Genomic DNA, 57,515 nt, shown 5'->3' on the forward strand with positions numbered 1-57,515 from the left:
CAAACTCAAACGGGCATCACCTTCGTTTTCGTTACCCATGACCAGGAAGAGGCGCTGACGATGTCGGACCGCATCGCGGTGATGAGCGCCGGTAAGGTGCGTCAAATCGGCCGCCCGCGAGAGATATACGATCAGCCGGCCGATCGCTTCGTCGCCGATTTTATCGGTGAAACTAATTTCCTTGCAGCTAATTTATCCGCCATTGAGGCAGAGGGAGCCTGTCTTGAATTCGCGTCGGGTGTTCGATTGCGTGCTCGAGCACCAAAGGCCGGCACGAGCGTCGGACCTGTTACGCTCGCCGTGCGGCCAGAACATGCCGAGATCGTCTCGCCAGGGGCTGGTCATCTCGAGGGCGAGTTAATTAACATTGTCTATTTCGGAACTGGCAGCGCTTATCATGTTCGCCTGCGCGAAGGTGCAGATTTTGTGGTTCGGACGCAGCATGCCGGCAGCCTGCCGGCAGATATCCAGGTGGGTGATCGTATCGGCATCCGGCTGCGTGATGGCGCGGCGCAGATCCTGGGAGATTGACAATGCAGCCGTCTTCCAAACGACCGACCATAACCAAAGCCCAAGCGTTTCTGCTGACGCCTGCGATGGTCATTCTGCTTCTCGCCGCGATCATCCCTCTCGCGCTAATTACTGTCTATTCCTTCCTGACGCCGGGAGAGTACGGTGGTATCAACTGGACGTTCTCTACTGAAAGTTGGGTCAACGTCGTCGCCAAACGCGATTTCTTCACCGATGAAGTCAGTTGGGCGACAGAACACCTCGTGGTATTTTGGCGATCAATAAAGTTGTCGTTCCTGACCGCGGTCCTCACGTTCCTGTTCGGGTTTCCCGCCGCGTATTTTATCGCTACGCGGCCGCCGCATCGGCGCGATTTCTGGTTGACGCTAGTCATGTTGCCATTCTGGACCAACATGCTGATCCGCACCTTCGCGATCATGCAACTGATACGCAACGAAGGCGTAATAAACACGCTGCTCGTTGATCTTCGGATAATCAGTACGCCAATTCAAATCCTCTATACCGAGACGGCCATTATGCTCGGCATGACTTATGTCTACCTGCCCCTTATGGTCCTTCCGATATACGCATCGATGGAGCGATTCGATTTCCGCCTCGTGGAAGCTGGGTACGATTTGTATGCCCGGCCATCGCAGATCATGCGCGAAATTATCTTGCCTATTGTCAAGCCCGGGGTTGTGGCCGGTTCCATCCTAGTTTTTGTTCCTTGCCTCGGCGATTACGTCATAACAACGGTGCTCGGCGGGGGTAAGCAACTATTGTTGGGTAATCTCATTGGAATGCAATTCAGCGCGCTACGCAACTGGCCGCTCGGCGCTGCACTTTCGTTGACGCTGTTAATCCTCGTGGGAATTGCGATGATATTCTTCGTCCGTGCGACGGAAAAGGAGGATGGGCTCCGTGGTTAAGAAGTTTGACGTCCGTCATATGCCCGGGATGAACATAATAGCGATGCTATGTTTCCTCGTGCTTTACATGCCCATCGTGCTTCTCGTCATTTATTCTTTCAACGCTGGCCAGGCGCTTTCTGTCTGGGAGGGTTTTTCTTTCCGCTGGTATGCCTCGGCATGGCAAAATGGCGGAGTGCAGGAGGCAGCAACTCGCTCGTTGGCGCTCGCGGCCATCGCGGCGACAATCGCGACTACAAGCGGCGTTCTCTTCGCCTTGGCGACGACGCGGGGGCGCCAATGGAAAGGGCAAGGACTTGCACTTACTGTAGTCAACCAGCCGCTCATGGTCCCAGAAATTGTTACCGCAGTTGGTTTGCTGAGCTTCTTTTCCCTGCTAAAAGTAGCCACTGGCTATACCGGCATGATCTATCTCGTTGTCGCACATTCCGCTTTCTGTATCCCTTTCGCATATATGCCGGTTCGTGCGCGGCTCAAGGGCATGGACCTCAGCTTGGAGCAGGCCGGTGCTGATCTTTATGCGCGTCCGGTTGAAGTGTTTCGATACATAACGCTACCACAGCTTTGGCCGGGCCTACTATCCGGGTGGATGCTCGCGTTTGTCATTTCGCTCGACAACGTTGTCATCACAGAATTCGTGAAATCCGCCGGACAAGAAACCCTACCCACCTATATGCTGGGGCAACTTCGCCGGAAGGTGACGCCTGAAATCAATGCAATCTCCACGGCACTGCTACTTGTGTCCGCGTTGTTCGTCGTTGCGACCCATTTGATTGGTCGCAACCGAAAGTGAGGAAAACTAAAACCAAAAAAAGGGAACAGTTATGAAACGTGTTATAGTCTCCATCGCCGCCGGCCTCGTGCTCCTTACATCGCTTCCGGCTTCCGCAAAAGGTGTCTTGAATATCTACAGCTGGGGAGACCTGTGGAGCCCCGACATGGTAAAGAAATTCGAGGACCAATACGACGTTAAGGTCACGATTTCCGAGTACGACAGTAGCGATACTGCACTCGCAAAGCTGCAGGCGGGGGGCAACGATTTCGACATGATCGTCGCAGCGTCGACGTACATCCCAATTTTCGTGCGTGAGGGCTTGTTGCTGAAGTCCAAGCCCAACAAGCTCGAGAATTTCCACAACGTCAATAAGCGCTGGGTTGATGTCAGTTTCGATCCTGGCCGCGAGTATAGTATCCCTTGGGAGTGGGCAACGGTCGGCGTTAGCGTGAACACTTCCATTTATAAGGGCGACATCAACACGGCGGCCATAATATTCGACCCGCCTCCGGAGCTGCAGGGCAAGATCAACATCATTCCCGAGATGATGGACGTCATGGGCTTGGCAATCCACTATCTTGGAGGAGACAAGATTTGTACGGATGATAAAGCACTGTTGCGAAAAGTCCGCGACAAGCTGCTTGAAGCGAAAAAACATTGGATCTCCATGGATTACAACACAATCGATCCGATGGTAAAGGGTGACTTTGCTGCTACAAGTGACTGGGGTGGTCCAGCCTTCATTAAACGGCAACGCAACCCTGACATTGCCTATGGCTACCCGCAAACCGGCTACGGTCTAGCTATGGACAACCTTGCCATTCTGTCGGATGCGAAAAATCTCGACAACGCCAAGCTGTTTATGAACTTCATGATGGATCCGCAAAACGCCGCCATGCTTTCAAACTATATCAAGTACCCCAACGGCATCGACGGCTCAGAGCAGTATATGGATAAGGAGTTAACCACATCACCTGAGTTTGTTGTACCCGAAAAATTGACTGGTCATTCATATTGGAATGAGACCTGTTCGCCAGAAATTCAGCAAATCTATGGCAGGATTTGGACAGAGTTAAAAATGTAAGCGTGCAGAGCCGACATTGGCAGAGCGGCTTCCTGCGGTCTGCCAATGTTCTTGTTTTATTTTGCGAACTGCGTCGCGAATACGCAGTTCGCCATTCAATTGCCTGAACACCTATTGTCTTGAGTTAGATCTGTCGTTAATTATCCGTATCGTTAATTCGCTAGAGATGTTCGCTGCGGTGATTGGTGTCGGAGAAGAGATGCTGGAACGAACGACTGCCGACAAGGCAAAGCGCAAACCTGGGCGGCCAACGCCCGGAGTTGATTATAGAGATCTCATTCTCGACGCTGGCGAACTGATCTTCGCGGATGAGGGGTTTGCCGGGGCGAAAATGCGCGACATTGCCAACAAAGCCGGGGTCAACCAGGCTCTTATCCGTTACTATTTTGGCAGCAAGCAAAATCTGTTCGATGATGTCTTTCGCAGGCGTGGGGCCTTATTGTCGGGAAGGCGGCACGTCCTACTCGACGAGGTGCTCGCTCGTCAGACTAACTGGACCGTCGAGGACGTAGTCGTCGCCTATCTCGCCCCCCAATGGGAGATGAAATACAGCGGCCCTGCCGGGGCCGCTTTCGTTAAATTACAGGCGCGCCTGCACGCGGAACCGGCCGAGCATTCTTTGCGTCTGCGCCGCGAGGTCTACGATGCATCCGTTAAGCGTTTTGTCAACGAAATCGCTCTCCTCATTCCAGAGATACCGAGAGATGTAGTGAGTCTACGCATGACTTTTTTGGTAGGTACTTACCTATTTATGCTAAACGATCTAGGCCGATTAAACGATTTAACTGACGGCCAGCTAGGCGTAGTTGAGAAGGACCAGATGCTGAAGCATCTGGCGGCCTTCCTGAGCGCCGGTCTCAGAGCGCCCGTACCCACATAGGAATGATCCCAGGCTGAGAATTGTTTGCATCGGGTACTGGCCTAAAACATATTCCAATCGAATGCTTATCGGACCAACTTTTCTAAGCGGAAGGATTGTCATTGCTCAGTCCCTGCTGTTCCCTCGCGTCCCCTTCAGTGCAGGCCAGCAGTCGGATGCTAAGGCCATTTTTCATGCAACATAGAATTTCGAACGCCGACGGGGAGATCGTAAGCGCCGCACGGGGAGGGCCGTCTTGCGAGGTTGACACGAACATCGGATGTGCTCGTGCAAACACCAGACAAGGAGTAGTCCTATGTCGATCCTGGCCAAAGGAAAGACCGATACGGGCCGCATCTGGACCTATGTCCGGGACGATCGACCGTTCGGAGGCCTCTCCCCGGCGTCCGCCCTTTATTATGCCTCGCGCGATCGACGGCAGGAGCATCCGGAGCGCCACCTGAAGGCCTTCAGCGGGATTCTGCAGGCCGACGCCTATGGCGGCTACAATCCACTGTTCAAGGTTGATCGCGATCCCGATCCGCTGACCCAGGCACTCTGTTGGGTACACACGCGGCGCAAGTTCTTCGAGCTGCCGACATTGCCGCAAACGCCAAGCGTGGAAAGAACGGCGCGCCGATCTCACCTATGGCGCTCGAAGCTGTCAAACGGATCGACGGCCTGTTTGATATCGAGCGGGAGATCAACGCGCATACGGTCGATCAACGCCTGGATCGTCGCCGCAAGGAAAGCCGGCCGCTCGTTGATGATCTGCAGACCTGGCTTCAAACCGAGCGGGAAAAACTCTCGCGCAGTTCTCCGGTCGCAGAGGCGATCGACTACATGCCCAAGCGCTGGGATGGCTTCACGTCATTCCTGCAGGACGGCCGGATTTGCCTGACGAATAATGCGGCCGAGCGAGCACTCAGAGGCTTTGCGCTCGGCAGAAAATCGTGACTCTTCGCCGGATCAGACCGCGGCGCAGATCGTGCAGCCATGGCACGCAAATGACGGCAAAGATCAACTACATCGATCCAGAGGCGTGGCTTGCCGATGTTCTCGCCCGCATCGCGGACACGCCGATGACAAGGCTGGAGCAACTGCTTCCTTGGAATTGGGCGTCGCTGACCGTCGACGCTCAAGCGGCCTGATCCGGGGTCTTCCCCGTAGGCTTATTGATTTGGATAATAGTCGCGTATCGTATGTACCGCGGCGGACACCGAATGCTTAGACGCTTCACCCAAAGTAAGCGTAAGCGCCGATTGCGGAGGCGTCAGCTCGCTGACCGACACCGTGTCAGAATATTTCCTATTTTGAATAATTAAGCTTCCAATCTTGAGGGAAATGTTTATCCTGACGTGTAGAGATGGGAGGAAACATCATGCGAAACAAAATCGCTTCAATCACCGCGGTGCTGACAGTTCTGGGAGGTGGTGTTGCCTTTGCCGATGGCGGGTTGAACATTTACACCTACGCTGGGTACACCAGCGCGGAACTAATCAAGAAATTTGAGAGCGAATATAATGTAAAAGTCACCGTATCGGAGTATGATACCAGCGACACTGCGCTGGCCAAATTAAAAGCTGGCGGTCACGGATATGACGTGTTTGTTGGGGCGTCAACTTACACGCCGATATTCATTCAGGAAGGGCTACTTCTGAAGTCCCATCCTAATATGATGGAAAATTTCCGCAACGTAAATAAGCAGTGGGTAGATGTTCCGTTTGATCCCGGACGAGAATATACCGCGCCATGGCTCGTGAATGTAGTTGGTGTAAGCGTGAATACGTCGATATACAAAGGCGATATCAATACAGCTTCCATAATATTTGATCCACCAAGTGAGCTGCATGGCAAGATCAATGTTGAGCCAGAGATGTTGGATATTATGGGGCTCGCAATTCATTATTTAGGTGGAAAGCAACTTTGCACTGACGACAAAGTTCTCCTCAAAAAGGTGAGGGACAAGCTTCTCGAGGCAAAACAGCATTGGATTTCCATGGATTATATGACGCGTGAGCCCATGATTAAAGGGGACTATGCGGTCAGTGCCGACTGGAATGGAGTGGCTCTCCAGGAACGTTTGCAAAATAAAGATATAGCGTTCGGCTATCCGCAAACCGGATTTCCATTCTGGATGGATAACATTGCAATCTTGTCGGACGCCTCGAACGTTGACACCGCGAAGCTCTTTATTAACTTCATTATGGCCCCTGAGAACATCGCTCTCCAGTCGAATTTTACCAATTTTGCCAATGGCATTGACGGCTCCGAGAAGTTCATGAGGAAAGAGCTGACGGCGGCGCCGGAGCTTCAAACTCCCGAGCATCTCAAGGCCGCTGGATATTGGGCTACGACCTGCCCTCCGGCAATTCAAAAGCTCTATGGAGCAATTTGGTCAGAAGTTAGAATGTAATTCGGCTTCTTCGCGCGGGATCATCACTGGAGTTGCAAGGTTGAACTGAGCCGATCGGCTTAGAGCCAATGATCTCAGTGCTTACCCATCTATGCTGGTTGGAGCTGCTGCCGGCGCAGGAGCTTTGTGAAATTCCGGTCCCTATCTCGCTTGTTGGCGCCGAGTTTTGGCGTTGAAAGATTGATGCAAACTAAGAATTAGTACGCCCGTACCGTGCAAAAAGTGGTGGTGCCATTTGACGAAAATAAGAGCGAACGCTGAAGCACCGATCATTAGCAATGTGAACTGCCCCCCATTTCGACCGGACAGTCGGCATAAGCAGAAAGGCTCAAGCACAGGCTTGAGGACAGGCTTATGTCTAACGACTATCGACACGTTGAATTGCTGACGGGTGATGTTCGCCGCAGGCGGTGGACAACCGAGCAAAAGCTGACAATCATTGAGCAGAGTTTCGAACCCGGCGAGACGGTTTCTTCGACCGCTCGCCGTCATGGCGTCGCGCCCAATTTGCTTTATCGGTGGCGCAGGCTCTTGAGCGAGGGAGGTGCTGCAGCCGTGGATTCTGACGAGCCGGTTGTCGGGAATTCGGAAGTGAAGAAACTGGAGGATCGCGTCCGGGAGTTGGAGCGCATGCTCGGTCGCAAGACGATGGAGGTCGAAATCCTCCGCGAAGCCCTTTCCAAAGCGGACTCAAAAAAACGGATATCGCGGCCGATCTTGTTGCCGAAGGACGGTTCGCGATGAAGGCCGTCGCAGACACGCTAGGCGTTTCCCGTTCCAACCTCATCGAGCGGCTGAAAGGCAAAACAAAGCCGCGTGGGCCATACCACAAGGTCGAGGATGCAGAGCTTCTGCCCGCCATTCGCAGGCTGGTTGATCAAAGGCCGACTTATGGCTATCGACGGATCGCCGCGCTCCTCAATCGCGAAAGGCGAGCCGCCGATAAGCCTGTCGTCAACGCCAAACGGGTTCATCGCATCATGGGTAACCACGCAATGCTGCTGGAGAAGCATACCGCCGTTCGCAAGGGCCGCATCCATGACGGCAAGGTCATGGTCATGCGCTCAAACCTGCGCTGGTGCTCGGATGGTCTGGAGTTCACCTGCTGGAATGGAGAGGTCATTCGTCTCGCCTTCATCATCGACGCCTTCGACCGCGAGATCATCGCCTGGACGGCGGTCGCCAACGCGGGCATCTCCGGCTCGGACGTGCGCGACATGATGCTGGAGGCGGTCGAGAAGCGGTTTGCAGCAACCCGAGCCCCGCATGCTATCGAGCATCTCTCTGACAATGGCTCGGCTTATACCGCGCGGGACACGAGGCTGTTTGCGCAAGCACTCAATCTGACGCCCTGCGTCACGCCGGTCGCCAGCCCGCAGTCGAACGGCATGTCGGAAGCCTTCGTCAAAACCCTGAAGCGAGATTACGTCCGCATCTCGGCACTACCGGACGCCGAAACGGCGCTCCGTCTCATCGACGGATGGATCGAGGACTACAATGAAATCCATCCCCATTCCGCTCTCAAGATGGCTTCCCCTCGGCAGTTCATCAGGGCTAAATCAATCTAGCCGACTTGTCCGGTGAAACGGGGGGCACTCCACAATGGGATAAAGTCCAGTTGCCTAATAGGGCGATAGATCCCGGACGAGGGGGTGCTTGATGCGGTGCTAATATTGATTGCTAACCAACTCTCTTCACCCCCCTCATTCACCCAAGTAGCGAGTGCATTGTTGCTGTCGCCGCGACCTTGAGGCGCAGGCTTTTCCACCTAAACGTACGTTTCTGCGATCTAGTTGCACAATCTCGCGGTGATCACGTATGCAGCTATCTACGGTAGACCTCGTGGCCCCTTGAGCGGATAGCAGAAGAGGTCGGCTACAATGATGCTACAAACTTGCGGCACGCGGTGAAGCGTTGGACTGGCCAATCGCCTTAGTCTCTTCGTGAAAACTGCCGCCGCGGATTTGAATAGGCAATTGATTAAATGAGGCTTGCAGAGCGCCGGGTGGTACGCGGGGACGAACTACGTCCAACAACAGCGGAAACTGTCGTGTGACCGAGATCATTTTGGTTTCGCCTCATCCTGTCGAAAAAGTCTCTAGGGCCATGGGTTTTGGATAAATATATAGAGGAGCATGCAATGTAATGGAGAAGATGCGCGGATGTTTTCAGCACATTGAGTTCGGATGTAAAATTACCAAAAGGAGGAAATCATGAAAGCATACTGGATTACCCACATGACCGCGGCCGTGGTAATGAGCGCTGCAATCACATTTGCCCATGCTGCGGAGCAGCCTGTAGCGACCCAGACAGCGACAGCAGAACTGCGGCAATTCTTTGCCGGCCAGGACGCGGCCAATCACAACGGAGCTTCCACCGAAGAGTTGGTGCATCGCTTTTACGCCGGTGACGCTACCGTGATTGGAGAGGGAGCGGCAGGGCCTACTCGGGGTCTGGCGGGCGCCATCAAAGCGTTGACTGAGTGGAACGACTACTTGGGCCCAGGTGGTAACAAAGGCTGCAATTTTGAGATCAAAGAACCAGTCGTCGCCTCAGGGCAAACGGCGTCTGTATTTGCGGAGCTGAAATGCAAGGCAAATCCACCTAAGCTCGCGAAGGACGAGACTATCCGGCAGCTCTTCGTGCTGAAGAAAACTGCCAATGGATGGCGAGTGGTTCAAGAAATGTGGCAATCTGGCGGCTTCCCTGATTGACCGTGATAGCTTGGAGCCGCCGCTTGCGTCGGCTCCATAAAGATGAATAGACGCTTTGGTCCCACTATTGGCCGCGTCCTCCACGCAATAGTTTTGGCGATCTCATCAACTCGAAGGTTGCGATGTGTTTCAGCGTTAGACGTCAGCTGCGCTAATCGAGCATGGAGTTGCCCCTTAAAAACCGGACAGGATCAGGTTTCGGTTTGACGGTTTAAGAACTCACGAGGCGAGCAATAACCCAATGCCTTATGTGGGTGGAGGGCGTTGTAGTGTTCGAACCATGAGGGCAGTTGCGCGATGACGGTCATGGCGTCCGGCAAGGGGTTCACCGAGACGTAATTGCGCTTGAAGGTTTGACGAAGGCTTCGGCCATTCCGTTGGACTGGGGGCTGCGAACGGGCGTCGAACACGGCTCCATGCCGATATCGCGCGAGCGTCCGGATGGCAAACGTCCGCCGCGGCGACGCAAGGGCTTCGCACCCCATCTGGAGCGGGTCGAAGTCGTCATCGAGCCGGAGGATTTGCCGGAGCATGCCGGCAAGCAGAAGGTGCTGATCGGCGAGGACATCTCGGAGCGGCTGGATGTCATGCCGGCGAAGTTCCGCGTCATCGTCACCCGTCGGCCGAAGTATGCCTTCAAAAACGAGGACGGCGTCGTCCAGGCACCGGCGCCGGCACACATCATTGAGGGCGGCATTCCGACGGAAGCACTTCTGGCGCAGATCGCCGTCTCCAAATATGCCGATGGCCTGCCGCTCTACCGGCAGGAAGCGATCTACGCCCGCGACAAGGTCGAGCTCGATCGCAAGCTGATGGCGCAATGGATGGGCAAGCTCGGCTTCGAGCTGGAGATCCTCGCCGACTACCTCTTCGATGAGATCAAGAAGGGCGAGCGGATCTTCGCCGACGAAACCACCTTGCCGACGCTCGCGCCCGGTTCCGGATCGACAAAGACCGCTTGGCTTTGGGCCTACGCAAGGGATGACCGAACATTCGGGGGCAGCGGTCCGCCGATGGTGGCCTATCGCTTCGAGGATAGTCGAGCCGGCGAGTGCGTCGCCCGTCATCTAAATGGCTATCGCGGCATTCTGCAGGTGGATGGTTATGCCGCCTACAACAAGCTGGTCCGCTCCGATGGCGGCAATGACGGCGTTCTGCTGGCAGGCTGACGCAGGCGCTGTGTTGGGCACATGCTCGTCGCAAATTCTTCGTGCTCGCCGACATCGCCACCAACGCCAAACGCGGCAAGAATGCTGCCGCGATCTCGCCGGTTGCGCTCGAGGCCGTCAAGCGCATCGACGCTCTCTTTGATATCGAACGTGACATCAACGGACTTGCCCCAAGCGAACGCCTGCAACGACGTCAGAAGGACAGCCGTCCGCTCGTTGATGAGCTTCAGACCTGGCTTCGATCTGAGCGAACAAAGCTGTCGCGCAGTTCACCGATCACTGGTTTGCCCAGTGGCGCGACGGCATCAGCTTTCGCCGCAGCAGTTGTTCACCTGGCCGCGGCTTTTGCGGAAACGCGCCCACAATGCGGTTGAGGCTGCTCCCATGTTCGTGCCAGCGATTGTCGCTGCTCCGAAAGAGCTTGGGGCGACGAAAGTGCGGCGAGCAGGGTGGCCGCGAAGGTCTTCGACGCGTTCCAGGTGACAGCACCCTTTCATGTAACGCCGCGCGGCTTTACAGGGCCAACTGCTGTCGATGCTCCTGTCGAGAAGCTAGGCCAGCATCAACCGTTGGACCCGCAGCCTTACGATCGGAAGAGCAAAATTCAATGCCCGCCTTTCGTCCATCTTTGGTGGCCTGAGCGATTTGGCCCGGTCCAAGACAGTCGCCGATGCGTTCAACCGACGCAATCTCACCTGCTTCTCTCTTTGCAATCAACTCGTGATAAAGGACATCATCGGATATTTGTCCGGTTACGAGAACTATGGCGTCCACTTTCCTATTGGATTCCGCACCATTAAGAATACGACTGGTAGTAATGTTGCCAGATGAGATGCTAGTTACGGATGTGCCGACGACGATCTCGATACCCATCTCGTTCATTGCGTTGATTACGTGAACAAGTTCCAGTGTGTTGATCGTCCACGGTGCCGGATCGCTCGCAGTCGTGATGTAAGTTACCTTACAACCTGATCGTGCAAGGCGTTCAGCTACCACCGTAGCCATGTAAAAGTAGTCTTCATCATAAACGACGACCTCGCCGCGAGGTAAGTTACCATCCAAGATTTCTTCCGGGCCGTACACGTGGGGTAGATCAGCGCCGGGTATCGGTTCATCGTGATTGCGACCGATACCGTCCTTGCGCCATTTTGCGCCGGTCGCCACGATCACATGATCCGCTTCGAAGCCGATGACGTCGTCTGCAGTAAGGACGCTGTTAAGATACATGTTTGCATTTGGCATCGTCTGCAGTTGCCCAACACGATAGTCCACCACGCGCCCCCAGGCACTCAAGCGAGGCATTTTACGCTCCCGGACAAGCCGTCCCCCCCACTCCGATCCTCCGTCTGCGATAGAAACCTGGTAACCGCGTTTTGCAAGTGTGTGAGCTGCTTCGAGACCCGCGGGGCCCCCACCTACAACAAGAATCGTCTTAGACGGGTCATCTGCGGGAGGAACATTTTCCGGATGCCAGCCCAACGTATGTTCTTCTCCTGCTGACGGGTTCTGCGTACAGCGAATACGGACATATGTCATGACCTCCGCTGTGCAAGCGTTACATCCTATGCACTCACGAATATCATCGTGGCGACCTTCGTTTATCTTGTTTGGCAAGAAGGGATCGGCTATTGAAGGTCGTGCTGCCCCGATTAAATCCAGCACTCCTCGCTTAATCTGGCTTACCATGGCGTCAGGTGACGTAAATCGTCCGACGCCTACAACGGGTTTGTTCGTCACCTTCTTCACAAAGTCGATGAACGGTTCTTGCTGCCCTTCTTCGAAGAAGCGACTGCTTCCGCTATCCCATGGCCAGTCGCTCACATTGACGTCCCACAGGTCAGGGACGTCCGAAAGTGCTTCTACAACGCGCCGCCCGTCTTCAAGCGCGGTAATATTAGATGCCCGTCGTCTGTCTTCCACCGCAAATCGGACTGCAACTGCGCAGGTGTCACCAACCGCGTCCTTCACATCAGAAAGTGTTTCGCGAAGGAGTCGAACGCGATTTTCGAAGACGCCGCCGTATTCGTCCGTTCTCTTGTTTGTTTTCACATCAAGGAAGTCTTGCAGAAGGGACAAATTGTGAGCGCAGTAGACATATACGATGTCAAAACCGGCCGATTTGGCGCGGACTGCCGCATCGCGGTACCAGCGTCTGAATTGGGCAATATCTTGTTTGTCGATCGTACGGGCTGTTATCGGGTTGTAATAGTAGTGAGGAAATTTCGCGGTGGGAGATAATGGATGCTCGCGATGAGAAGCGGCCGGTCCCGACGCACCCGCATGTGCCAGTTCCACCCCAGCCAACGCACCATGTTCCTTCACGGCTGCGGCAACGCGGGCTAGTTGAGGGACATGACTGTCACTGTAAAAACAGGGGTCCGGCAACGGGGCATGGTCAGAGGTTTGATGAATCATCGTTTCCTCCAAGCATACTACGCCCCACCCTCCTTCCGCTCGAGCTTTCCGATATGCGATCATTCCATCGATGGAGGACATTCCCATGCTTAGAGCATGCGGGACAACATAGAACCGGTTCTTGGTCCTGACGGGACCAATTTGAACGGGCTCAAAAAGGATGTCATAACGTGGATCTCGCATTAGAGACGCTCCAATCGATGCTTTGATAGTCAGGTATAGCTGTAGGCTTCGCGGGACAGCGCTATCGGCGGGTGAGCTAACAATTCCAAATGGGGAGAAGTTAAGCCTGAGAAACCGTCGCGGTTGCCGTACGGGTCGAAATCTCGCGCGCCTTGCAAAACGCATTTTTAACGGCGATTTTTCCCTCACAGAAGCGAAGAATATCTAGCCCATCGATAGCAGAGCTATTGCCGTCGGCTGTTATGACTAAGGTCCATGTGACGATCGCAGTAGAGGTGCGCTCGTCGATCGATGTGGAAGTAACGTTGTATTGTGTGGAGGCGTTCAAAACATCGTCACTGGGCGCAAGCGCTTGTCCAATTGCCGCGCGTCCACTGTGTTGGATGCCGAAAGGGTCCACGTATACGCTAGCGTCGGTGAAGAAATCGAGCGTCTTCGAGAAGTCTCGCGTATTAAATGTTTCCATAAAGGACTCAACTTGCGCGATAAGGTTTTCCATTCACGATCCTCCAACAAGCACCTGCAATCCAAAAGGCTCGAGGGCTATCACCAAAAGAATGCCCAACTAGTCAGGCTAAGTAAGAACGCAGTAGTAACTGCCAACGAAAATGAGATCGGCTCAGCTCACGCGATCGTTGAGCCATTCGATAATCTCACGGGCAATATCGTCCGAGTTACACTCAGACATTAACATGTGACCATTCCCGAAGATGCCCTTCTCCTCAAGTCGAATATGGTCGACATGGTTTCCCCGACCCCGGATATAGTCTACGGCTTGTGCATTTGCCTCACGCATCCAGCTTGCTTCAGCTGATACAACCGCGATCGGCCGAATGAAGGGATCATGTTCCCCGGAAAGGGGCGCGGCGTTGAGACCGTGCGAAAATTGGCCAAGGGGATGTTCGAAGCCGGGACAGCCTAGTGGCTCCACTGCAACAATAGCTTTCACTAATGGACCGCCAATCGCCGCCAATGCCCATCCGCACGGCGCACCAGCGGAGTGGCTGACCAAAACTGTGTCCCCGACCGTGCTGAAAAGCTCCTGCGCGATAAGTTCCACGTGCTCTTGGCTTGCGGCGAGACTTGTTGCCATTGGCCCCTGGCTCGCCATGAAGCGATCCGCAGGAAGCTCACCACACGGCCACTGCGTGTGTTTTTCCGCCCCTGGCCAAAGTTGGCTTTTTGCTGCTTCAAAAAAACGTGGACCCAGTTGCTCGTAACTTGGTGGTGGGGTCGCACTGCCAAGTACACGCCGATCCCAGCGGCTCCGCCCATGTCCTGGCCGGTCGAGCAGATACACGGGATACCCCGCCCGCAGAAACGCGTGTGCCCAGCCAGGCCGGCCATCCGGAGTGCGCAGAAACTCCGAACTTTGTCCACCGCCGCCATGTACGAATGTAATCGATACGCTTTTCGGCTCGACGGGTACGAACCATTCGACATAGGCGGTCGCACCGGGATAGGTCTCGCCCGCGTATAGATTACGCGACGTTGTGAGAAATCTCCCTCCGAAGTCTGCGAGGGCCAAGGGTGTAAGGCTGCTCAATATACTGTTCGCATCTGTTCGTGGAATTTCATCATTACGCGCATTTTGTCTCTGTCAGCCGCGATTGCACGCGCCTGTTCGATCCACTGCTCTTTCTGCTGGCCAGGTAGCATGTGATACATGTTTCTTAGGTTTGAAGATGCGCGTGGCGAGACAATTTCAAGAAACTTGTAACGGCGGTCCCTATCGTAGGTTTCCAGTATGTCTTCGCCACGGTTATCGTGAACAACTTGGGTAAGGGCTTCGACGAGCGCAAATGTGTCAAACATACCCCCCGTCAGCCCCAGACCCCCCGTGGGATTGGTAATATGCGCTGCATCACCGACTAGCATAATGCGGCCCACTCGCATTCGATCAGCACAACGTTGATGCATTCGGTAGGGCGAAAATGCCTCCACCTCGAACGGAACGTCGCCGGTCAGCAGGTCCGGCAACACCTTTGCAATTCTCTGAGGAAGGTCTTCAATGGGAAGTGCGGGGTCTTCCATAAATGTGACGCGCCAGAAGTCGCTCTTGTCGATTTTGCAAATGACGGAACCGTAGACATGATCAATCTGCATCGTCGTCTTCGAGTAGCCGCGCCGGTCTAGATCTACGCGTGTATTGGTTGCGACATAACGTTCTGGCCACGTGATACCGAAGAAATTGAGATTCAAAACCTCCCGACGAACAAAGCTGGCTGCGCCGTCGGCGCCTATCAACCAGTCGGCGTCGATGGTCTCGGTAAGTCCATCTTTTAGAATCGTCGCCCGAATACCACTGCGGTTCTGTTCGCATGCAGTCAAACTGGTCGAAAAGTGAATTTCGACGTTCGGCAACTTCTGCAGATGGGAAAGAATAATAAGGGACAGTTTATCTTGGCCCAAATGAAGGGCGTAAGGGAATTCGATCTCGCCTTCAAGACACCCGATGTCCCAGCGGATCATTTCACCGGTCTCGTGAATGCGCCAGGCGTGGTCCTGCCGAAGGAAACCGGCCTTCACGCAATCGTCGAGCACGCCTAAATCTCGAAGATGCGGGAGAACAGATGAATGGTAAACAAGCGCGCGAGGACTATCGTTGGGCGTCGCCTCCGCTTCCAATACCGTCACACGCATACCGGAACGTGCTAAGCCTAACGTGGTAAGAAGCCCGGTTGGGCCGCCACCGACGACAACGACATGTGCGCTCATGTTAACTCTCACTTCTTCTGAAAATGGTTGTCGCTGACCCAACGGGCATTGAAGTCACCATATTTGCTTCGACACTGCCATACCTGCCTAAAAAGGCAGGCTAGCTGCCGCTTCTCTTCGATCGAACGACTTGCCCGTAGTGAATTAACATTTTGAATAATTAAAATGCTTGCTGATGTCAAGATGCCTGACTCGCGCTCATCGGCCTGCCGTCGCTCGGCCGGAGAAGGCTGACGGCGCGGCGTGATGTGGGACAAAGAAGCTGACCCGCTACTAGGAGCTTAATTTTCGACAAATTAATTATTCAATATTGTAATTTATCGAAGCCGACGTTATCGTGTGCTTCGCCGATTAAGCCGCGCCGGAATTCGATACACCATCTGATCTGTTCAAAGGCGTGGCGGCCCTCAACGGGATTTGACGGAGCGCAGGGGAGGAAACCATGAGCGTGGAACTCGAGTCATCTGATACAGGCATCCAAGTCCGAACCGCTGGTCACTCGCAAAGCCTAGGTATTGTGCTTCGACGGAAATCGTTAATCGCGACTGGCCTAGGCAATACTTTGGAGTGGTACGATTGGACGATCTATGCGGTTTTCGCTCCATATATCGCGAAGGCAATGTTTGACACCCAAGACCCCGTCTCGGCCTTGTTGAGTACATTGGCGATTTTTGCGGTCGGTTTCATCTCTCGCCCGCTTGGAGGTATTGTCTTTGGGGCCCTTGCCGACCGCTTGGGGCGTAAAACCGTGTTGTTGATAAGCATGGTTCTTATGGGCCTCGGCAGTCTGTTAATCGCAGTCTCCCCAACGTATGCAGCTGTTGGCGGATTTGCCTCTCTTATCGTCTTGGCTGCTAGGCTGTTGCAAGGTTTTGCTCACGGGGGGGAGGCGACCGCTTCCTATGCGTACCTTGCGGAGATCGCTCCAAAGGAACGACGGGGTCTGTGGTCCAGCAGTATGTTCTTTAGTGTCGGCATCGGTAGCATAATAGCTACCCTGCTTGGTGTCGTCTTGACCCGGCTAATTGATGTCGCGGAAATGGACTTTTGGGGATGGCGTATTCCGTTTCTCCTCGGCGCCCTGCTCTCCCTGCTCGTGTTGTTCTTACGAAAGAGCATGATGGAAAGCGACGTGCTGACGGATTTTGTAGGCTCGCCGCAGGGTTCTCCCAACCAGGTCGAGGCCCCCGATTGGCCGAAGAGCAAAATTATATCTCGAGCTGTCGGAATTTTCTTTTACCAGGCCGGCGTCGGCCTGCCATACTATCTCTGGACCGCCTACGCCGCCGTGTTCGCTATAACGCAGCGCGGCATGGATCCAAGCGGCGCCTTTACCGCGAGTCTGTTCGCACAAATTCCCTATATCATCGCCGTCCCTATATGGGGTTACGTTTCCGATCGAGTGGGTAGGAAGCCCGTAACGATTTTTTATTTTATGGCAGTAGCGGTGCTAACATTTCCCCTAATCGGCTTCATATCAAATGAACCTTGGACGCTATTTGTCGCGCAAGGCGTGATGCTCTCGATTACTGGTTGTATCGGTGGAACGCTACCTGCAATCATCGCTGAACGTGTTCCAACACGGTACCGTTCGCGCATCATGGGTGTTTCTCTCCCCCTTTCACTTGCTCTGTTCGGCGGTACAGCTCCCTATTTGAGCAGCTGGTTCTCAAGCATGAACCTCTCCTGGGTGTTTAACCTGTATGTTGTGGTTGTGGTTCTAATAGCGGCGGGCGTGGTAGCAACGTGGAGAGAAACGAGTGGAATTGACTTGCGAGAAGTCAATTAGCACGCAGGTTCTCCGCGATGGATGGCGGGTGGAGTGGTCATAGCCGCCCGTACGTGCCGCGGCTCTGCTCCATCAACTAGCAAACTGATGTGCTGACGAACGGTTTCTACTGCTCATGGAAAAGGGCGTAAGGACGTGACCGGAGGATTGGCCGGTTCTATCGGAAAGCTATGGGGTTGGGTGGCCATCTCAACATGATGAAAACTAGTCAATGAGACCATCAGAAACTTCAACCTCGGGAACGTAATAAAGGCTTCGGAACATGCAAATGGATGCCAGCATCAAGATCATTGTCCCGGTCAAACGGGTTGTCGACTACAACGTGAAGATCAGGGTGAAGCCGGATGGTTCCGGTGTCGAGCTTGCCAACGTGAAGATGTCGATGAACCCGTTCGACGAGATCTCGGTGGAAGAGGCGCTGCGTCTGAAGGAGACTGGCAGGTGTGAGGAAGTGGTGGTGGTCTCGATCGGTCCTGCCAAGGCCGAGGAGACGCTAAGGACGGCGCTCGCCATGGGCGCCGACCGGGCGATTCTGGTCGAGACAGACGATGCGGTCGAGCCGCTCACTGTGGCCAAGATCCTCAAGGGCGTCGCCGATGCCGAACAGCCGGGGCTGATCATCGTCGGCAAGCAGGCGATCGACGACGATTCGAACCAGACCGGCCAGATGCTGGCGGCCCTCTTGGGGTCGGCCCAGGCGACCTTCGCCTCGAAGATCGAGATCGGGGACGGCAAAGCTCAGGTCACCCGCGAGGTCGATGGCGGCCTGCAGACGATCGAGATCAACCTGCCGGCAGTCGTCACATCGGATCTGCGATTGAACGAACCGCGTTATGCCTCGCTGCCAAACATCATGAAGGCGAAGAAGAAGCCGCTCGACAGGAAGTCGCCAGCTGACTTCGGTGTCGACACCACGCCGCGGCTGAAGGTGCTGAAGACCGAGGAGCCCAGTGGCCGCAAGGCCGGCGTTAAGGTGAAGTCGGTCGCCGAACTGATCGACAGACTGAAGAACGAAGCCGGCGTGCTGTAACCGGGCAGGAACAGGAGCAACTATTATGACCATTCTTCTTCTGGCCGACCACGACCATGTCAGCCTCTCCGACCAGACCGCCAAGGCGCTAACGGCAGCAAGCCAGATCGGCTCCGATATCCACATCCTCGTCGCCGGCAAGGGCGCCAAGGCTGCCGCCGATGCGGCTGCCAAACTCTCCGGCGTCTCCAAGGTGCTGCTGGCCGAGAGCGACGCGCTTGCCAACAATCTGGCCGAACCGCTTACCGATCTGATCGTCTCGCTGGCCGGCTCTTATGACACCATCCTCTCTGCCGCCACCTCGGTCGGCAAGAACGTGCTGCCGCGGGTGGCTGCCCTGCTCGATGTCGCCCAGGTCTCCGAGATCATCGAGGTGGTCTCATCCGATACCTTCAAGCGGCCGATCTATGCCGGCAATGCCATCCAGACGGTGCAGGCAAGCGATGCCAAGAAGGTCATCACCGTGCGCACCACCTCGTTTTCCCCGGCCTCCCAAGGCCCAGCTGCTGCCGTCGAGGAGATCTCGACGGCGGCTTTTTCTTCTACGCTTTCGCGTTTCGTCGGCGATGCGCTGTCGGCCTCCGACCGGCCGGAACTGACCTCGGCGAAGATCATCATCTCCGGCGGCCGGGCGCTCGGCTCGGCGGAAAAGTTCCAGGAAGTCATCCTGCCGCTTGCAGACAAGCTCGGGGCTGCCGTTGGCGCCAGCCGTGCCGCCGTCGATGCAGGCTACGCTCCGAACGACTGGCAGATCGGACAGACCGGCAAGGTGGTCGCGCCGCAGCTCTACATCGCCTGCGGCATCTCGGGTGCCATCCAGCATCTCGCTGGCATGAAGGATTCGAAGGTCATCGTCGCCATAAACAAGGACGAGGAAGCGCCGATCTTCCAGGTCGCCGACTACGGTCTCGTAGCAGATATCTTCGACGCCCTGCCGGAACTGCAGAAGGCGCTTTGAACCATTTACATCGCCTCCCCAGCGCGGATGGCGTGGCTTTCAGGGCTGCGCCATCCTTTGATTTCTTTGGCTCTAAGAGACCGTTAGATGAAGAGCCGACTCGCCTTGTAGGCGACCCGTCGCCGGTGTTTTCAACCCCGGTTCTAAGCGGGGTTGGCGCGATGACGATCGCCACGCTGATGGGCAACACTGTAATCACCGCCTACCGCAAGCACGGCCGCAGGCCGCCGACGTTCTGAGAGACCCACAGGAGCGAAGAGATGAGCCTTCCCGAACGCGAGCGCATGGAATTCGACGTGGTTATCATCGGCGCAGGTCCGGCTGGTCTGTCGGCGGCGATCCGGCTGAAGCAGGTCAATCCGGAACTGTCGGTCGTCGTGCTCGAGAAGGGCTCGGAAGTCGGGGCCCATATTCTCTCCGGCGCCGTCGTCGATCTAATCGGCATCGATAGACTGCTACCCGGCTGGCGCCAGGAAGCCGATCATCCCTTCAAGACCGAGGTCAAATCAGACCACTTCCTGCTGCTCGGCCCCGCCGGCTCGATCCGCCTGCCGAATTTTTTGATGCCGCCGCTGATGAACAATCACGGCAACTACATTGTCTCGCTCGGCAATGTCTGTCGCTGGCTGGCTACTAAGGCTGAGGAACTTGGCGTCGAGATCTATCCGGGCTTTGCTGCCACCGAAGTGCTCTATGATGACAAGGATGCGGTCATCGGCGTCGCCACCGGCGACATGGGCATTGAGAGGAACGGCGAGCCTGGCCCGAACTTTACCCGCGGCATGGAACTGCTCGGCAAATATGTGCTGATCGGCGAGGGCGTGCGCGGCTCGCTCGCCAAGCAGCTGATCGCCAAATTCGATCTGCAGAAGGACCGCGAACCGCAAAAGTTCGGCATCGGCATCAAGGAGCTTTGGCAGGTCAAGCCGGAGTACCACAAACAGGGCCTGGTGCAGCACTCCTTCGGCTGGCCACTCGGAATGAAGACCGGTGGCGGCTCCTTCCTCTATCACCTCGAAGACAATCTGGTGGCGGTCGGCTTCGTCGTCCATCTGAACTACAAGAACCCCTATCTCTATCCTTTCGACGAATTCCAGCGCTTCAAAACCCATCCGGCGATCCGCGGCACCTTCGAGGGCGGCAAGCGGCTCTCTTATGGGGCGCGTGCCATCACCGAAGGCGGTTACCAATCGGTGCCGAAGCTTTCCTTCCCGGGCGGGGCGCTGATCGGCTGTTCGGCCGGTCTGGTCAACGTTCCCCGCATCAAGGGCAGCCACAATGCGGTGCTGTCGGGCATGCTGGCGGCCGAGAAGGTCGCAGCCGCCATCGAGGCCGGCCGCAGTCATGACGAGGTCACCGAGATCGAAAACGAATGGCGCCTGGGCGACATCGGCAAGGATCTGAAGCGGGTCAGGAACGTCAAGCCGCTATGGTCGAAGTTCGGCACCGCGGTCGGCGTGGCGCTCGGCGGTCTCGACATGTGGACCAACACCTTGTTCGGCTTTTCCTTCTTCGGCACGCTAAAGCACGGCAAGACGGATGCGCAGTCGCTGGAGCCGGCATCCCAGCATAAGAAGATCGACTATCCGAAGCCGGATGGCGTTCTGACCTTCGACCGTTTGTCCTCGGTGTTCCTGTCGAACACCAATCACGAGGAAAACGAGCCGGTGCACCTGAAGGTCAAGGACATGGACCTGCAGAAACGCTCCGAGCACGACATCTATGCCGGCCCGTCGACACGTTACTGTCCGGCCGGCGTCTATGAATGGGTGGAGAAGGATGGCAGGCAAGTCTTCGTCATCAACGCGCAGAACTGCGTCCACTGCAAGACCTGCGACATCAAGGATCCCAACCAGAACATCAACTGGGTGCCGCCGCAGGGTGGCGAGGGGCCTGTCTATCCGAATATGTGAAACTTTAGATCTTACACGACGTCTCCTTATAAATGGATTGTTTATCATCGCCAGCACGGTTTCGTATGTTTGCCCAAACTTGATTCATGCGACGCTCTTTAGCTCTTTGTTTTTTATGCATGTCGTTATCCCGGCACCGCTGCACACTTCCGGGTGACATCCATTTGACGGCGTCTTCCGTCGCGATCAGGCACGACCGGCGCGCCAACCGCGAGCGCGGTCCTGAGCGTCTCCTCGGCGTTAGCCAGGCCGACGTAAACCAGGACGACTTCCTCCGCCTTGCCGGCTTCCGTCAACCGCAGCTCTTCCTCGACCGAGATTTCGTCGAAGGGGTTCATCGACGCCGTTGGCAAGTTGGACGCCCGACTGGTCTTCCTGTTTCAACGGGTGGGGACTGCTGGCTCGCTGTGATAGTCATAGAAGCCACGCCCGACCTTTCGGCCGAACCAGCCGGCCTCGACATATTTCACCAGCAGCGGACAAGGCCGGTACTTGGGATCCGCGAGACCCTCGTTGAGAACCTGCATGATCGACAGGCAGGTATCGAGACCGATGAAATCAGCAAGCTCCAATGGCCCCATCGGATGGTTCGCGCCAAGTTTCATGCTGTTGTCGATGTCGACGATGGAGCCGACGCCCTCGTGGAGCACGAAGACGGCTTCGTTGATCATCGGGATGAGCACGCGGTTGACGATGAAGGCCGGAAAATCGGAAGCCATGACGGGCGTTTTGCCGAGGCGGTCGACGACGGCCCGGACGGCGGCGAGGGTCTCGTCGCTGGTGGCAATCCCGCGGATTAACTCGATGAGTTGCATGACCGGAACGGGGTTCATGAAATGCAGGCCCATGAAGCGTTCCGGACACGGTGTCCGGCCCGCCAGCCGCGTGATCGAGAGCGATGACGTGTTGGAAGTGAGAATCGCCTCGGGATTCAGGTGGGGAATGAGATCGTCGAACATCTTCTGCTTGACGGCCTCTTTTTCCGTGGCCGCCTCGATGACGAGACCGCAATGTCCGATATCGGAAAGGGCCGTGCATGTTTCGATGCGCCCCTCGGCGGCGCGCTTGTCTTCTTCGGTGATCTTGCCGCGCGCCACCTGCTTTTCGAAATTAGCGGAAATCCGCGCGGTCGCTGTATTGAGCGCGTCCGGATTGACGTCGGTCACCGTAACGTCGAAGCCCGCGGCCGCGAGGACTTGGGCTATACCGCTTCCCATCTGGCCGGCGCCGATAACGCCTATCGTCTGAATGCTCATTTCCTGCTTTCTTCCTCTGCCAAAGCGACAAATGCCCAGGCGCCACTGCCGAGGAGCGGCCCTGCCCTGTCAAGAACCAGCGGACTTCTGGAAAACCGGATGGGCGTACGCAGTCCCGGCAGCCCTTCGGGCTCGATCTTCAAGCCGCGGGCGCGGACCTGCGGATCTGCAATGGCTTCTTCCACGGTGTTGATCGGGCCGCCTGGCACGCCGGCGCCTTCCAATGCGGCAATGAGGTCCTGCTTGCTGCGCAGGCGCGTCTTTTCGGACAGCATCTTCACGAGCACCTTGCGATTGCCGACGCGGGCAGGGTTGGTTGCATATGCCGGATCGGTGGCGAGGGTGTCCAGCCCCAGCGCAGCGCAGAGACCGACGAACTGGCGGTCATTGCCGCAAGCGATGATGATATGACCGTCGGCGGCCGGGAACACCTGGTAGGGGACGATGTTGGGATGGGCGTTTCCCATTCGATGGGGCACCGAGCCGCCAGCAAGGAAGTTCATGCCCTGGTTTGCGAGGGTCGCGATCCCGACGTCGAGAAGTGATAGATCGACATGCTGGCCGCGCCCGGAGCGCTGCCGCTCCGTCAAGGCCGCCTGGATGCCGATGACGCCGTAGAGACCGGTGAAAAGATCGATCCAGGCGACGCCAACCTTCTGTGGCTCTCCGTCAGGTTCGCCGGTGAGGTCCATGATGCCGCAAAGGCCCTGGATGAGGAAGTCGTAGCCCGGATACTTCGCGCGCGGTCCATTTTGACCAAAACCCGTCACGGACGCATAGATGAGGCGCGGATGGAGGGCGGACAGGCTTTCATAGTCGAGGCCGAACTTCTTCAGGCCCCCGACCTTGAAGTTCTCGATCACCACGTCCGCTTGCGCGATTAGCTCCTTTACCCGATCGAGATCGTCGGCGTCGGAAAAGTCGCAGGTGACTGAGGTCTTGCCGCGGTTGGCAGCATGGAAATAGGCGGCGACCGTTTCCGTACCGCCCTTGCCGTCGGGCCGCTCGATGAAGGGCGGCCCCCAGCTGCGGGTATCATCGCCGGCCGGGCCTTCGACCTTGATGATCTCCGCGCCGAGATCGGCGAGCGTTTGGCCGATCCAGGGCCCTGCGAGAATTCGGGCTAGTTCGACGACCTTCAGCCCGGCGAGCGGGGCCTTGTTTCCGGCATCCATCAGAAGAACGCCTGGAGGCCCGTCTGGGCGCGGCCGAGGATCAGCGCATGGATGTCATGCGTACCCTCGTAGGTGTTGACCGTTTCCAGGTTTTGCGCGTGGCGCATGACATGGTACTCTATCTGGATCCCGTTGCCGCCATGCATGTCGCGCGCCTGGCGAGCAATATCCAACGCCTTGCCGCAATTGTTGCGCTTGACCAGGGAGATCATTTCCGGCGCGTATTTATGCTCGTCCATCAGGCGGCCGACGCGCAGGCTCCCCTGCAGGCCTAAGGCGATCTCCGTCTGCATGTCAGCGAGCTTCTTCTGGTAGAGCTGCATGCCGGCGAGCGGCTTGCCGAATTGCTTGCGGTCGAGCCCGTACTGAAGGGCTCGCAGCCAGCAATCCTCGGCGGCCCCGAGAACGCCCCAGGAAATGCCGTAGCGGGCGCGATTTAGGCAGCCGAACGGGCCGGCAAGGCCCGAGACGCCCGGCAGCAATGCATCCTTGCCGACTTCGACACCGTCCATGACAACTTCACCGGTGATCGACGCTCGTAGGGATAGCTTGCCACCGATCTTGGGCGCAGAAAGACCCTTCATACCCTTTTCGAGGATGAAGCCGCGGATCTTGCCGTCATGCGCTTCAGACTTCGCCCAGACGACGAAGACGTCGGCGATCGGGGCGTTGGAGATCCACGTTTTCGAGCCACGAAGGCGATAGCCGCCGTCGATCTTTTCCGCGCGGGTTTTCATGGCGCCCGGGTCGGAGCCGGCATCCGGTTCTGTCAGGCCGAAACAGCCGATCAGTTCACCGGAGACGAGGCCCGGCAGGTAACGGTCGCGCTGCTCGTCCGAACCGTAGGCGTAGATCGGGAACATCACGAGCGACGACTGCACGCTCATCATTGACCGATAGCCGGAATCTACGCGTTCGACTTCCCGCGCGACGAGGCCGTAGGAAACATAAGTGGCGCTGGCGGCGCCGTATTTTTCCGGGAGGGTCACGCCGAGCAGGCCCGCCCGGCCCATGAGCCGGAAGAGGCCGGCGTCCGTGTGTTCGTCGAGATAGGCATCCTGTACCCGGGGCTGCAATTCGTTTTCGGCGAATGCCGTGGCCGCGTCGCGGATCATACGCTCTTCGTCTGAAAGCTGATCATCGAGAAGGAAGGGGTCGCTCCAGGCGAACGCGCCGCCCTTCGGGTTCTGGTTGTCATGGCTGCTGGCGGACACATCTCTCTCCAGATCAAACTGCGCTTGTGGGCGCTCGGCAATGACGCATGTATCTACAGATTGAAGTTGCCGTGAAATAACGCTATTTAGCCCTATTACAATTCATGAAATGAATAGGTCACCCATGCGTTCGCGCCGGTTCCTGCCTTCTCTGAGCCTACTCTCTGCCTTCGAGGCGGTGTTGCGGACGGGATCGACGGCGGCTGCCGCGCGGGAACTGAACCTCACACAAAGCACGATCAGCCGACTGGTGCAGAACCTGGAGGCCCAGCTCGGGCGGCCGCTTTTCGAGCGCTACCGCCAGCGCCTCGTCGCGACGGATGCCGCGACGGCCTATGGCAAGGATGTTTCGCGCGCGCTGAATTTGATCCAGCGGGCGAGCCTGGAGTTTACAGCCAATCCCGGCGGCGGCACGCTGTCGCTCGCATTGTTGCCAGCGTTTGGCACCCGCTGGCTCGCGCCGCGGTTGGGTGGTTTCCTAAATGAGCATCCTGGCATCACGGTCAACCTCGCCACGCGGCTGAGGCGCTTCAACTTTGCAGCTGATAGTTTCGATGCGGCAGTCCATTTCGGTACTGACGACTGGCGCGATGCGGGCCACATGAAATTGTTCGATGAGCGCCTTACGGCTTGCATCGCACCGTCGCTGCTCGAAACGCACCTCGTCGTCTTGCCCGTCGATATCCTTCGCTGGCCACTCCTTCAGCTCGAAACCAGACCGAGCGCATGGCAAATCTGGTTTGAGGCGCAGGGGGTAAGCGTGCCTGTCACGACGGGAATGCTGTTCGATCAGTTTGCTACCATGACCCAAGCGGCGATTTCGGGGCTCGGCGTTGCACTGCTGCCGGATTATCTTGCGGCTATCGAAATCCGCGAACAGCGCCTGGTGCCGATCCTGCAGGCATCCGTGCAAGGCACCGGCAGCTACTGGCTGGTATGGCCGCAGGATCGCGCCCATTATCCACCCCTCGAGGCGTTTCGCATCTGGTTGGCCAGGCATATCCAAGACCTGGGGGTGGTTGATGAGCCTCGCGGTCGCCGCGCCGGCAAATAGATTATTCAAAACGCCGGATGATGCCAGCGTGAATGTCCTGATTGTCTTCGATCATCCAAGGCGCGCCGCTTCCGCGGCACTGTTCTCGATCAATTCATATCGGACTGGAACGGCGCTGGTCATGTGTCGAACCCAGCGGAACTTCGAGCAGAGGGTCCGGTCCGCGTTCCACGACGTCACACCGCCGACGACGCCGAGCGGATCGGCGAAGATAAGTATGCGTAGGGCGAACGAGCTTTAAAGCGTTAATATCTTGATGCAATGCGCCTTAGACCGGCCCGTCGAAAATTGAGCCCGCCAGCTGCTGGCGAGCCTTCCTTCGCAGCGCGCTCCAGGCCAGTCCCTTGCCGAGGTAGTCAAACGGGATCGGCGGCCATTTCCGCGGTGTCCGGTTGACGATCCAGAAATCCGTGAGGTCGCTGCTGACGTCGTTTAGCATGTGGGAGACGGTCTGGCCGTGCAGATGGTTGATCGCCAGCCCATGGCCCCAGCAACCGCCGATATAGATGACGCGCCCGTCGCCGAGTGTCGTCAGGTGCGGCACCAGATCCATCGTCCCGGACATGTGCCCGCCCCAGCTATGGGCAAGGCGGATATCGCGCAACTGCGGGAAAATCCGCTTGAGATGTTGGAGCGAAACCTCTCCACCCTCCGCGCTGGCCGTCGGCTCCATTTCGCCGAACATCGAGTGTCCGCCGTAGTAGATCCAGTAGAACTGGATGCGGCCATCGGCGGTGGGCGCCATGTAGTGGAAGAGGTCGAGCGTGCTTTCGATCGCATTGCCGCGCTGCCAGCCTATCGCCTGCCATTGTACGGGTGTCAGGCGTTCCGTCACCGCGCCGCGCGCGAAGACAGGAGATTGAACCCGGCGCAATTCGCGCCCGACCGGGCCTTCCAGCATGTGGGTGAAGGCGTTGGTCGCGATCACCGCCTTGTTAGCAAAAATCTCGCCGCGCGGCGTGACGATCCGGATGCCCGATGCCTGGCGTTCGATGTGAATGGCGGGGCTGTTCTCGTAGACATGCGCGCCGGCGGCTTCCGCGAGCCTTTTCAATTCGCGCACTTGCTTGCAAGGGTTGAGCAGGCCGAGATTGGGATCGAACAACGCGGCCTTGAAATTCGAATTGCCGGCAAACTCCGCCTGTAGGTTGGCCCCGTCCATCCACTGCAGCCCCTGCATGCCAAATTCAGAATACATCGTCTGCAGGGCGTGGACGTCGTCCACCCAGCGCTCATCGAAGGCCACCCGCATCAGCCCCGGATGCCGGTAGTCGGACTGGAGTTGATGGCTTTCGATGATCTCTCGTGTATAGACCATGGCGCGCAGACAGTAGTCGAACGCCGCTTTCGAGCGTTCGAGGCCGTACTTCCGCCGAATGGTGAACTGGTCCATGCCGAACTGCGGCATGATCCAGCCGGCGGCGCGACCGCTGGCCCCGAAGCCGACGATCTCGCCTTCGATCAGCACGACGCGGCCGGTGCCGTCTTTCGCAGCATGCCAGGCGGTGGACATGCCGGCGATGCCACCGCCGATGATGGCGACATCGCAATCGATCCGCCCTTCCACGGCACGGTTTGGGACATACATGCCGTAGTCATGCAACCAGAAGGATTTTCCCGAATGGGGCGCTGATCCGTGAGCCTCCATGACCACAGTGCCTCGCGTCAGTTGGACTGGGGCAAGTAGGCGACGGCCGTCGTCTCGACGCGGATCGCCCGGCTGGTGAAGCCGACGACTTCCATGCCCGCGACCGAGGGGCCGTCCTCGCCGTAGAAGGCCTGGCGATGCGGGAAGAGCGTCTCGTTGAACTCGTCCGCGCTGACATTGTAGTAGATGGCTTCGCTGACCACATCGCGCGGCGTGCCGCCGAACTTTTGCAGGATGTCGGCGAGGATCTCGTAGATCCGCTTCATCTGCGCGGCCGGGTCGTCGGCATGGATTTCGTTGCCTTCGTCATCCGTGGAGGTCAGACCGCCGATGAAAAGATAGTCGCCGGCCCGAACGGCCATTGACATGCAGTAGTGTTTCTCCATTTCCGGGAGCATGTGGAAAAATAGCGGTTTCTTTGCCATGTCAGATCCTGGTCGCAAATTGCAGATATGAGCAAGTTTATGCGGTTTCAGTCGGTGCCGCGTCAGCCAGTGAGACCGGGCGGCGCCTTGAAGCGCCGTGAGGGCGCTGGGTTTGAGGCAGAGCGCAATTCAGTTTCCACCTTGTCCGCAGTCAGCAGGCCAGACTCGATTGCGCCGTCCATAAAGCCTACCCAATTTCGCCCGAGATAGTCGCCGGCGAAATGGACATGGCCCTCAAGCGTCTTGAAGGCCTTTGCGATGCGCACGTTCTGCGTCGGCCGCGGCATGTGCCAGGTGCCAAGCGAGAACTCGTCGTTTGCCCAGTCGTGCCCGGTGGTCGAAACGGCCTTCAGTTCGGGGTGAAGGCTGGCAAGCACCGCGTTTACCTCGTCGAGGTTCTTCGGGTCGAAAGCCGCGCCATCTGTGCCGAAGCCGACGTAGATGCGCGTTTCACCCTCTATACGGATGGGGTTGAGGAGGCTAATCGGTGCGCCGGGCGGAGCGATGACGGCATGGCCGGTGGCTTCGCCTTCCGTGCGGAACAGCACTTTCATGCCCTTTGCGGCATGTTCCTCGCGGGAAAGGACAAGCTTGTCCTCCGCGAGCGTTGGCGTGAACCGGATGTTTTTCAGGCAGTTCATCGGGACGGCGCAAACCAGTTTCTTCGCCGTGAAGCGACGGCCGTCGCGGGTCGTCGCCGTGACGCCGCGCTCGTCCTGCACCACGTCGACGACGGGGGAGTTGAGGCGGATGTCGAGATTGGCGCGCTCCGCCATATAGGTGATGAGGGAGGTAACGCCGCTATCGACCTTGTAGCGGGCGAGGCAATCGATCATCAGCCCGATATCCCAGCCGGAAATGGACCACCAGCGCAGTTGCGACAGGTATCCGGACTGGTCCAGCGGTGCGTTCGTCTGGGCGCTCACCTCGGCGGCGAAGGCCGCTTTCTCGAGCGGTGAAAGCCCCATCCGGTCGAGCACGTCCTGAACGCTCAGCGTGTCGAGTTCCTCAGCCTCGGCAATCGTATCGAGGCTGTAGGGCCTGTCCATGCGCGGACCATCCGGCGTATCGCCGGCGAATTTCTTCCAGGCACTTTGAAGGATCGCCCGGAACTCGCTGAACTCGATGTCCTGCGGTTTGCCGTCTACCCAGATAGTGAGCGGCGGCAGCCAGGGATCTTCATGCAGCTTCAGGCCTGAGCGGGCGAATTCCGCCCAGACATAGGGCTGGAACCAGTGGATCCACGTACAGCCCAACTCGACCTTGTGGCCGTCGAGGTCCGACGTCCAGGCGCGCCCGCCGATGCGATCGCGCGCCTCAAGCACGACGACCTTGCGGCCGTTGTTCTTCAATTCGCGGGCCGCTGTGACGCCGGCGAAGCCGGCACCAAGCACGATGACGTCGAAATCGGTTTCGTGGTCCATGCAAATCCCCCTCGATGTCGGCATGCCGTGGTCGGTGACAGATTCGCCGATGCGGCAGTTTCGATCCTGTAAAAACCGTAAGGTCGGCTCCCCAAGCGACCAAATTTATTATTCAGAGTTATATTATGCTTGGGTATATGGCAAGCATACGTTCCGTGTCAGCGCGACATATTCCATGCCGTTTCTAGTGAAGGATGAGCGAAGAAGGCGGGCATGGTACCGTGAAGCGCTGGAAAATACCTTTATAATCAATCGGTTGATGTAGCATTCTTAAGATAAACCAAAACTTCCTCTGGCCGGATGCAACAGAGGGAAGCCTTCAGCGTTTCACGTTCCCTTGCCTTCTAATTCCCGTTTTGAATAATTACTGTTGTGAAACCTACTCGAAACAAGAGGTCCCGCAGATGAAGCGCTTTCGTATTGGTCAGATCGTTCCAAGCTCCAATATTAAGATGGAAACGGAAATTCCGGCACTATTGCGGGCTCGCGAACTCGTCTCGCCAGAGCGCTTCACTTTTCATCCTTCCCGCATGCGCATGAAGCATGTGGCTGCAGAGGAATTGAAGGTAGACCGCCTGTCAAAGCTGGGTAGAGATGCGACGCCGCTGCCCCGTTAGAAATGCGACACTGGCTCCGGCAATCAGCCCCCGACCGGACCGGCTGGTCCGGGTTGCAAGGGCTGGCCGGGGCGGGTGACTGACACACCTCTTCGGCTTTAGCTTTGAGACGCCTCACTCCGCAGCTTGCCGTCGCGACAGTGCTTTCTGGCGCTGTGCGATTACTGCCGGATCGTTCATGAAATCCTTCCGCCGGCCCGGTCCGCGAGCCCGTTTGACGTTGCCATTCTTGTCACTGCTGCTCTTCACCTTCGGCTTGTCCTGCTGCTCCTGGCGCTCCTTGATATAGGCCAGAACATCACCCAACCGCTTGTTCTCGGTGATCGCCGCATGTGTCACCCGCTGGTCCTTATCGAACACCTGATAGGGCAGGGAATGTCCCTTCCATCGCACATCCAGCCGACCATCCGCATAGGTATAGGTCTCGACATAGCGGCCAACCAGGCCACGCGTCACCGTGGACTCCTCCAGCATGATCCGCTTGCGCTCAAACGAAAAGGTAAGCTGCGATCCAACATAGCGCTGCTCGCGCTTGCACAGGATGTCAGTCAACCGATCCTGCGCCAAATTCAGCGGCCGATGCAGATCGTCGGAACGGGCAGGGACGATTGCAAAACGCTCGTTGTATTCCTCTATGAAGCCCGGCAAGAACGCATTGCCCGCCTCCATGCTGTCGATGCCAGAAAGCCTGAGCTCCTTGACCAGGCGATCCTGCAGCGTCCGGTTCATCCGCTCAACCCGACCTTTGGCCTGACTGGAATTTGCGCAAAGAATCTCGATGTTTAGCTCGCAGAGTGCACGCCCGAACTGGGTCATGCCCTGACCACCCCTGGCATCCTTCTTCGCCACCCGAAACACCGAATGTTTGTCGGAGTAAAAGGCCACAGGTGCCCCATGTTGCCTAAGGTAAAGCGCCAGCGCCTCAAAGTAGGTGAACGCGCTTTCCGAGCGCACGAACCGCAACTGCATCAACTTGCCGGTCGCATCATCGACGAACACCAAAAGCGAGCACGGCGGCCCGCGATCCTCGAACCAGCGATGCTCCGACCCGTCGATCTGCACCAGTTCGCCATAGGCCTCACGTCGCAGTCGTGGCTGATGAAACGTCCGTCGCTGCTTGCGCGACAGCCAAAGTCCGGCATCCGCCATCCAGCTGCGCAGCGTCTCGCGCGACACCCGCAAACCATCGCGCTCAGCAAGCTTCTCGGCTGCCAAGCTCGGACCAAAGTCCGCATAGCGTTCGCGCACGATCGCTAGGGCATAATCCCGCACATCGTCGCAAATCCGATTGTTCGATGGCCGACCGATCGCCTTGTGCCGGATCGATGCTGCACCATCCGTCCGGATCCGCTCCAGCAAGCGGCGGACCTGGCGCGTGCTTAAGCCCAGGACATGCGCTGCCGAAACCAGCGTCATGCGTCCGGCGATCACTTTCGACAAAACCTCAATGCGCTGCAGGTCACGCTCGCTCATCGCAATCAATCCCATCCGCAATCTCCCACGCCGTCAAAACGCCGGGAGAGTGACATTCTTACTTTGCAGAAACAGGACACTTTAACTTTGCGGCTACAGGTATTGTCAAAGCTTGTTAGAGGTGCAACGTCGCCAGCCAGTTAGAAATGCGACACTGGCTCCGCGATCAGCCCCCGACCGGACCGGCTGGACCGGGTTGCAAGGGAAGGGAGGGGGCGGGTGATGATGCTCCCCTTGGCTTTAGCTTTCTCAGTAGCAATTGTGCCGTCGCCGGTTGATACTCGCTTGCGCCTGCATAGGGCAGGTAGGGATCAAAGTCACGATGCTTCCGGAAATCAACCTGCAAGGTGACCTCGATGTCGCCGTGCTGTCACCACTTCTTCGCGGCATGCTTCTTTCACTTGCCTATGCTGACGGTGAGGGTGGCATAGGATTGACGGCGACCGGCGCCATGAACCGCAAATTCGTACATTGGGCCGCTGTGCACTTCCTCTGGCCAGGATACACGCATGATGAATTGTTCAGCGTGAATAAAGTCCTCAATGAAAGCGACATGCCGCCGCTTTGGGCCGTGCGGGATTTTCTACACTTCTCCAGGTTCACGCGACGGCGCAAAGACAAGCTGTTGCCAACCAAACGTGGTCTCGAGTTTTTGGCCAAACCGGATAGCTTTTTTGATCAGATAGCTGCTGAATATCTTTATTCCTATGTTCATTACAGGATGGATCGGGAAGGTGTGCTTGCACGAATGCCATGGTGGCATGTCTTTCTCAATGTCATCAACATTCAGGCACGAAACGGGTGCACACCAGACGATCTGATGGCGATCTTGCATCCCAATGCCATTCCCGGAACGATCGATGCTGTGGAGCGGAAGATGGAAATAAGCTACGATATTCTGCGCCCTTTATGCTGGCTCGGCCTCATGCGTGAGGATCGCGACGGTCTGACCATTCTGCAGGATGGCACCTATTACAAGACACCACTCTGGAATGCCTGCCTGACGTTGGAATCCGACAATCAGAAAGAGTTTATAAGCATTAACCGCCTGCACTAGTTCGGTTATTCCATGGCACCTCTTTGCGAAAGGGCCTGCTGTCTGCGTGCCTTGACTGCTGGATCATTCATGTAAGCCGTGCGCGATTTGCGTGGTCGTTTCTGATATCCATTGCCGACACTGCCATCGGGAACACCAAACATATGATCCGTCTGGCCGGTGCGGCGTGGACCGCTCTTGCTGCGTTGCTGCTCACGTCCGGCCTGCATCTCGGCGACGATCGACAGCATGTCGTCCAGCCGCTTGTTCTCGACGACTTCCGCCCGATGCACCGATCTCAGCTTGTCGAAGGTTGTGTACGGCAGGGTAAAGCCCGCATTCATAATCTCCAGACGTCCATCCGGATAATCACAGACAATCACTTTCTTTCCCGCCAGAGATTTAGCCATATCCGTCGGGTCGAGAATGAACAGAACCTTGTCATAACGCAGCGTCAAAGCTTGTGACAGGGTCTGGAAAAGCTCTCCCAAGTGCATCATGCCGTTGATGAGGCTATCTGATTATGCTGCTTCCTGCAAAAGTGTAGCAAAGACCTCGGCTGGTGTCTTGAATCCAAGACACTTGCGCGGGGTTGCGTTGAGATCATGGGCGAGGGCAGTCAACTGCGCCTGGTTGACCTGCGTCAGGTCAGTGTTGCTGGGTAAGTAACGTCGGATGCGCTTGTTGATGTTCTCAATAGCACCTTTTTGCCATGGCGAGTTTGGATCACAAAACCAGCTTCTGGCCCCCATTCCATCCTCCAAAGCCCTATACCCCATGAACTCGGAACCACGATCAAAGGTAAAACTGCGGCGTGCGTGATAAGGCAGTGCAGCAAAGGTCTGAATGATTTTGTTCATGATAGGCTTTGAGTGCCGACTGTTGTTTTTGATGATGACGCAATAACGACTTTTGCGTTCAACAAGCGTCATGACATTGGCTTCTCCAAGGTCTCGTTCAAAGATAATCAAATCACCTTCCCGGTTCCCAAATTGCAGGCGATTGCCAACAAAATCCGGGCGTTGATGAATGCGAAACGCTTCTGGAATGCGGGAACTGCGCGATCATCTGGTACCGCGTGGGCAGCGTTTTGTTCGCATCCCGGCCAGGTGTTCATACAGCTTCAGAGCGTATTCTTCCTTTGAATAGATTCGGCCGCAGATCTGTTTCGGCGACCAATGGGCTTCCAATTGTTCAATGACAAACTTGCGCAGCTCTGGATAACGTCTGAGCTTGCGCAACCGTGTTCTCCGGTCTTTGCTGATATTGTCGGCAACAACGCTATGATAGCCATTATAGTCTGGTATTTCCGTGTCCTGAAAGCTGTTGCGCCTGATCTCGCGATAGATCGTCGAGCGATGACGACCCATCAGCCGCGCTATATCGCCGAGAGGGACTTTGAGCTGTTTAAGCTCGAAAAGACGGCGACGTTCACGCAAAGTGATCTGTGAATAGCAATTCGACATCCAATTTCCTCCATGGCTAACCTGATGAATTCATTGGCATGTTGCAGTTTAAAATAGAATGTACCCCGGCTACAGGTATTGATCAGATAACATATATTATGGAACTGAGTAATTGATTTCATAATGAGGGATATTCGGCCAAATGCAAGGCTCTTGTCTGGACCTAGAAGATTTGGGCACCGACGTCGCGTAGCTATTCCTACCTGCGGCGGTGCTCCACGCCGAAGTTATTCGGTAGGGCTGTTCACTTGAATAGGACAATGCGGATCTTTGCACACGCCGGTATCGCATAGACGGCAGGATCGATCACAGGTTCGATTATCAAACGGAAGTTTAGAGAGAATTTTTTTTACCAACCCCTCCAATATCTCCCGCTCCTTATTATCCAATACGCTTAGAGCGTTTTCGAGAAAATGCCGCCGATCCGTCAAAATGGAATTTCGGATAGCCTCCCCTCTTTCCGTCAGAGCAAGATGGATAAACCTGCTATCATCAATTGCCTTTGTTTTGGTGACGAGTTGGTCAGCCTCAAGGCGCGCCACGACCCTTGTAGCGGCCGAGTGAGTCTCTACGTCGAGACTTGCGCGTAGGTCTTCGATGGTCGGATGCTCACGCGCTCCGATCTGATTTAAGGCGACTGCTCCGCCTTCTGAGCAATGCGATTTTTCGATCGCACGTTTCTTAAGTTCGTCAGCGATCACTAGGGCAAAGGCCCCGACTATGTTTGCAAGGTAAGACATCTGCACACATGCAGCAAATTTATTCTACTTTGCGAGCTCACTCCGTCGAGGTCGAACGAGATTATCGTTGTTTCGGAAGCATGCGATTCGGCTCTGTTATCCGCTATTGAAAAATTTCAATCATGCCTTTAATCACCAGAAGTATACCGATCAAGGCCAAGCCTATGCCGCTGAAAGTGTTGTAATTTATCCGACTGAACGCTTTTGACTTAAAAACTAATACGGCGAGCAACGCGTATCCCAGAATTGATATGACATCAAGAATTATGAAAATGGTTCCGTAGACTGCTGACTGAAATACCACATTGAAATTGGGATCGATAAATCCCGGAAATAGTGCGGCAAAAAATATAATGGCCTTCGGATTGCTCACACAGGCGATAAAACCACTGAACATCGCTTCAAAGGTCCCACCGGATGTTCTTCCTTCAGAATGAAGCGCTGCTTTGCTAGCCTGAAAACTCTGTTGTGCAAGGTAGAGGATATAAATGCCGCCGGCGACTTGCAGCCATGGCAAAACAGATGAAGCCATCCCGATGAGGAATTGCAGACCGATTGTCGCGATGATTATGTGGACAACTGATCCCATTGCGTCGCCCGCAACGGTTAGAAGTGCGGCACGTGGCCCATATCGCATGGCTTGACTGGTTGCGAGCGCGCAGGATGCACCCGGCGTACTCAAGATGACGAGCGTTGCTGCCAGAAAGCTAATGAAAAGAGCTTCCTTCACCTACAAACTCTTCTATATACCACGGACCAAAGCGCGTTTGAGCCAGCGGTCTTTGCCATCATAAGTAGCCTTAAATTGGCTGCGTGAATGCACAATTCTTTTGTTGTCGACGATAATTAGTTGTCCGGGTCTCAGCCGGACGGCAATACGCATCGCCAAGAGGGCCTGCGTAAGAGCTTCAAACGCTTCGTCGAAAGGTTGGCCGACCGGCTGGTACAGGTCGATATCGTAGCGCAGGAGTTTGGCGGTTGGACCGTCGAAAATCGCGAATGGCTTATCTTCATCCTCGACGTCGCCGGTGATATTGGCGTCTAATCCAACCCGATAGTTTACAGTGGTTAGTCGTGTGTATTGGTCTGCGGTGAGCAGATTCAGGGCGTATCGAGAATCATAAAGATGTGTTTCAGCTTCTCGCGTCTGATCCTGGCGGACGCAGAAAAGCATCAGATAGTCCGGAGGATTTTCAACGAACGCAAGCTCGGTGTGCATTTCCAATGTGACGTCCGAACTTCCGGATGTTTGTTTGTCCCTAAATGCTTGGATCGGCATTATGTCGTGGAAAGCTCGGCCGTCGTTCTGGTGAGGAAGACTTTGGACTGCGCCGACTACCTGTCCAACAAGTGCCAACATCGCTTCTGCGTAATAAGGACCTTCATAGTGCGCCGAAAGTGATGTTGGTGTCGGTGGCGCAAAATCAGCAAGGTCAGTCGAGATCAGCGCATATCCGTTTTCTACGAGTTCCGAGCGAATATCGAAGATTGGGGCCGGACCCAGAATCTGAGCACTATTCTTCGCCATTAAGGCTTCATAGTGTGCGGTGTCGCTGTGCGGATCGACTAGGAAATCCGCCGGTTGCGCTTCGAAGAATTCACGAACTTGCAATCTAATCATGATTTGACTCCTCGCTGATCTAAGCGGGCACGTTCCTAGGTATGACCGAATGGAGATTTCAAGTGCAGCATCAGCTCCTCAAGAAACGCCTGGTCGGGTTAATGCAATGTCGTCAGCCCGCGAGGTGTCTCGATGACTGCATGAAACCGGCAAGTTTTCCCGGCGATCACAATCGGCGGATTGACAATACCGATGTCGTTATAGAGTGCGACGATCTCGGACGGGTACGGATGTTCAAGCACAAATTCCTTCAGTCTCATTCCCTGATCCGTGAGATTTGTCGCAGTCGGCGGCGCTCCTCCGAGATCGATTATCGACGGCATAGTGCCATCCATTGGCAATTTACCGCTCGCGGGCACGGAAAAGTTGAAATGCCCATCAAGCCACCTTTTTTCCCCTAAGACTGGGCCATGGGCATTCAGAATTCCGTCAATATCATGTGTACGGGCGACCCAACCTCGCAGCCGCAGGCCTTGCTCCCATGTGGCTCGGACCTCTTCCGTATCGTCTAGACCGAACCACCTGCGCCCGCTTGGCGGCGGAGCGGCAGGGTCCACCGCAATCACTTCAAGATAGCAGTCTTCACCCAAGCGGACGTGCCTGTTGTGTGTCCCCATATCGTTGTGGGAAGCGCCATTGATCAACTCAATGCCCAAACATGAAGAGACGTGTTCAATGCCCTCCTCAAGGCTGGGTGCTATGACTGAGATATGATCGAATAACAGCATTTACATTCTCATTTTTGGCACTTCGGGGATCACGCCCCAAGCGCGGCCATATTGTGCAACCGAAGCCTACAACACCGACCGGGTGGCGACAGTGTCAGGCAGCTTTCAGATACCGCTTGATGTGTTGCACGCCGATATCGTCTCCGAAGGCGTACCACAGGACGTCGGGACCAATTCCGTACGCAAACTCGCCATAGACTACAGCTTTGCCTATACTCCGGCGGAGTTCGGCCAAGCGCTGAAACTGATAAGCGACGAGCCTGAAAACTAGCAGCGTTGATAACCGGTCTTGTGCCGCTCAACGAGACTGCAGCAGCATTTGATCGCCTCACGGGAACACCGACTGAGGTGAAAGTGCTGATCGACGTTCGTGGTTAGCAATCCAAGCGCGGTGGGAAATGCCGGCAGGAGCGGCAATTCTCATCGCGATATGACTCCACCGCGGTAGATCTTTGTGATGCTTCAAGGTGTCCCGCGCGAGCGCAGGATGGCGCCAAACCCGCCAATCAACGTGTGTTTCAGCTCTTCTCGAAACGTCTCGTCCGAAGCAGCAGAGGCCGAGAAGCAAGCAAGCATCTCCCTACTGGCCACAGTCATCGCAATCGAACCCGTAAAGGCGAACAGAAGGTAGTTCGGATCGAACGGCCTGCCGTCGACTGACGGCTGAGATGCCTGGAAGCCGGGCAGGAGCGCGTCGTGTATCGGTTTGGCGAGCCGTTCAAAGATGTGCTTGAAGCGTTCATCCTGCTGGGCTACTTCCCTTAGTATGAACTGCGCGAGATGCGGTGTGTCGCAAACGATGTCGACAAGGTGCGACATGATCTGCGGCAGATAAATGCCTTTTGACAGATTCTCGGCTTCATAGGCCGGTACGGCCTCCAGGCTACTCGCGAGTTGATCGGCAACGCGATCGATGACGGCACGCCACAAGTCATCCTTGGATCCGTAATTGTGGCCGATCAGTGCAACGTGGACGCCAACGTCGGATGCGATCTTACGCAGGCTGGCGGCATCAAATCCTTCCCTGGCAAAGTGCGACAGTGCGGTATCGAGAATCTGATCCGCTTTCGAAGGCTCGACAGGCCCGATAGGCCCGATGCCCTTGCGTGGCCGGCCTCTGCCTCGGGGTGTCTGCACGGATGACATCACGTCTCCTGTGTGTGGCTTGGCTGGTAACTGTAAACCAATTTAATGAATTATTCGACAAATGTCTAATTCATTCGTGCGCGAGGTATAGCAAGCGAAATATGTGGAGGGTCAGCCGTAAGCAGCAATGTCCGGACGCTGAGTAGCGTCGCATGGTAACGCCCTTCACGGTGGCCATCCGGCCGCCGCTTCATACGACTGCGTGAGCGGAAGGTAAATCGACCGGCGGCGTTTATGCCGATTGCCGCTGGTCAAAAGAGAGTAAATCCACACAGGGCGATCGAAATAATCTCTCTAAAGATCCTGTGCCGGCCAAAAGCATTGCGACAGACGCGACCATGTTAGAGTTCCGCTATCATCATCTTCTACTTCTATTGATCCTGACCTCACTGCGGCCTGTGCCGGAAGGCCTGGACCGGAGTTGCTTCTAAACGCCGCATTCAGCGTGAGCGTGAAGGACGCGAAGATCGTCACCGTATACGCCGCGACCACCAGGGAGCGTGATGCTTCCAGTGCATTCACATCCGGCCGAGCTCAGCATGTCAGCTATCTGCGTAACCGGATTTCGATTCCGCCCGGACACAAGTCCGGCAACATCGAATGGCCGAAGTCCAAGCCTGATCCGAAGACGGATTTCGTGTCGGTCGAGCAGCAGGTGCTGGACCGAACCGCCTTTGAACATGAGGTCTCTCGCAAACGCGGCAGCAAACCGCCGGGCATCGGCGTCTTCACTCATGGCTACAATACGAACTATACGGAAGCGGTCTTCCGGATGGGCCCAGATGGCTTCCGATTCAAATACCGATTCTTCTCCTTTCCTGTTCGCTTGGCCGTCCGAGGGAAGTTTGAGTGGTTATGTCGCCGACAAGGACGCGGTCACCTACTCCTGAGACCAGTTGGCGAAATTGCTGACCTCGCTCGCTGGCAAGCAGACTGACGGTTCGATCACGGTTGTTAGCCATAGCATGGGAGGATGGCTAACGGCAGAAGCGGTGCGCCAGCTTCGCATAACCGGAAAGAACAAAGTGTTCCGGCGTCTTCATGTAATCCTCGCAGCGCCTGACATCGATGTGGATGTGTTCAGCGCACAGTTGGCGGCGATCGGTTCGCTTTCACCACCCATGACGGTGCTGGTCTCGCGTGACGACAGGCTCTGAGGGTTTCCGAGTTTCTGTCGACCGAGCGTCAACGACAGGGGGCAGGATCAAGGTGAACGATGCGAAGGTTGAGGAAGCTACCCTTAAGGCCCGCATCCAGGTGGTCGATATTTCCGAACTTGAGACGAAAGACAGCTTCAAGCACAACCGATTTGTCGCGATCGCTGCACTCTATCCGAGGCTCAACGCAGCCGGAATGGATCGATCGAACCCGGACGTGCGGCAGGCGGGAGCCTTCGTTTTCAATGCAGTCGGAGTGGCCCTTTCGAGTCCGTTTCTGCTTGCGGGGAAGATTGTGGGCGGCGAATGAAAACCAGGGAAACTGGACTGCGACGGCTTCGTGGACGAAGGAGCTGCGGTCGGGTGAAGTTTGGCAGCCGAAGGTAGAGCATCTGATCTCTGAGGTGGTACCGGTTTCTGAGACAGGGGCATAAGGTGGGTCGCCCAATAAAAAGGACGATCCAGCATGAAGACACGCAGACGGTTACGGCCGAGTTCAAGGCCAAGGTTGCGCTTGAGGCGATCCGCGGCGAGCGGACGATCTCGGACCTGGCCAAGGCGTTTACGACAAGGCTGCGCATGCGCAGGTCGGCCGGGAAGCCGAGGTGACGAAGGTGCACGCCAAGATTGGCCAACTCGTCGTCGAGCGGGATTTTTTGGCCAAGGCCTTCGATCGCTGAGCCTGGATCGGAGGAGAATGATGATTGATCCCGATCACAACCGGCTCTCGATCCGCCGCCAGTGCGATCTGGTTTCGATCTCGCGGGCGTCGTTCTACCGACAGCCCGCCGGCGAGACGCCTGAGAACCTCGAACTGATGCGCATCATCGACGAGGCTTTCATGGAGATGCCCTGGTATGGCTCAAGGCAGATGGCGCGGCACCTACGGCGCCAGGGCTGGTGCGTGGGCCGCAAACGGGTTCGTCGGCTGATGCGCAAGATCGGTCTGTCGCCGAAGACCAACGCGCCGCATCCGCGGCACCGTATCTATCCCTACCTGCTGCGGCATCTGGCGATCGAGCGGCCGGACCAGATCTGGTGTGCCGACGTGACCTACATCCCGATGCGGCGTGGCTTCCTCTATCTCGTTGCCATCATGGACTGGTTCAGCCGCAAGGTGCTGGCCTGGCGGCTGTCGAACACGATGGATGTCGAATTCTGTGTCGCTGCTCTGGAAGAGGCGATCGCTCGGCACGGCAGGCCCGACATCTTCAACACGGATAGTCAAAAGATGATAGCCAGTTCACCAGCTTCGCCTTCGCGACGACGCTGAAGGACGCCGGCATCCGCATCTCTATGGACGAGCGCGGCCGCTGGATGGACAACGTCTTCATCGAGCGGCTGTGGCGCAGCCTCAAATATGAGTGCGTCTTCCTCAGCGCATTCGAAACGGGAAGCGAAGCCCACAGCGGCATCGGTTCCTGGATAGACTATCACAACCATAAACGCCCACACTCGACCTTCGGCTTCAGGACGCCCGACGAAGTCTATGCTATGGCGGAAATGACGGAGCAGTTGGCGGCGTAGAAAAAACCCCGATCCACCTTAGCCAAGCCGCCAAACTGTCTCAGCAAGCGGGTCCACCTCACTCCCACCATGCTACGGGCAGGTGGCTCACGTCTGCGTGGCCACCAGCGCCATCCATAGCCGGAAGCATATTATCACGGCCCATCTACTCGTCTTCTGGCTTCGCACTTGACTCTGAAACGATTCATCTTAATATTCGACAAGTGTATAATTAACTCAATTTTCATGAACATGAAATTGACAAAGCGAGGAAGCCCACATGGGAGCTGTAGAGGGAAAAGTAGCACTCGTAAGTGGGGGTGCGCGCGGTATCGGAGCCGCGGTTGTGCGCCGCCTGGTCGAAGAAGGTGCATCAGTCGTCTTTGGTGATGTTCTCGATGGCGACGGCTGCAATCTGGCGGAGGAACTGGGCGAGAGGACCCGTTTCGCTCACCTTGATGTCACCAATGAGAGCGAATGGGATGCGGCGGTAAAGCTGGCGCAAGATACGTTCGGCGGGCTGGATATCCTCGTGAACAACGCTGGCATCGTCAAATTCGGCTCGATACTGGACGTGAGCGTCGAGGACTGGAGCGCCGTGATCAATGTCAATCTGAACGGTGTTTTCCTGGGTATGCGAGCCGCCGCGAAAGCTCTTGTCGCATCCGAGCGCGGGTCGATTATCAACATATCCTCTATTGCCGGATTTATCGGGATTGAAGCGCTTGGTTCCTATAATGCCTCCAAGTTCGGCGTGCGGGGCCTCACCAAGTCGGTCGCACTGGATCTTGGACGCTATGGCGTCCGGGTCAATTCCGTGCATCCCGGTACGATCGAAACACCAATGACGGCAGATATGCCGCCGGATCAAAGACACGTTGCTCTCAATCGAACGGGCAAGCCCGAGGAAATCGCCAACATGGTTCTGTTCCTCGCCAGCGATGCGTCAAGCTTCTCGACCGGCTCCGAGTTTGTCGTTGATGGTGGGGAACTGGCTGGTGTGATCAATCGGCTGGGCTCGACGGGCTGATCGGCCTGCGCGTATCGTTGTGGCCGAGGGTGGCGTTGCGGTCGTGAGATTGCGATGTAGTTGAGCCCTAAGCCATCCGGCACAGGCGCTACGATGTCACTCTGCTTGATGCGGACATGGCGCATATCGGGAAACCGATGCCGCACACCATCGCGACTGGCACCCGCGATGGTGTGCGGCAGAAGGTCGCTTGCATTGCTGAAGCCAAAAACGCTGGCTCTGTGAATCAGCCCGGCGAGAGGCGTGGGCTGAATCGGGAGAACAGAGAAGTTGTGGTTGCGCCGCTCTGGCCACTGCAGGTAGGCTGCTCCTTCAGATCGCCGGCTTCCCTACGACGTGCTGGTCATGGCGCTGGGGCAGCCAGGCGAACGATTTCGGCACGCCGGGCGTGCTGGAGCATTGCTACATAATCGATTCGCGCATACAGGCCGACAGCTTCAATCAGGAACTGCGCGTTCGTTTGCTCCAGAGCGTGGCGGAGCAAACAGATCTGTCCATTAGCATCGTGGGCGGCGAAGCGACCAGCGTCGAACGGCACGTTCGATCCCATCAAGCGAGACGATATTCGCGACGACTTCGCGCGCTGCCCGTGGCGCGAATCGCGTTAACCACAATCGCGAGCGCCTCGGGGCCGACATCAATAACGACCATCCTCCCCTCGTTCGGAAACACGAGGGCAGTAGCACGACCAATTCCACTGGGCGCACCCGTTGCCAACGCAACTTTTCCCCAAATATGTCCCATATGTCAGATATTCTTTTCGATTTCACCTTTCCACGGCTTTGATCCTGGAGTGTATGAAAGACAATCAACGCACCGTTTTCCGGGGGTGACTATTTGCGATAAACAACTCTTTCCGCCAATCTCCGGGCGGCTTCGGAAAAGATTCAATGTTGATCCACCTCGGGGCCGTTCCACTAGAACAGCTTGCTGACCCTCAGCAGAAAGGACGTATCAGCTTCGAAGCCACCGTTGACTTCAAGGTCCCTGTTGACCTGGCCAAGAACCTGTAGCGTCGGGTTCACCCACCATGACGCTGCAGCACGCAGCTGCTGGCGGTCAGAGTCGAAACCATTGGCAACTCCGTTCAATTTCTGCTCGCCACCCCAGAAACCACCCCAACCGGCCGAGAACGAAAGTTTCGGCGTCGCCGCGTAGCTGAGCCAGAGCTGGGCAGAATAAGTCGGATCCTGTTCCAGAATACCGCCTCCGCCGCCGGAATTCGTGTTGTCCCGGTAAAAGGAAACGTCCATCGATCCTTCTAGCAACCATTGAGGTCCCAGACCGTACGCACCATTGAGCTGCAATGCGTATGAGGTGCGATTGCTGCCAACGTTCAGGGCATCGCCGGGTTCGTAGTTGCCGGTCGGAACGACAAGATACGTCGTCATGTCGAGATGACGATTGGTATCGGGGTCGCTGTAGAGCCAGTATGTGAAGGCGAGCGTCGTATCACCGATCCCATTTGCGTCATTGAGCGGGGTGCCTGCGAGATTTGCATCCCTTAGATCGACATAGGGAACGATGCCTGTGACCAGAGCAGGATGACCCATAATATCGAAATAGTAGGTCAAGCGCTGTGAAACGGAAAGCGTCTTGAGATCGCCACCGACCTCATCCCCGTTGAGATAAGCGGTGTTCGATTTGCCGTAGAATATATACGTCGTCCAGACAGCGGTTCCCGCCGGTGCGGGCACAACGTCATAAGGCTGGATGTCCAAAGCATCAGCCGTACCAGCCAGTCCAGAAAACAACACGAACTGCCCCACCAGTGCGAAATTCAATTTCCTCATTTAGTCCTCCCAAAAAGATTTCCTGTGTCGCCCGGGATGAAGCCACGTCGATCGCGTCGCGCTACACCGTGGACTGCGTCGCAGCGCCCACCCAAGCAGGTCTTGCCACCCACTCGAACCTCCTTTCGAGTAAGCAGAAACCAGCCGATCATTCCGTGGCTGCAAAACCGGCCCGATTTATTTGCGTAGCGTTCGCTTCTGCGAGCGAGCGCGCCTGAATGTCGGCATGGGCGGGAAGATGAAAAAACGATTGACGAACAACAATCGACATTACGAGAATGTTCTCTGGGAGAACACGAGGAGGATATTGCACGTGAATGTCATCAGCGAAGGACCGTACAAGGATGTGAGGGCGCTCGCTCGCGGTCTTAATGTACTAGAAACACTCAGCGAGTTGGGATGGACAAGGATCGGGATACTGGCGACCCATGTCGATATCGACCGCTCCTCGCTCTACAGGATCGTCAGCACACTGGTCGGACTCGGCTACGTGGTGCGCCGTCAGGAGGACGGTGCCATCGCGTTGACTGCGAGACTGGCTCATATCGCCGACGGCGTTAAGGACGACGACGTCATCGCCCAGACGGTCGCACCCTATCTCCGCGAACTGACCCGTGACGTGCTCTGGCCATCAGATTTCGCGAGCTTCATAAGAGGCGCCGTGATCATACGATGTTCGACGCACAAGTTCAGCCCAATGTCGATACATCGCCGCGTCGTCGGCAAGAAGCGCCTGCTCGTGCGTTCTGCGCTTGGACAGGCAATCCTGTCGGCAATGACGCCCAAGGAGTTGACGGCATCGCTTGCTATTGTCGAAAGCCAGGGAGGCCCCGACGCCAAGGATATCATCAACCGGACGTCACTGACCCAGACGCTCAATGCCACACGTGATGCCGGCTACGCCTCCTCCTCCGGTCAGATGGAAGCCAACATCAGTGCGATCGCGCTACCCGTACATGGTCCTTTTGGGGTGGTTGGCGCGATCAACATCGTCTTCTTTCGATCCGCAATGACTACCACGAAAGCCGCAGAACGGCATCTTAACCGGCTCCGAGGCTGCATCAGAGACGTGGAGACCGCGATCGCGAGTCTGCCTAGCTGAACCCGCTGTTCTCTCTGCGAACAAATCCTGGAATAACGTTGCCGCAGTCTTCAGTCTGTCGGACATTCCAAGAGTGGGAGACCGGCAGGCTGGTAGGTATGATGCCTCTGTCGGTATGGACGTCAGGGAGGATTGTCAATGCATGAATTCAACGTAGCGCGCTATTTCGCGCGTCGTGTTGGCAGCGGCTCGGCAACTCCGATTTCAACGGACTTCAAATGTGACATTGACCGCCTTTGGCAGCCGGTGCTTCGTCCTAGCTTGACCATCTTTCCTAGACTTTCTGCAATTACTTCGATGCGGTGCTGCCGCAACAAACCTCAAAATATTCGAACCATGCGAATCGACGCGTCGAAGCGACATGCGGCGGCACCAGAGCGGCTTTTTCAGTCAGCCCCGAAAAGAAACTGCCGGCGCGCTCAGGTCTCCTGAACACGCCCGAGCTCGGCTGAGACGACATCGATACCGCAACTCATTCCGCGCGAATGCGCGCAAGACAAGACGAGTTCAGCAGACAATTAGTGAGAAGGAGACTAACGTTGAACGATATACAAGTTCGTGGCCAGGTCGAGAAATGGATGACGGCATTCGAGGAAGCGCTTTCTGCAAAGGGCACGCAATCTCTGAAAGAGTTGTTCGCCGAAGTGTCGTACTTCCGGGACAATGGCGCACTCACCTGGGACTTCCGGCAGTTTCACGGCAGGGATGCCGTGATCGAAGCTCTGGTGTCCGTCGCGGACGAGGTCCGCCCGCATAACTTCAGGATCTCGGAAAGCTGGCCGGCTCCGCATTTCCTGGATGTCGGCGGCTCGACTGTGGTCGAGGCATTCTTCGATTTCGACACTGCGTTCGGTACCGGCGTGGCGCTTTTCAACGGCGTCCCGGACGACCAGTCCCCATTCGGCTTCGAGGTGCGAGCGCTGTACACTCGCCTGGAGAGCCTGAATGGGACAAAGCAGCCGGAACTCCACCCGCGCGGAAGCGGCTTCACGCCGGATGTGCCCGGACAGACATGGAAAGAACACCACGCCCTGACGCGGCAGTTCATTGATCGCGATCCCGAAGTTCTGATCGTCGGCGCGGGGCAGGCAGGTCTCGTCGCGGCCGCCCATCTCGAACAACTGGGCGTCAGCCCGCTCATCATCGACAGGAACGAGCGCGTCGGGGACAACTGGTACAAGCGCTATGGTTCGCTCGTCCTTCATAACCCCGTGGAAATGAACGGATTCCCCTTCCTACCGTTTCCCAGGCATTATCCGGAGTATCTACCGAAGGACGTCGTGGGGCAATGGCTCGAGATCTATGCGCAATATCTGGATCTCAACGTGTGGACGTCGACCGAGTTTCTCAATGCCAAGTACGACGACAAGGCCAACCAGTGGACGGCGAGCATCAAGCTGGCGGACGGCAGCACGCGCACCCTTCATCCACGCCACATCATTCTTGCGACCGGCGGCATCGGTGGAAAGCCGTCGGTTCCGGAGTTTCCCGGTCTTTCGACTTTCAAGGGCAAGGTCTTCCACTCGGCCACCTACACGCAAGCATCCGAACTCGGAGCCAAGAAGGCGATCATCGTCGGCGTGGCGACCAGCGCGCACGATATCGCCGGCGATCTGTACAAGAACGGCGTCGAAGTGACGCTGCTGCAGCGTAGCCCTGTTGTCGTCTGCAACGTCGACACCGCCAATCTGGCCTATGCCGGCTATATCGATCCGAACATTCCGACAGAACTGGTCGACATCCGCTACGGTATCGGCCTGATCAACCCCATTCGCGAACATCTCAGCCAGAGCTACCACAAGATCGCGACCGGGATCGATGCCGAATTGCTGAAGGGGCTGACTGCGGCCGGTCTGCGCCTGGGCGATGGCGTCAACGGAATGGGCTGGCTCGACCTCTTCCTGAGAACCGGCGGCGGCTACTATCTGAACAAGGGTACATCCGAGATCATTGTCGACGGCGGCATCAAGATTGAACAGTTCGCCCGCGTCGTTGAGTTCGTTCCAGACGGGGTGAAACTCGACGACGGCACGATCATCGAGGCCGATCTTGTCGTTCTTGCGACCGGTTACCAGAATCGCAAGGTCGAAGTTGCCGAATGGTTCGGCGAAGACGTCGCAGAACGTGTCGGCGATATCGCCACACTCGATGCGGAGGGCGAATGGGCCAACATCTGGGGACAGACGGGCCAGCGTGGCCTGTGGCTGAACGGCGGCGGCATCAACCAGATCCGTCCGGGATCAAAATGCCTCGCACTCCTCGTCAGAGCCGATCTCGACGGTTTGATCAGCGAGCGGTTTCGTCGCCCGCCCAAAAACGCGGTCACGAGCGCTGTCTACAAGCCCGCCGCCTGATCGTGTGACCAATGCTCGGAGCATCGTTCCCATGGATGGAAAATAATGGCTCGAATCTGCTTCTGGCAGTTTTCACAGACCACCTGCACGCAGCTACGGAGCGATCTCGTGAACATGATCGAAGTGAACGCATGAACTTGTGAAATCTACGAAAGGTTGAATAAATGGACTACACGATCTACGCCAGCCTGGCGGGTAAGGTGTGCTGGGTATCCGGCGGAGGCAGCGGGATCGGGCGAGCCACCGCACTGGCACTGGCAGCGAGCGGTGCAAAGATCGTCGTCTCCGACGTGGACGCCCCGTGGGGACAGGTGATCGTGGACAAAATTGTCGGTGACGGCGGAGCGGCTATCTTCTGCCAGACCGACGTTCTCGATGACGGCTCTGTCCGCGCCAGCATCGATAGTGCGGTTTCCCGGTTCGGACGGCTAGATATCGTCGTAAATTCCGCCGGCAAGACCAGCACGGACCAATACGACGATTTCGAACGCAACGTCGACATGTTCCTCTTCGGGACATGGCGCGCCATACGAGCATGTATCCCTCATTTGCAGCAAGCCGGTGGCGGGTCGATCATCAACATCGCCTCGATAGCGGGCATCACAGGTTCGATCGGTCCGGTCGGCTACGGCCCCGCGAAACATGGCGTCGTTGGCATGACGAAGGACGCGGCTCTCAAATATGCCAAGGACGGCATCCGCGCGAACGTGATCTGCCCAGGCTACATCGAAACAGCAATGACCGCCGGGATGAGCTCCACCGAGGCGGAGAGCCAAGTCCTTATCACCCAAACGCTGCGTGTGCCCATGGGACGCTGGGGACAGCCCGAGGAAATCGCGAAGGTCGCCGCCTTCCTGGCCTCCGATGACGCCTCCTTCATAACGGGACAGGCTGTCGTCGTGGACGGAGGGCTTACGGCCCGCTGAGCAATAGACGATCCGCATGGGCCGGTAAGGGGGAGCCTGGCTAGCATACGACGATTGGACAGACAAGCAAGAGCGCCATTCATGCTCTTCGCTGAATGCGCGTGATTTTTTCAAATTGGGAGGAGAAGAAATGAAAACACTCGTTATTGGCGCGACCGGATATGTCGGGTCTCGTCTCGCGCAAGAGTTCAAATCAGCGGGCAGCGATGTCTATGGGCTGACGAGGAGCGAGAAGAGCACAAAGACTCTTTCGTCCGCGGGAATCACTCCGGTCGAAGGTGATCTGGCTGCGATAGACCGCTTTAAAGGCCAGCTCGAAGACTTCGATACCATCGCCTTCGCAGCAACAATCCCGTTCGAAGACGAGCAGCATGTCATCAGCCAGCTGATCACCAGCTTCGGCAAGCCGGGCCGATCGTTCGTTTTCATTTCCGGATCCGGCGTTGTATCCACGCCCGCCCGTGACGGCGCCTGGAACGACTATACGGCCGCCGAGGATGACCCCTACCCTTTCGAGCCGCTCCGCAATCGCGCGATCAGGCTGGTCACGGAAAAGCTCCTCAGCGACGCGGCGAAGGAAGGCCTGCGCACGTTCATCATTCGGCCTCCGCTGATCTGGGGTCACGCAGGAAGCATCCAGGTCCCGCAGTTATTCGAATCCGCACGCAGGACCGGAACCGTATGCTATCTCGGCCAAGGTCTCAATCTCTACTCGCATGTCCACGTCGACGACGTGGCAACGGTTGCTCGCCTCGCCTTCGAGAAAGGCACTCCGGGAAGCGTCTACCACCTGGTTGCCGGCGAAGTGAATTTCCGAGCGATCGCCGAGGCAGTCGGTGAGGTGACCGGTTGCCCCACTCGCAGCCTCACCTACGACGAAGCTGTTGAGCTTTGGGGTGCGCCCTGGGTCGATCTCGGCCTTGCTGTCAACAGCCGCATCAGATCGCCAAAGACACGGTCCGAACTCGGTTGGACGCCGGCCCATGTCGATCTCGTCGGCGACATCCGGCACGGATCCTACAAAAAGGCATACGAAGACGCTAAGCAGAGCGGCATCGTTCAGGGTTATTCCTGGGACGCCCACGGATAAAGGAGGCCACCATGACCGATATTCTCAGGGGCAAGGTGGCGATTGTAACCGGGGCCGCAGATGGCATGGGGCTCGCGATCGCGGAAACCTTCGCTCGCGAAGGCACCATGTCGTTGCCACGGATACTCAGACTCTCTGGTCTGATTCAGGACGGGCAAACACCAAAGCCGGCACCCGATAGAGATGAAACATATCAACGTGTCCGAGCATTGGCGATAAGCAAACATCGACATCAAATAGCGAGGGAAAATTATGTTGAAACGATATACGTGGATCGTGCTGACAAACGCGGCCGAAGGCACCGATGACGAATTCAATCACTGGTACGACACTGTGCACGTTCCGGATCTTTTGAAGATCCCAGGCGTTGTCGGTGCTGAGCGGTTCAAGCTCGCGCCTTATCAATCACTGATGACGGACCAAGGGATTAAGGTCGTCGACGCCGGAAACGCCCCTATCGCGCATCGCTACCTGGCGCTCTATCGCATAGAGACCGACAATCTGCCTCGCGTCCTGAACGAGGTGAGAACCAGGGCTGGCACGCCCGAGATGATCATCTCGGAGACTCTTCTGGAAGCCTCGACCATGTGCTTCGAAGCGTTCTAGCCGTGCGATCCGGACCGGGATCGAAAGCCATCTAACACGTCATACCGCGTGCGTGGAATAAGGAACCTCCTGTGATGCTACAAGAATGTGACATCACCGCAGACCTGCTGGTCGCAGGCACCGGTGCCGCAGCACTAGCTGCCGCAATTGCCACCGCTGACGACGGTGCAAGGGTGCTTGTCGTCGAGAGTACCGACAAGTGGGGCGGCACGACCTTCCTGTCCGGCGTCGCGTGCCAGACGTGGATGACATGAAGATGCGCCACTCAGCAAATCGTGTCGGCCGCTTACAAGGCTGCTAGTTCCACGAGCTTGCACGAGGACAATGGCACGGAAAGAGCCGACGAATCTCGCGGTGTTTTCTCTCCGCCGCTTGGCCGTGCCGGCCCGAAAGTGAACGCGCTTCCCAAGGTCAGGATGGAACTTCATCTACCCATGAGGAAATCGATGAGTACTTCGTTCACGAAGTTGGGCTGCTCCAATTGTGGGCAATGACCGGCCTCCGCTATGACGACGGTGCGCGCGTCGGGGATGGCTTCTTCCATCGGCTCCCACCACCCATCGGGTTTCAGTTTGTCGTTAGCCCCGGCGATAATTAAGGTCGGAACTGCAATCTTGTCATACGCAATCTGGGAACGTTCGCGTGCCTCCTGCAGCTCAGCGGGACGCCGAAAGCGTGCAGCGGCCACGGCCTCCCAGGCGCCGGGCTCGAGGCTGCTTTGCCGCCGGCGTGCAACATAGTCGTCGTTAGCCGCCCAGCCCTCACCGTGGAATAATGCCGCGACGATTCTCTGCATTCCAGCAACGGATCCGTCATACTCAAGCAGCGCCTGCATGTGCTCGTTGTCGTTTAGGGCACCGGCGCCAGCGATACTGACGATCCTCTCGGGTTGGAGGACGGCTGCGGCGGATGCTGCATCGAACAGCAACAGCATTCCCCCCATGGAGTTCCCTACGCATTGCGCGCCCGTGGCCCCCACCTGTTCCAGAAAGCGTCCCAGGTGACGGAGACGTCGACCTCGCCCATCAACGAAGTCCATGATCTTCGCCGTGCCGCCAAACCCCAATAGATCAGGCGCAATGACGCGAAAGTGCGCTGCCAGCGCGGGTATTGTCGCTTCCCAGCAAATCTCGGCGCTCGCCCCGAATTCGCCACCATGCAACAGGACAACAGGCTTTCCCGAACCCGCCTCAAGATAGCTCGTTTCGAGTCCATCGACTAGCAGCTCGTGCCGAGTTACATTCGATTGAACATTGCGCCCCATCATATCAGAACTCCTCCATACCATCGACTCTGGAAACTAGCGGCGTTTCCGCATCCAGGATCTCATCAACGCTGGTAACGGCGTGAATGGTTATCGGGCAATTGGAAAGCCGCATATGTTCGTAGCATGCACAATACTGATTTATCGCTGGGTATAGAAATACGCGCCGGAGATTGAAAAACGGCTGCGCTGGCATTGGCGCCACTTGAAATCGCTCATCGAGATTCTCACTGAAAATTGTCAGCACTCTTTCGGACTTCGGCAAAATTTTTGCAACAGAGCCACGTGAGGTGACCCAATACTATGGCTGTGGTCAATGGCGACGGGACAACGCGGCCGCCGATCTGCCCGCAGTTCTCCCAAAGATAATCGCATTGGCGATGGAGTTGCCGCTAGCGGTATAGATATCGCCTATCACGCCCCCCGTGGTCTCACCCGCCGCGAACAAACCCGGTATCGCGCACCCCAGCGCGTCCAACACGCGCGCCCGGTCGTCGATGCGCAGGCCTGTAAGCGTCAGCCCGAGGATTCCCGGCTTCATCCGTGCAGCATAGAAAGGGGGCGACGTCATCGCGCGCAGGTGTTCGACACCCTTAAAGAACTGCCGATCCTCTCCGGCAGCGCAATCCGCGTTGTACTGGGCCAGAGTGGCTTCGAACGCGGCGACCGGGATTTCCAGCCCTTCTGCCAGCTCGGCGACGCTGTCGGCGCGAACGAGATAGCCTTGTTGCTGATACTGCGAAAGCAGGTCCTTCTGCCAGCATGGCTGACGCGGGTTCGCCCTTTCGAGCGAGAGACGGGCCGCCTCGTCGAAGATCGAGAAGCATTCGTGCCCGGTCTGATGCTTCACCCGGTCAGCTAGCACGGCATAGGATAGGTTTTCGTTCACGAACCGCTGCCCCTCGCGGTTGACGTGAACCAACCATCCCGGCTGCTCGACCTCGTTGTCGCGCGCGAAGCCGTGGGTCACGGTCAATTGCCCGCGATTGAAGCCGACGACACTGGCGCCAGCTAAAAGACCGAACTTGATGCCATCACCCTGGCACGTTTTTGCACCTACATACCATAGATAGTCCCCACCCATGGCGCTGTCCGGGAAATAGAAGGAAAGCATCTCGGGATTGGCACCAAAACCGCCCGTGGCCAGAACCACCGCCGAAGAGGTCACGGTGTCGTCGCCGATCTTCACGCCGCCGATCGCTCCATCCTCGCCGAGGACCAGACCGGTGATCCGTGTGGCGAGTGCGATATCGACACTATGTTGACTGAGAGCCCCCTCCAGCCTTTCGACGATTTCCGCTCCAGCTCCCACGGGGCGGTGACCTCTGGGAACTTCGTCGCAACCGGAAAAATAAAGCCCGTAGTCTGTGTAGCGGACACCTAGGGAGATCAGCCATTCGAGGGTCGAACTGGCCTCGTTGCAGATCTTCTTGACGAGCGGAGGCGAAACGGCATGACGATTGAGCGTCATGTAATGGTGATACATATCCTCCGCCGTGTCGCTGACGCCGTTCGAGCGCTGGATCGCCGTGCCAGCAGCATAAAAAACCCCACCGGACAGTGCCGTCGACCCGCCAAGCTTACCGGCGGCATCGACAAGAAGAGTTCTCGCACCATTCTCAGCGGCAGCCAGGGCCGCGGAAAGTCCCGCGCCTCCGCCACCGATGACAACAACATCAAAATCGCGTTCCATCAATTCCTCATCCCACTATCGGTTAACACCGTGACCCGAGATCAGCTTGCAGCCGCCGACCGAGATCCCGGTCCGGTCTAGGTGACCACATTCGATATCGCTTCGGTGATTTCCGCCTCGATCGCGCGGGCACATTCACGAAAACGACCGAGATAGCGCTCGGCGGCTTCAGCCGGCGTGAGCGCGCTTCTGAAGAAAACGATATTAACCGCGCCAATGACGCTGCCTCCCGGGCAAACGGGTAAGGCGATCGCACTGAACTTGGCTTCCGTTGTGCCCACGGCAGATGCGTAGCCCAGTTCCCGTACTTCCCGGGTCATCCGTTCCAGCAAGAAGGTCGAACGGGCGTCTTGCGCGTCCTGCGTATCGAGCCTTTGAGTGATATCCAGGGTCTGACGCAGTTCATCCGGCGACATCGCGCTTAGGATCGCTTTACCCAGAGCAGAGCGCAGCAACGGTCGTTTACGGCCGATCATTCCCCGGTGCATGCTCATGGGGCTCATGTTGTGGGTCGAGACCGCGATATGCACGCCGCCGCCTGAAAGGGTGGCGAAGTCGCTCGGCCATTTGATCGCTTCGGTCAACTGAGCCAGATGCCTCATGACTATCTGGCCCGTGAGATCGTCACCGCGCAGATTGCCGGTAATCTGCAGCAGTTTCCAGGACAGGTTCACCGCACCATCACCCTCCCGGCGGCTGACGTAGCCAGTCTCCGCGAGAGTGTTGACCAGCCGGTAGACTGTCGTTCGATCAATGCCGGTATAGGCGCTGAGCGCCCCAAGTTTCACCCAGCCCAACGTACCGAGGGCCTCGATGATCGACAGCCCGCGTGACAAGGCACGAACGTCTTTGTACGCATCCTTCTGGCAAGAGATCGACCGTTCGGGCTGATGGTTCACGATCATCGTTATCGCTCCCATGCCTTGCGGAGTGCGCCGACCGCCAATTGCCCGGCGGCGAGCGAAACAACTGCCTGCGGCACCAACAGGTCGAAGCCGTGGCAGCACCCCGGATAGACATGGAGTTCTGTCGAGATGTCTGCCGCCAAAAGACGTCTTGCGAAGTCTATACAGTCGTCCCGAAACGTATCCATCGCGCCCACGTCGATATAGGTGGGCGGAATTCCTTCCAAGGTCACGGCCCGGCCCGGCGCCTCGTAGGGAGTGACCTCATCCGTGCCATAGCGATCTCCCAGGACCGCTTTCCAGGCGCCGACGCTGACTTCGTGTGGCCATACCGGCCATGAGACCCGAGAAGACGGCGTAAGGTGCCGGTCGTCCAATTGCGGATACCGCAGGAGCAGGAACCGAGGAGCTATTCCATCCCGGACCGCGGCGAGCGTACATGATGCAGCCATTCCGCCACCGGCACTGGCCCCACCCACCGCCAGGCGCAGCGGATCGATACCAAGAGGGCTGGCATTCGCAAGAACCCATCTCAGGCCCGTGTAGCAATCGTCAGCGCCGACCGGAGCCGGGTGTTCCGGCGCGAGCCGATAGGCCAAAGACGTGGCCACGCAGCCCAGTTCGCGCACCAATGGGACAAGCTGGACGTCATCGCCCTCCGGCGTGCCGGCGATCATTCCACCGGGATGGAGATAGTAGAGGCAGGGAAGCTGTTCGTCATGCACTGGGACCGACGGCCGATGCACTCGTAGCGCCAGCGTTACGCCGTCGGGAGCCTCCACTTCGAACGTCTCGGTCGTCACCCCTGCCCTATCGACGCCTTCAAGCAAAGCCTTCGTTCGCTTGTCGTTCTGTCGGCGCACAAGATCAATGTCGCGTGGGGTTTCGATCGCATGCAAAACCTCATCAGGTGAACGGAGGATCCTGGCAAAGGCTTCGCTGATCTCGGGATCGAGTTTCATCGAATCTAGAGGCGTCCTGAGTTTCTCTGCCATGACCTGTCCCTTTCGTGCGGGTTCTCAAACAGCTAGGTATCGATTAACGAGTTCGGCATCAGCATCGAAGGAAGACCAGTCGCCCCGGAATACGATCCGGCCACTGTCAAGAATGTAGACGAACTCGGTACACTGCCGCGCAAAGCCCACATTCTGCTCAGCCAGCAAAAGGCCGACGTGCTCTCGCTGACGGATCCGGACAATCTGCTCCGAAAGTTCCTGGACGACGAGAGGAGCGAGCCCCTCGGCAGGCTCATCAAGCAGTAAAAGCAGTGGGCGCGGAACGAGCCCTCTGGCCACGGCCAGCATTTGTTGTTGGCCTCCGCTCAACTGATAGCCTCGTCGATCCAGCAGGCCGCCGAGCATCGGGAACCTTTCCACCACTTCGGCTATGCCCAAAGCAGTCTCACCCTTGCGGGTCGCTCTCTCGGCAAATCTCAGGTTCTCTTCGACACTGATATGCGGAAATATCCGTCGATCCTCAGGTACGAGACTGAGGCCGGATAAAGCCCTTTCATGCACCGCCGCATGCATGATGGATCGTCCCCGAAGTCTGATGTCACCCGTAACGGTGGGACCGGCACCGAGAATGCTCTTGAAGAGCGTGGATTTGCCTGCACCATTGCGACCGAGCAGAGCGACGCCGCTTCCCTCCTCGATATCCATCGAAATGGCATGCAGGATATGGCTTTCACCATAGTGGGCGTTGCATTCTTTAACTTCAAGCAGTTGCGAGTTCATGGCCTAGATACACCTCGCGCACACGGGCGTTGGAACGAATGTCCTGGGGAGCACCGCTTGCGATGACCTCACCATAGTTCAGTACGGTGACACGGGTGGCGAGGCCAAACACGACCTCCATGTCGTGCTCGGTCAACAGCAAGGAAAAATCGCCCTTCTCGAGCAGCCTGCCGATCAGCTCTATGCATTTGTATCGGTCGGCCGGAGCCATCCCGGCTGTCGGCTCATCGAGCATCAGCACCCGTGGCTTTCCGGCAACGGCCATCGCTAGTTCCAACCGTTTCTTGTCGCCATGTGACAGTGTCCTGGTTGGTCGGTCGGCGACCGTCTCCAGCAGGAAGTCACGCAAAATGACCCTGGCGGTATCGCGATTCTCGGCATTCGGCCTGATGCTCAGCAACTTCAGGAGACCACCCCTGGTTCTCGCACTTGCCTCGACGGCCACAATCATGTTTTCGAACGGCGTCAGATCGCTGAAGATCCGAGCCGACTGAAACGTGCGGCCAATTCCCATGCGCACCCGCCGCCAGTCCGGGACATTCGTGATGTCTTGGCCCTCGAAGCGGATCGAGCCGCCTCGAGGAAAAATTTCGCCACTGAGCACCTTGAACAGGGTGGTCTTGCCCGCGCCGTTCGGGCCAATCACGATGTGGGCCTCTCCCCGATCGATGGTCAGGCCGACATTCTTGAGAACCGAAATCCGACCATACGCCTTTTCGAGTCCCGTCGCTTCAAGCAAAGGCAAGTTCATTTGTCGTGTCCTTCCGGGGTTCGACCCATCATGCGACTAACAATCCCGAGAAGACCGCCCGGAAACGCAAGAACCACAAAAAGAAGCAGTCCGCCGGTCACCAGTTCGCTCAATCCCGTCAGCGTGCGCGTCAGATAAGCGAGCGCGGCGAACGCCACGGCTCCCACCGCTGGCCCCCAGAAGAAACCGGCTCCGCCAAGCAACACATGAAGGATCGGTTCGGTCGATTGCGCCCAATGACCGAGATCGGTTGTCAGAACCTGTGTCCAGGGTCCAAGCAGCGCGCTTGCAATACCAGTTATTGTTCCGGCAAAAACGAAGGCAGTGAGACGAAAAGCCTGGACATTGATGCCGAAGAAAGCGGCGCGCTGCGGATCATGTCGGATGGCTCTTACCGCACGGCCAAACTGGCTTTTCATAACAAGCCATACTATCGCCGTCAGGATCATGCAGACAATCACGATCAGGTAGTAGAAGCGATCGCCGGCGGTGAGCGATACCGACATGAAGCCGAGCTGGAGATCCGGTCGTCCGATGCCTGTCAGTCCATCTTCTCGGCCAAGCAGATCGATCTTTCCGATGGACAGATAGACGAGAGTGGAAAGGGCGAGCGTGAGCACCGCGAAGTAACTCCCCTCAACGCGGCGCAGGGCGATGAAACCGACGATCAGCGCAAGAAGCCCGGACAGAAGGCCGGCGGCAGCCACAGCGGGCAATACCGAAAGCCCCGTGAAGGTCTTGATCACAATGCCGGCCCCATATCCGCCGACGATGATGAACATGGCCTGGCCGAAACTGAGTATTCCCGCGGTCGACAGCAGGAAATTGAATGCAAGGGCAACGACGATATCGATCATCACGACGCCGGCAACGAACACAAGCCCGCGATTGGCGACCATCGGCAGGGCGAGGCCGACTGCGAGAACGAGCACGAATCCAACGAGAAACGGCCAGGCTGTGATTTTTCCATGAGAGTTCATGCTGCGAGCCCCTTGCTGATGATGCCTTTGGGGCGAATAAGGATCATGCCTGCGAAGGCAAGATAGAAGAAGAGGCCCGGAAAGCCGGGAACAAGCACGGTCCCTAACGAATCGACAAGGCCAAGGAGGAGTGACGC

At 56.9% G+C, this 57,515-nt stretch carries 50 protein-coding genes and 10 pseudogenes (2 of these 60 cut by a window edge); 30 read left to right on the plus strand and 30 right to left on the minus strand.

All coding sequences use genetic code 11. The features are described 5' to 3' along the window. The 10 genes and pseudogenes from ACTJJ7_RS12020 to ACTJJ7_RS12065 form a co-directional block, all read left to right on the plus strand. Positions 1-531 carry the 3' portion of an ABC transporter ATP-binding protein gene (locus ACTJJ7_RS12020; RefSeq protein WP_353574467.1) on the plus strand. Its footprint begins 543 nt before the window's first position, so the window shows 531 of its 1,074 coding nt (coding positions 544-1,074); the start codon falls outside the window, past its left edge; its stop codon occupies positions 529-531. A 2-nt stretch (positions 532-533) separates the two neighbouring features. Continuing rightward, a complete protein-coding gene (locus tag ACTJJ7_RS12025; protein WP_353574466.1) occupies positions 534-1,439 on the plus strand; it encodes an ABC transporter permease in 906 nt (301 codons plus the stop codon). Continuing rightward, a complete protein-coding gene (locus ACTJJ7_RS12030; RefSeq protein ID WP_440967187.1) occupies positions 1,432-2,232 on the plus strand; it encodes an ABC transporter permease in 801 nt (266 codons plus the stop codon). The genes ACTJJ7_RS12025 and ACTJJ7_RS12030 overlap by 8 nt, the downstream gene beginning before the upstream one ends. 31 nt (positions 2,233-2,263) lie before the next feature. Next, a complete protein-coding gene (locus tag ACTJJ7_RS12035) occupies positions 2,264-3,298 on the plus strand; it encodes an extracellular solute-binding protein (protein WP_353574464.1) in 1,035 nt (344 codons plus the stop codon). A 16-nt stretch (positions 3,299-3,314) separates the two neighbouring features. Then, complete coding sequence (locus tag ACTJJ7_RS12040; protein WP_353574463.1) at positions 3,315-4,178, plus strand: TetR/AcrR family transcriptional regulator; 864 nt, start codon at positions 3,315-3,317, stop codon at positions 4,176-4,178. 301 nt (positions 4,179-4,479) lie between these two features. Then, positions 4,480-5,308: pseudogene (gene tnpC / locus ACTJJ7_RS12045) on the plus strand (IS66 family transposase); the annotation flags it as partial. Between the two features lie 230 nt (positions 5,309-5,538). Further along, positions 5,539-6,573: an extracellular solute-binding protein gene (locus tag ACTJJ7_RS12050; protein ID WP_353574462.1), complete on the plus strand. Its 1,035-nt coding sequence runs from the start codon at positions 5,539-5,541 to the stop codon at positions 6,571-6,573. A gap of 354 nt (positions 6,574-6,927) precedes the next feature. After that, a protein-coding gene (locus ACTJJ7_RS12055) for an IS3 family transposase (RefSeq protein WP_440967190.1) occupies positions 6,928-8,141 on the plus strand; the annotation gives its coding sequence in 2 pieces (ribosomal slippage) (positions 6,928-7,264 and positions 7,264-8,141; 1,215 coding nt in all). Between the two features lie 281 nt (positions 8,142-8,422). Beyond that, positions 8,423-8,509 (plus strand): annotated as a pseudogene (locus ACTJJ7_RS12060) (hypothetical protein); the annotation flags it as partial. A gap of 277 nt (positions 8,510-8,786) precedes the next feature. Then, on the plus strand, positions 8,787-9,287 hold the full coding sequence (locus ACTJJ7_RS12065; RefSeq protein WP_353574460.1) for a hypothetical protein: 501 nt from the start codon (positions 8,787-8,789) through the stop codon (positions 9,285-9,287). Positions 9,288-9,478: 191 nt separating this feature from the next. Here ACTJJ7_RS12065 and ACTJJ7_RS12070 read toward each other — a convergent pair. Further along, positions 9,479-9,714: pseudogene (locus tag ACTJJ7_RS12070) on the minus strand (integrase core domain-containing protein); the annotation flags it as partial. Positions 9,715-9,724: 10 nt separating this feature from the next. Between ACTJJ7_RS12070 and tnpC (ACTJJ7_RS12075) the strand changes: the two are divergent. Next, positions 9,725-10,683 (plus strand): annotated as a pseudogene (gene tnpC, locus ACTJJ7_RS12075) (IS66 family transposase); the annotation flags it as partial. A 364-nt stretch (positions 10,684-11,047) separates the two neighbouring features. Here the strand turns inward: tnpC (ACTJJ7_RS12075) and ACTJJ7_RS12080 are convergent. From ACTJJ7_RS12080 to ACTJJ7_RS12095, 4 genes and pseudogenes are all read right to left on the minus strand, one after another. Beyond that, positions 11,048-13,054, minus strand: a pseudogene (locus ACTJJ7_RS12080) (oxidoreductase); the annotation flags it as partial. Positions 13,055-13,154: 100 nt separating this feature from the next. Continuing rightward, positions 13,155-13,553, minus strand: a complete 399-nt coding sequence (locus tag ACTJJ7_RS12085; RefSeq protein WP_353574459.1) for a nuclear transport factor 2 family protein — start codon at positions 13,551-13,553, stop codon at positions 13,155-13,157. Positions 13,554-13,673: 120 nt separating this feature from the next. Then, positions 13,674-14,600 carry an alpha/beta fold hydrolase gene (locus tag ACTJJ7_RS12090; RefSeq protein ID WP_440967192.1) on the minus strand — a complete coding sequence of 309 codons (927 nt, stop codon included), beginning with the start codon at positions 14,598-14,600 and terminating at the stop codon, positions 13,674-13,676. Next, positions 14,597-15,772, minus strand: a complete 1,176-nt coding sequence (locus tag ACTJJ7_RS12095; RefSeq protein ID WP_353574457.1) for an FAD-dependent oxidoreductase — start codon at positions 15,770-15,772, stop codon at positions 14,597-14,599. The genes ACTJJ7_RS12090 and ACTJJ7_RS12095 overlap by 4 nt, the downstream gene beginning before the upstream one ends. Before the next feature lie 442 nt (positions 15,773-16,214). On the opposite strand from ACTJJ7_RS12095, the gene ACTJJ7_RS12100 reads away from it, so the two are divergent. From ACTJJ7_RS12100 to ACTJJ7_RS12115, 4 genes are all read left to right on the plus strand, one after another. Beyond that, entirely contained in the window at positions 16,215-17,561 is a 1,347-nt protein-coding gene (locus ACTJJ7_RS12100; RefSeq protein ID WP_353574456.1) for an MFS transporter, read from the plus strand. A gap of 280 nt (positions 17,562-17,841) precedes the next feature. Then, complete coding sequence (locus tag ACTJJ7_RS12105) at positions 17,842-18,591, plus strand: electron transfer flavoprotein subunit beta/FixA family protein (RefSeq protein WP_440967229.1); 750 nt, start codon at positions 17,842-17,844, stop codon at positions 18,589-18,591. Between the two features lie 25 nt (positions 18,592-18,616). Next, complete coding sequence (locus ACTJJ7_RS12110) at positions 18,617-19,549, plus strand: electron transfer flavoprotein subunit alpha/FixB family protein (RefSeq protein WP_353574455.1); 933 nt, start codon at positions 18,617-18,619, stop codon at positions 19,547-19,549. Positions 19,550-19,809: 260 nt separating this feature from the next. Next, complete coding sequence (locus ACTJJ7_RS12115) at positions 19,810-21,462, plus strand: 4Fe-4S dicluster domain-containing protein (protein WP_440967195.1); 1,653 nt, start codon at positions 19,810-19,812, stop codon at positions 21,460-21,462. 163 nt (positions 21,463-21,625) lie between these two features. Here the strand turns inward: ACTJJ7_RS12115 and ACTJJ7_RS12120 are convergent. The 4 genes and pseudogenes from ACTJJ7_RS12120 to ACTJJ7_RS12135 all read right to left on the minus strand — a co-directional run. Next, a pseudogene (locus ACTJJ7_RS12120) lies at positions 21,626-21,803 on the minus strand (electron transfer flavoprotein subunit beta/FixA family protein); the annotation flags it as partial. A gap of 39 nt (positions 21,804-21,842) precedes the next feature. Continuing rightward, the gene (locus tag ACTJJ7_RS12125) at positions 21,843-22,718 is read right to left on the minus strand and encodes a 3-hydroxybutyryl-CoA dehydrogenase (protein WP_353574453.1); all 876 of its coding nucleotides are present in this window, start codon (positions 22,716-22,718) and stop codon (positions 21,843-21,845) included. Further along, positions 22,715-23,893 carry a CaiB/BaiF CoA transferase family protein gene (locus ACTJJ7_RS12130; RefSeq protein ID WP_353608080.1) on the minus strand — a complete coding sequence of 393 codons (1,179 nt, stop codon included), beginning with the start codon at positions 23,891-23,893 and terminating at the stop codon, positions 22,715-22,717. Before ACTJJ7_RS12130 ends, ACTJJ7_RS12125 begins: the two co-directional genes overlap by 4 nt. Beyond that, positions 23,893-25,107: an acyl-CoA dehydrogenase gene (locus tag ACTJJ7_RS12135; RefSeq protein WP_353574451.1), complete on the minus strand. Its 1,215-nt coding sequence runs from the start codon at positions 25,105-25,107 to the stop codon at positions 23,893-23,895. The genes ACTJJ7_RS12130 and ACTJJ7_RS12135 overlap by 1 nt, the downstream gene beginning before the upstream one ends. Positions 25,108-25,231: 124 nt before the next feature. Between ACTJJ7_RS12135 and ACTJJ7_RS12140 the strand changes: the two genes are divergently transcribed. Beyond that, the gene (locus ACTJJ7_RS12140; RefSeq protein ID WP_353574450.1) at positions 25,232-26,161 is read left to right on the plus strand and encodes a LysR family transcriptional regulator; all 930 of its coding nucleotides are present in this window, start codon (positions 25,232-25,234) and stop codon (positions 26,159-26,161) included. Between the two features lie 268 nt (positions 26,162-26,429). Here ACTJJ7_RS12140 and ACTJJ7_RS12145 read toward each other — a convergent pair whose 3' ends face one another. The 3 genes from ACTJJ7_RS12145 to ACTJJ7_RS12155 form a co-directional block, all read right to left on the minus strand. Next, positions 26,430-27,764, minus strand: coding sequence for an NAD(P)/FAD-dependent oxidoreductase (locus ACTJJ7_RS12145; protein ID WP_353574449.1), 1,335 nt, complete (start codon positions 27,762-27,764; stop codon positions 26,430-26,432). A 62-nt stretch (positions 27,765-27,826) separates the two neighbouring features. Then, positions 27,827-28,234 (minus strand): RidA family protein, encoded by a 408-nt coding sequence (locus ACTJJ7_RS12150; RefSeq protein ID WP_353574448.1) that lies wholly within the window; start codon positions 28,232-28,234, stop codon positions 27,827-27,829. Positions 28,235-28,296: 62 nt separating this feature from the next. Then, positions 28,297-29,658, minus strand: a complete 1,362-nt coding sequence (locus tag ACTJJ7_RS12155; protein ID WP_353574447.1) for a flavin monoamine oxidase family protein — start codon at positions 29,656-29,658, stop codon at positions 28,297-28,299. Between the two features lie 404 nt (positions 29,659-30,062). Here ACTJJ7_RS12155 and ACTJJ7_RS12160 point away from each other — a divergent pair, with 404 nt between their 5' ends. Next, positions 30,063-30,275: a hypothetical protein gene (locus ACTJJ7_RS12160; protein ID WP_434782065.1), complete on the plus strand. Its 213-nt coding sequence runs from the start codon at positions 30,063-30,065 to the stop codon at positions 30,273-30,275. Between the two features lie 114 nt (positions 30,276-30,389). On the opposite strand, the gene ACTJJ7_RS12165 is transcribed toward ACTJJ7_RS12160, so the two are convergent. Continuing rightward, positions 30,390-31,763 carry an ISNCY family transposase gene (locus ACTJJ7_RS12165; protein ID WP_353574446.1) on the minus strand — a complete coding sequence of 458 codons (1,374 nt, stop codon included), beginning with the start codon at positions 31,761-31,763 and terminating at the stop codon, positions 30,390-30,392. A gap of 307 nt (positions 31,764-32,070) precedes the next feature. Between ACTJJ7_RS12165 and ACTJJ7_RS12170 the strand changes: the two genes are divergently transcribed. Then, complete coding sequence (locus tag ACTJJ7_RS12170) at positions 32,071-32,805, plus strand: hypothetical protein (protein WP_353574445.1); 735 nt, start codon at positions 32,071-32,073, stop codon at positions 32,803-32,805. A 5-nt stretch (positions 32,806-32,810) separates the two neighbouring features. Here ACTJJ7_RS12170 and ACTJJ7_RS12175 read toward each other — a convergent pair. The 6 genes and pseudogenes from ACTJJ7_RS12175 to ACTJJ7_RS12200 all read right to left on the minus strand — a co-directional run. Continuing rightward, a pseudogene (locus ACTJJ7_RS12175) lies at positions 32,811-33,260 on the minus strand (ISNCY family transposase); the annotation flags it as partial. A gap of 45 nt (positions 33,261-33,305) precedes the next feature. Beyond that, positions 33,306-34,250 (minus strand): annotated as a pseudogene (locus ACTJJ7_RS12180) (IS30 family transposase). Between the two features lie 227 nt (positions 34,251-34,477). Further along, entirely contained in the window at positions 34,478-34,990 is a 513-nt protein-coding gene (locus ACTJJ7_RS12185) for a MarR family winged helix-turn-helix transcriptional regulator (RefSeq protein WP_353574443.1), read from the minus strand. Positions 34,991-35,093: 103 nt separating this feature from the next. Further along, entirely contained in the window at positions 35,094-35,720 is a 627-nt protein-coding gene (locus ACTJJ7_RS12190) for a LysE family translocator (protein WP_353574442.1), read from the minus strand. Between the two features lie 12 nt (positions 35,721-35,732). After that, complete coding sequence (locus tag ACTJJ7_RS12195) at positions 35,733-36,611, minus strand: TauD/TfdA family dioxygenase (protein ID WP_353608078.1); 879 nt, start codon at positions 36,609-36,611, stop codon at positions 35,733-35,735. 98 nt (positions 36,612-36,709) lie between these two features. Then, on the minus strand, positions 36,710-37,339 hold the full coding sequence (locus tag ACTJJ7_RS12200) for a VOC family protein (protein ID WP_353574440.1): 630 nt from the start codon (positions 37,337-37,339) through the stop codon (positions 36,710-36,712). Between the two features lie 91 nt (positions 37,340-37,430). On the opposite strand from ACTJJ7_RS12200, the gene ACTJJ7_RS12205 reads away from it, so the two are divergent. Next, a complete protein-coding gene (locus ACTJJ7_RS12205) occupies positions 37,431-37,610 on the plus strand; it encodes a hypothetical protein (RefSeq protein ID WP_353574439.1) in 180 nt (59 codons plus the stop codon). A gap of 191 nt (positions 37,611-37,801) precedes the next feature. Here the strand turns inward: ACTJJ7_RS12205 and ACTJJ7_RS12210 are convergent, their stop codons facing one another. Next, the gene (locus tag ACTJJ7_RS12210) at positions 37,802-38,485 is read right to left on the minus strand and encodes a TetR/AcrR family transcriptional regulator (RefSeq protein ID WP_353574438.1); all 684 of its coding nucleotides are present in this window, start codon (positions 38,483-38,485) and stop codon (positions 37,802-37,804) included. 445 nt (positions 38,486-38,930) lie between these two features. Here ACTJJ7_RS12210 and ACTJJ7_RS12215 point away from each other — a divergent pair, with 445 nt between their 5' ends. From ACTJJ7_RS12215 to ACTJJ7_RS12235, 5 genes and pseudogenes are all read left to right on the plus strand, one after another. After that, complete coding sequence (locus tag ACTJJ7_RS12215) at positions 38,931-39,422, plus strand: hypothetical protein (RefSeq protein ID WP_434782057.1); 492 nt, start codon at positions 38,931-38,933, stop codon at positions 39,420-39,422. After that, positions 39,391-39,642: an alpha/beta hydrolase gene (locus ACTJJ7_RS12220; RefSeq protein WP_440967230.1), complete on the plus strand. Its 252-nt coding sequence runs from the start codon at positions 39,391-39,393 to the stop codon at positions 39,640-39,642. Before ACTJJ7_RS12215 ends, ACTJJ7_RS12220 begins: the two co-directional genes overlap by 32 nt. Before the next feature lie 52 nt (positions 39,643-39,694). Next, positions 39,695-39,952, plus strand: coding sequence for a hypothetical protein (locus ACTJJ7_RS12225; protein WP_353574437.1), 258 nt, complete (start codon positions 39,695-39,697; stop codon positions 39,950-39,952). Positions 39,953-40,101: 149 nt separating this feature from the next. Beyond that, positions 40,102-41,169 (plus strand): annotated as a pseudogene (locus tag ACTJJ7_RS12230) (IS3 family transposase). Between the two features lie 259 nt (positions 41,170-41,428). Beyond that, a complete protein-coding gene (locus ACTJJ7_RS12235; RefSeq protein ID WP_353574436.1) occupies positions 41,429-42,178 on the plus strand; it encodes an SDR family oxidoreductase in 750 nt (249 codons plus the stop codon). Between the two features lie 917 nt (positions 42,179-43,095). On the opposite strand, the gene ACTJJ7_RS12240 is transcribed toward ACTJJ7_RS12235, so the two are convergent. Beyond that, complete coding sequence (locus tag ACTJJ7_RS12240) at positions 43,096-43,971, minus strand: transporter (RefSeq protein ID WP_353574435.1); 876 nt, start codon at positions 43,969-43,971, stop codon at positions 43,096-43,098. 226 nt (positions 43,972-44,197) lie between these two features. On the opposite strand from ACTJJ7_RS12240, the gene ACTJJ7_RS12245 reads away from it, so the two are divergent. The 6 genes from ACTJJ7_RS12245 (at position 44,198) to ACTJJ7_RS12270 (ending at position 50,303) form a co-directional block, all read left to right on the plus strand. Next, positions 44,198-45,073, plus strand: a complete 876-nt coding sequence (locus tag ACTJJ7_RS12245) for an IclR family transcriptional regulator domain-containing protein (RefSeq protein ID WP_440967203.1) — start codon at positions 44,198-44,200, stop codon at positions 45,071-45,073. A 539-nt stretch (positions 45,074-45,612) separates the two neighbouring features. Beyond that, positions 45,613-47,427, plus strand: a complete 1,815-nt coding sequence (locus ACTJJ7_RS12250; protein WP_353574433.1) for a flavin-containing monooxygenase — start codon at positions 45,613-45,615, stop codon at positions 47,425-47,427. A 164-nt stretch (positions 47,428-47,591) separates the two neighbouring features. Further along, positions 47,592-48,353, plus strand: coding sequence for an SDR family NAD(P)-dependent oxidoreductase (locus tag ACTJJ7_RS12255; protein ID WP_353574432.1), 762 nt, complete (start codon positions 47,592-47,594; stop codon positions 48,351-48,353). A 130-nt stretch (positions 48,354-48,483) separates the two neighbouring features. Beyond that, on the plus strand, positions 48,484-49,443 hold the full coding sequence (locus tag ACTJJ7_RS12260; protein ID WP_353574431.1) for an NAD-dependent epimerase/dehydratase family protein: 960 nt from the start codon (positions 48,484-48,486) through the stop codon (positions 49,441-49,443). 252 nt (positions 49,444-49,695) lie between these two features. After that, the gene (locus ACTJJ7_RS12265; protein WP_353608074.1) at positions 49,696-50,049 is read left to right on the plus strand and encodes a hypothetical protein; all 354 of its coding nucleotides are present in this window, start codon (positions 49,696-49,698) and stop codon (positions 50,047-50,049) included. A gap of 74 nt (positions 50,050-50,123) precedes the next feature. Next, on the plus strand, positions 50,124-50,303 hold the full coding sequence (locus ACTJJ7_RS12270) for an FAD-binding protein (RefSeq protein ID WP_353574428.1): 180 nt from the start codon (positions 50,124-50,126) through the stop codon (positions 50,301-50,303). A gap of 170 nt (positions 50,304-50,473) precedes the next feature. Here ACTJJ7_RS12270 and ACTJJ7_RS12275 read toward each other — a convergent pair whose 3' ends face one another. From ACTJJ7_RS12275 to ACTJJ7_RS12315, 9 genes and pseudogenes are all read right to left on the minus strand, one after another. Continuing rightward, positions 50,474-51,316: an alpha/beta fold hydrolase gene (locus ACTJJ7_RS12275; RefSeq protein WP_353574427.1), complete on the minus strand. Its 843-nt coding sequence runs from the start codon at positions 51,314-51,316 to the stop codon at positions 50,474-50,476. Positions 51,317-51,626: 310 nt separating this feature from the next. Further along, on the minus strand, positions 51,627-53,006 hold the full coding sequence (locus ACTJJ7_RS12280; protein WP_353574426.1) for an FAD-dependent oxidoreductase: 1,380 nt from the start codon (positions 53,004-53,006) through the stop codon (positions 51,627-51,629). Positions 53,007-53,083: 77 nt separating this feature from the next. Continuing rightward, a complete protein-coding gene (locus tag ACTJJ7_RS12285; RefSeq protein WP_353574425.1) occupies positions 53,084-53,911 on the minus strand; it encodes an IclR family transcriptional regulator domain-containing protein in 828 nt (275 codons plus the stop codon). Between the two features lie 2 nt (positions 53,912-53,913). Then, on the minus strand, positions 53,914-54,906 hold the full coding sequence (locus tag ACTJJ7_RS12290; RefSeq protein WP_353574424.1) for an alpha/beta hydrolase fold domain-containing protein: 993 nt from the start codon (positions 54,904-54,906) through the stop codon (positions 53,914-53,916). A 24-nt stretch (positions 54,907-54,930) separates the two neighbouring features. Further along, positions 54,931-55,647 (minus strand): ABC transporter ATP-binding protein, encoded by a 717-nt coding sequence (locus ACTJJ7_RS12295; RefSeq protein ID WP_353574423.1) that lies wholly within the window; start codon positions 55,645-55,647, stop codon positions 54,931-54,933. Next, a complete protein-coding gene (locus tag ACTJJ7_RS12300; protein WP_440967232.1) occupies positions 55,628-55,882 on the minus strand; it encodes a hypothetical protein in 255 nt (84 codons plus the stop codon). The genes ACTJJ7_RS12295 and ACTJJ7_RS12300 overlap by 20 nt, the downstream gene beginning before the upstream one ends. Next, positions 55,874-56,353 (minus strand): annotated as a pseudogene (locus ACTJJ7_RS12305) (ATP-binding cassette domain-containing protein); the annotation flags it as partial. The pseudogene ACTJJ7_RS12305 and the gene ACTJJ7_RS12300, both read right to left, overlap by 9 nt. A gap of 41 nt (positions 56,354-56,394) precedes the next feature. After that, entirely contained in the window at positions 56,395-57,378 is a 984-nt protein-coding gene (locus tag ACTJJ7_RS12310) for a branched-chain amino acid ABC transporter permease (protein ID WP_353574421.1), read from the minus strand. Next, a protein-coding gene (locus ACTJJ7_RS12315; RefSeq protein ID WP_353574420.1) for a branched-chain amino acid ABC transporter permease crosses the window boundary here: on the minus strand, positions 57,375-57,515 show its final stretch. 747 nt of this gene lie beyond the right edge of the window; 141 of the gene's 888 nt are visible here — the last part of the coding sequence; its start codon lies off the right edge, out of view; it ends in the stop codon at positions 57,375-57,377. Before ACTJJ7_RS12315 ends, ACTJJ7_RS12310 begins: the two co-directional genes overlap by 4 nt.

Origin of the sequence: Phyllobacterium sp. 22229, from assembly GCF_052056495.1 — a bacterium.
In the GTDB taxonomy this organism is placed as follows: Bacteria; Pseudomonadota; Alphaproteobacteria; order Rhizobiales; family Rhizobiaceae; genus Phyllobacterium; species Phyllobacterium myrsinacearum.

Excerpts from the sequence above, each read along its gene's own strand:
- ACTJJ7_RS12085 (WP_353574459.1), bottom strand. The coding sequence starts at position 13,553 with ATGGAAAACCTTATCGCGCAAGTTGAGTCCTTTATGGAAACATTTAAT.
- ACTJJ7_RS12130 (WP_353608080.1), bottom strand. The coding sequence starts at position 23,893 with ATGGATGCCGGAAACAAGGCCCCGCTCGCCGGGCTGAAGGTCGTCGAA.
- ACTJJ7_RS12310 (WP_353574421.1), bottom strand. The coding sequence starts at position 57,378 with ATGAACTCTCATGGAAAAATCACAGCCTGGCCGTTTCTCGTTGGATTC.
- ACTJJ7_RS12110 (WP_353574455.1), top strand. The coding sequence starts at position 18,617 with ATGACCATTCTTCTTCTGGCCGACCACGACCATGTCAGCCTCTCCGAC.
- ACTJJ7_RS12265 (WP_353608074.1), top strand. The coding sequence starts at position 49,696 with ATGTTGAAACGATATACGTGGATCGTGCTGACAAACGCGGCCGAAGGC.
- ACTJJ7_RS12185 (WP_353574443.1), bottom strand. The coding sequence starts at position 34,990 with ATGTCTTACCTTGCAAACATAGTCGGGGCCTTTGCCCTAGTGATCGCT.
- ACTJJ7_RS12270 (WP_353574428.1), top strand. The coding sequence starts at position 50,124 with ATGCTACAAGAATGTGACATCACCGCAGACCTGCTGGTCGCAGGCACC.
- ACTJJ7_RS12150 (WP_353574448.1), bottom strand. The coding sequence starts at position 28,234 with ATGGCAAAGAAACCGCTATTTTTCCACATGCTCCCGGAAATGGAGAAA.
- ACTJJ7_RS12240 (WP_353574435.1), bottom strand. The coding sequence starts at position 43,971 with ATGAGGAAATTGAATTTCGCACTGGTGGGGCAGTTCGTGTTGTTTTCT.
- ACTJJ7_RS12245 (WP_440967203.1), top strand. The coding sequence starts at position 44,198 with ATGGGCGGGAAGATGAAAAAACGATTGACGAACAACAATCGACATTAC.
- ACTJJ7_RS12100 (WP_353574456.1), top strand. The coding sequence starts at position 16,215 with ATGAGCGTGGAACTCGAGTCATCTGATACAGGCATCCAAGTCCGAACC.
- ACTJJ7_RS12140 (WP_353574450.1), top strand. The coding sequence starts at position 25,232 with ATGCGTTCGCGCCGGTTCCTGCCTTCTCTGAGCCTACTCTCTGCCTTC.
- ACTJJ7_RS12285 (WP_353574425.1), bottom strand. The coding sequence starts at position 53,911 with ATGATCGTGAACCATCAGCCCGAACGGTCGATCTCTTGCCAGAAGGAT.
- ACTJJ7_RS12300 (WP_440967232.1), bottom strand. The coding sequence starts at position 55,882 with ATGCTCGATGAGCCGACAGCCGGGATGGCTCCGGCCGACCGATACAAA.
- ACTJJ7_RS12255 (WP_353574432.1), top strand. The coding sequence starts at position 47,592 with ATGGACTACACGATCTACGCCAGCCTGGCGGGTAAGGTGTGCTGGGTA.
- ACTJJ7_RS12065 (WP_353574460.1), top strand. The coding sequence starts at position 8,787 with ATGAAAGCATACTGGATTACCCACATGACCGCGGCCGTGGTAATGAGC.
- ACTJJ7_RS12260 (WP_353574431.1), top strand. The coding sequence starts at position 48,484 with ATGAAAACACTCGTTATTGGCGCGACCGGATATGTCGGGTCTCGTCTC.
- ACTJJ7_RS12035 (WP_353574464.1), top strand. The coding sequence starts at position 2,264 with ATGAAACGTGTTATAGTCTCCATCGCCGCCGGCCTCGTGCTCCTTACA.
- ACTJJ7_RS12200 (WP_353574440.1), bottom strand. The coding sequence starts at position 37,339 with ATGCTGTTATTCGATCATATCTCAGTCATAGCACCCAGCCTTGAGGAG.
- ACTJJ7_RS12195 (WP_353608078.1), bottom strand. The coding sequence starts at position 36,611 with ATGATTAGATTGCAAGTTCGTGAATTCTTCGAAGCGCAACCGGCGGAT.
- ACTJJ7_RS12280 (WP_353574426.1), bottom strand. The coding sequence starts at position 53,006 with ATGGAACGCGATTTTGATGTTGTTGTCATCGGTGGCGGAGGCGCGGGA.
- ACTJJ7_RS12025 (WP_353574466.1), top strand. The coding sequence starts at position 534 with ATGCAGCCGTCTTCCAAACGACCGACCATAACCAAAGCCCAAGCGTTT.
- ACTJJ7_RS12165 (WP_353574446.1), bottom strand. The coding sequence starts at position 31,763 with ATGGGATTGATTGCGATGAGCGAGCGTGACCTGCAGCGCATTGAGGTT.
- ACTJJ7_RS12210 (WP_353574438.1), bottom strand. The coding sequence starts at position 38,485 with ATGTCATCCGTGCAGACACCCCGAGGCAGAGGCCGGCCACGCAAGGGC.
- ACTJJ7_RS12275 (WP_353574427.1), bottom strand. The coding sequence starts at position 51,316 with ATGATGGGGCGCAATGTTCAATCGAATGTAACTCGGCACGAGCTGCTA.
- ACTJJ7_RS12290 (WP_353574424.1), bottom strand. The coding sequence starts at position 54,906 with ATGGCAGAGAAACTCAGGACGCCTCTAGATTCGATGAAACTCGATCCC.
- ACTJJ7_RS12155 (WP_353574447.1), bottom strand. The coding sequence starts at position 29,658 with ATGGACCACGAAACCGATTTCGACGTCATCGTGCTTGGTGCCGGCTTC.
- ACTJJ7_RS12160 (WP_434782065.1), top strand. The coding sequence starts at position 30,063 with ATGAAGCGCTTTCGTATTGGTCAGATCGTTCCAAGCTCCAATATTAAG.
- ACTJJ7_RS12115 (WP_440967195.1), top strand. The coding sequence starts at position 19,810 with ATGAGCCTTCCCGAACGCGAGCGCATGGAATTCGACGTGGTTATCATC.
- ACTJJ7_RS12170 (WP_353574445.1), top strand. The coding sequence starts at position 32,071 with ATGCTTCCGGAAATCAACCTGCAAGGTGACCTCGATGTCGCCGTGCTG.
- ACTJJ7_RS12125 (WP_353574453.1), bottom strand. The coding sequence starts at position 22,718 with ATGAGCATTCAGACGATAGGCGTTATCGGCGCCGGCCAGATGGGAAGC.
- ACTJJ7_RS12050 (WP_353574462.1), top strand. The coding sequence starts at position 5,539 with ATGCGAAACAAAATCGCTTCAATCACCGCGGTGCTGACAGTTCTGGGA.
- ACTJJ7_RS12295 (WP_353574423.1), bottom strand. The coding sequence starts at position 55,647 with ATGAACTCGCAACTGCTTGAAGTTAAAGAATGCAACGCCCACTATGGT.
- ACTJJ7_RS12095 (WP_353574457.1), bottom strand. The coding sequence starts at position 15,772 with ATGAGCGCACATGTCGTTGTCGTCGGTGGCGGCCCAACCGGGCTTCTT.
- ACTJJ7_RS12235 (WP_353574436.1), top strand. The coding sequence starts at position 41,429 with ATGGGAGCTGTAGAGGGAAAAGTAGCACTCGTAAGTGGGGGTGCGCGC.